This window comes from Microbispora sp. ZYX-F-249 (assembly GCF_039649665.1).
GTDB lineage: Bacteria > Actinomycetota > Actinomycetes > Streptosporangiales > Streptosporangiaceae > Microbispora > Microbispora maris.
In genome coordinates, this window is record NZ_JBDJAW010000042.1 from 1 (window position 1) to 57671 (window position 57671).

Sequence of the window (57671 nt, forward strand, 5' to 3'; positions counted from 1 at the left end):
TCCGGGTCGAGTCCGCCTCGCCTCGCACACTCACCGTCCGCTCACCCCGAGACGCTCGGCCAGTTCCTCTGGTGTCCAGCCCTCCGCGACCCGTACGTCCCAGCCCGCCTGGGCGTAGGCGGCGTCGCGTTTGCGCGCCTCGTCGTCGTCCCCGGCGAGGACGACCGCCAGCTTGGCCTGCGGCCAGGCCAGCTCTGCCTGCCAGGCCTGCTCGCCGAGTTCGTAGCCCGCCTCGGGAGCGGGCACTCCCAGCTCGGTGAGAGCGTGTGCCAGGCGCGCCAGCGCGGCGTCCTCGGGGTCCAGGAGGTCGAGAACCTCCTCCCAGTCCTGCGGGACGACATCCTCCGCCGTCTCGTCGGTCACCTCGGTCTTGTCGGACGGGGGCCGTCCCGACTCTCCCTCCTCGTCCGGCGGGCGCGGTACGAACGGCGTGTCGTCGGACAGATCGCCGGCGAGGTCCGCGTCGAGCGGAAGCCTGCTGAGCGCCGTTTGGAGACCGTCACCGCCCGCCGCGGCGAGCAGCCCCGGATCGAACAGGTCCAGCTCGCTGAGGGCGAGCTGGCCGCCGTCGCCCGCACCGGCGTCGAGGAACTGCAGGAGATTGCCCCAGTAGAGCCAGCCCGCCCAGTGACGCCGGTGCGCCGCGTCGTCCGCGAGGATCGTCTCGTTCCGGTCGTCGATCACGGTGAACGCGCTCCACGCTCCCGCGCGACCATCTACGACGACCGTGAGGCGGCAGCCGTCCAGGTCGTCTGTGGAACAGACCCTGATAGGGCCCGCCGCACCGGGCGGCAGGTCCTCGCCGCGCAACGACGCCGCCACCCGCTCCGCCACCCCACCCGGGTCGCAGATGCTCATGCCGTTGAGTTTGCGGACCGTGCCCGCCACCACCGCCTCGGCGCGGTGCAGCCACAGCCGCCGGTCGGGCTCGCGAAGATAGGCCAGCAGCGTCTCGACCGGGTTGGTCCACATCGTGCGTACGAGCTCGACGGGCTCGCGGTGCGGTTCCGAGCGCCCGTAGAACCCGCGGGCCTGTTCCTGCGCGATGCCCTCGTACGGCTTGCGCAGCGGCTCGACCGACTGGTCGGGGGCGAAGCCGCGCCCCTCCCACTCGTCGAGGTTCTCCCAGGTGAGCTGGAAGACGAGCCGGCCATGGGCACGCAGCCTGGTCCGTTTGTCCGCGTCGTCGGCCAGCCGGTTGATCTCCGCCGTCGCGTGGTAGGCGTAGCCGTCGAGGTAGACGGCTACCTCCTGGGGTTCGTCGTCCACCAGCCGGAACAGCACATCGGGCCGCGTTCCCCTGATGGTGTTCTGCAGGGTCATCCGCCAGTGCCTGATCACGCCGCCGGGGCCCTCGACGCGCAGGTCGGCGGTCTTCCTGCCGTTGACGACCTCGCCGCGGGCGAGCGCGGCACACGTGTCGGACCGGCGGGCCCACGCCTCCAGGCCGTCCAGGAAGCGTGCCTCCAGCTCGCTTTCGACCTGGTCCCACAGGGAGATGTCGGCCGTGGTCGTGACCGGGGCGACCTCCCACTTCTCCAGCAGCTCGCCGAGCATCTCCAGGGCGTCGGCCCGGCTGACCTTGTCGTACATGCTGCCGGGGACGTGGGAGAGCAGGCAGCGGTGACAGGCCCGCTTCTCGCGCTCCTCCTTGCAGCGGCACTCGGCCACGATCTTGTACGCGGCGCTGAGCACCTCGCGGAAACCCTCTGGCGAGGAGAGCCGGTGCAGGTAGCCGGTGCCGCCGGGCAGGGTGTCGTGCAGCACGAGGAAGCGCCGCTCCCGGCCCGTGGCCGGGTCGGGCATCGTGGCGGTGACGACGTCGAGGTGGTCGGGGTCGCCGCCGTACCGCGCCGCCACCCCGGCCATCAGCGCCGCCTGGAACGAGGCGGAGCGCTGCTCGACCATCAGCGTGGCGACCGGGAGCAGGATGCGCAGCGCCTCGGTGTGCAGTTCGTGGGCGAGGATGAGCTTGACGTGCTCGGTGTCGCGGGCCGACCGCCGGAATGGGCACCACGGCCGGTGGTGGCTGCGCGACCGGTCGAACGACGAGGTGGCGACCAGCCCGTCGGACTCGTTGGAGGCCGGCGGGCCGTCCACGGTCGTCCCGCCGCATGACGGGCAGGCGTGGAAGGGGTTGAGCCGGACCTGCTCGCCCGCGAACCGGTCGCCGGCCGGGCGGTCGTAGCGGGCGGTGCCCAGGTTGAACCGCCGGATGACGGCCTGCCGGGTGAAGTCGACGCCGAAGACGGCCGTGGCGTGCCGCCAGGACGCTCCCGGCGCGATGTCGGCCGGGTCGACGTCGACCGCGACGGCGGTCTCGTAGTAGCGCCGCTGCCTGTCGTCGCTGTCGTCGCGGATCTGCACGTCGTCGCGACGGTCATGGGCGGTGACGCGGGTGGGCCGCAGCACCTTGTGCAGCGAGCCCAGCTCCCCGATCTGCCGGCTGCCGCAGCGCGGGCACGGCGAGGTGTCCTCGGCCGCCCGGAAGGTCCGCACGTGGCCACAGCCGGGGCAGACCCTCCACTCCTCCCAGGCCGGGCGGGACGGGGTGCCGATGTCCAGGCCGCTGATGCGGTGCTGGTAGCCGCGCATGTAGAAGGAGTTGCCGGGGGCCAGCTCGGTGAGGGCCAGCCTGGCGGGACGTTTGTACTCGCGGACCTCGCTGTGATACCGCCTGCCGCCCGGGACCTCCTCGTCCCAGGTGATCGTCGCCTCCAGCGTGGTGGCGGCGTCGATGAGGGAGTAGTTCGGCAGCAGGCCGAGCTCGACCAGCGCGCTCTGGGCGTTCTGCCCGCCGATCTCGCTGATCAGCCGGGCCACGGCCCGGCGCTCGGCCGCGAGCGACCGCTTGATCGCCTGCTGGCTCGGGTCGGACTCCACCAGTGTCTCGGACGCCGCGTCGATGACGTTCAGCCGCTCGCGCAGGTCGTCCAGGCGCCGGTTCCACACCCGCTCGGCTTCGTCCACGGTCTCCTTCAGCCCGCCCGTGGCGAAGCCGCGCAGCTCGGCGGCCGCCGCCTCGCTCACCGCGTCGCCGAACAGCTCCAGGAACCCTTCCGCGAGCGTCGCGCCGGACGCCAGCGCGGCGGTGGTGAAGCCGGCGAGCCAGCCGGTCTCCCCGAACAGCGCCGACGCCCGCCGCGGCAGCGCCCGTACGCCGGAGAGCCGGTCACGTGCGCACAGGTCGACCAGGTGGGCGGCGTACTGCCGGCGCAGGATCTCCACGGCCGACAGGTAGCTGCCGGGCGGGACGATCTCGCCGGCGATCATGTCGCGCGGCTCTTCCAGGAAGTACAGGTCGCGCGGGGACCGGCCGACCATCGTGACCAGGAACGCGTTGCCGGTGCGGCGGCCGGCCCGGCCGACCCGCTGCACGTAGTTGGCCGGTCCCGGCGGCAGCGAGGCGAGGATGACCGCGGACAGCTCGCCGATGTCGATGCCCAGCTCCAGCGTGGGCGTGCAGGACAGCACGTTGGGGTCGCTGTAGCGGGTGCCCTCGCGGAAGCGTTCCTCGGTCTGCTCGCGCTGGCGACGGGTGAGCGCGCCGGTGTGCTCGGCGGTGACGACCCGGAAGACGCCCTCGCCCCGATAGAGACGGCGGTAGTAGTCGCTCCGGTGGTCGCGGGTGCCGCGGTCGGTCAGGGAGCCGCCACAGCGGTAGCGGGGGCACGGCTGGCCGTACCAGTCCTTGACGAGGTGCGGCGGGAGCGTCTGCTGCCACGCGCATCGGTCGCAGCCGATGCCGGCGTCGTCGACGTGCTCGTCTTCGAGCAGGTGCACCAGGATGTGGCCGGGCTGCAGGCCGTACACGCCGGTGGCTCCGTCGTCGGCGGTGCGTTTGGCGACGACGCCCTCGGCGGCCAGCAGGGGAAGCAGCCGGGACAAGTACTCGCCGGCCTGGCCCCGGGTCAGGCCGAGGCAGCGGGTGGCCCAGTCCTGCGACCAGCCCTGGTCGGCGTCGACCCGGTCGAACTCCGACTTCCTCTTCATCCGGTCGAGCAGGAACGTCGGCGCGCTGACCCCGCGCGGGAACGCGGGCATGCCGTCCGGGCGGCGTCCCCAGATCGCGTTGTAACGGCTGGTCCCGGCGTTGCCGATCCATCTGTCCAGCCAGGCGTGCTTGACCGCGCCCCGGTAGCGGAGCCGTTCCAGCAGGCCGCGTACGAGGACGAGGTAGCGGTCGTCGGGCTGCAGCTCGACCATGCCGGAGGTCGCGGTGTGCGCGTCACGAGCCAGCGCAGTGATCCTCTCCGGATCGGCGAGCACGACCTCGGCCGCGGCCGTCCGCGTGAGCTCCAGCGTGCGGCCGTTCCGGGAGCGCAGGCCGAGCTCCATGACGGTGGCGAAGGCCAGCCGCTCCCCGATGAGGTTCCACGTGTCGGGGTCGCCCTCGGCCTCCTCGGCGAGGATCGCGTCGATCTCCGGGCGGTCGTGCAGGTCGGGCGGGACGACCGCGGGCAGCACCCCGGCCTCGCTGGCCGCCGCCGCGAGGTCGCCGATGAGGTCGTTGAGCAGGATCGGCGCCTCGGGGTCCAGCCGCGAGGTGAGCAGCCGGCGCAGGGAGAAGGCGTAGGAGCGGTTGGCGACGAACCCGGCACGATGCGCGGCGTCCTGCACCGAGTCGTTGAACAGCAGCGTCTTGCGCTGCTCCGGCTCCAACTGGCCGCCGGCGAACAACTGCGTGATCGCCACCGACGCGAGCGAGGCCAGGCCGGAACCGAGGAAGCGGATGCCCTCGTCCATGTCGCACGCCGGGCAGCGGTCCTGCTCGGCGGCGTAGAGCGCCTCCGGCGTGGTGCGCAGGTCCGTCAGGACGAAGACGATGTCACCCTCGCCGTAGGTGTCGCGCGCGGGGTCGTACGGCCGGACCCGCTCCCCGTCGAGGACGGCGAGGTTGCGTACGGCCGCCTCCACCTCGCGCTCGGTCGCCTGGATCAGCGGCCGGACCCGCTTTTTCTCCGTGCCGACGTTCGCCCGGTAGATCCGCTCAGGGGTGGTGATCAACTGGTCCGGGTCGCGCTCGGGCGAGAAGGCGGCCCAGCCGGAGCGGCCGCAGTGGCGGCAGTAGACGGCCGGAAGCAGGGTCTTGCCGAGCACGCTGAACGTGGAGTCGGCGTCCACCACGGGCAGCTCGCCGATCCAGGCGAAGGCCGGGGTGTGGTGTGCCAGGCGGAGCAGCCGTGAGACCGCGCGCACCCACATGTGGGTCTCGACCAGCAGGAACGGCCGTCTCGGCCGCTTGCCGAGGTCCTCGGTGTCCTCCGGGTCGCGGGCGGAGGACAGCAGCGCGACGAACCGGGCCAGCGCGGTGGCCGCCCGGTCCGGGTTCGCGCGAATCGCGGCGCCCCAGTTGTAGGCGCCGCGCCGCGGCAGCAGATCGAGCATCTCGTCGAAGGTGCGCGGCTCGCCGCCGAGCACGTCGAGCACCGCCTGCGTGAGGATGTGCCGGCGCAGCACCTTCCCCAACTCCTGCGGGCCGAGCCCGGTCCGCCCGGTGACGGCGGCGGCGAGCTCGTCCATCGCCGTCGGATCGCGCAGCGGGTCGCCGCAGGCGATCAGGTCCTCGGGGCCGGGCAGCGGGAGCGTGACGTCGATGTCGCCGATGAACTCCTCGACCGTGAGCCGGTCCTCACCGACCACCGACTTCTCGGGGAACGGCATGCCGAAGACCTGCTCGGCGACCTCGCTGATGCTTCGCCCGCCGCCCTCCTGCCCCGTGTTCTCGCCGAGGGTGGCGGAGGTGGCGACCGGGCAGATGTCGCCGAGCGGCCGGCCGGGCTGTGCGTGCCCGGTCGCGGCGGCCAGCCGGCGCAGCAGCATGGCCACGTCGGTGCCCTGCGCGCCGTCATAGGTGTGGAACTCGTCGACCACCACGTACGCGATCTCGGCGTCCTGCCACAGCGGCAGGTCGTCGGGCCGCTGGAGCAGCAGATCGAGCATCTTGTAGTTGGTGATGAGCACGTCCGGCGGGTTGTGCCGGATCTCCGAGCGCCGCGTCATCACCTTCGCGTAGCCGACCTCCGGCGTGTCGCCAATGTAGAGCGCGGCGGTCACGTCGTGCAGTCCCGACTGCTGCAGGTAGCCGTTGATGCGGTGCGCCTGGTCGGTGGCCAGGGCGTTCATCGGGTAGAGCAGGACGGCCTTGACGCCGCCCTTCCCCTTGGCCCGCTCCCGGCGGCAGTGGTCGAGCACGGGGATGAGGAACGACTCGGTCTTGCCCGAGCCGGTGCCCGTGGTGATCAGCGTCGGCTCGGCCTTCTTGCCGAATGTGCTGAGCCGTTTGAACGCCTCCGCCTGGTGCCGGTACGGCGAGAAGCCCTCCGGCGCCCACTCCAGCATTGTGCGCCAGCCGTCCTTCGCGGTCCGGAACGGCGTACGGATGCGCAGGTACGGCCCGCGGAAGATGCCCTGCTCGGGATGCTCGAGGAACCGCTTCAGGGCCTGGCGGACGGGCGGGTCTGCCAGGGCGAAGGTGGTGGTGAGGTACTGCGTCAGGCTCTGCCGCAACTCCTCCGCGGCCAGCGTCGGCCTCACCGGTCCTCCTCATGCACTCGTACGGCCTGCATCAGTCCGAACATGGCCCGCCCTCGCACTTCTGTTCGGTCAATGTTCACCAAGGACAGCCCATATACAGTGAGTAACTGTAAGATGACCATATGTTGAAGCCTGTTCGCAACGAAGTCCCGGCTGACCGCCGCAGTACGCATGTCTATCCTGAAGGGATGAGCACCGAGGAACCTATCGACTACGAAGCCGTCCGACGACGGTTTCCTTGGGTCGGCCTGGGAGACAGTGGCGAACACGATCTCTCCACCCGCTACCGGGAGATCATGGCAGAGGCCCGAAAGAACCGGGAGATCGTGGAGGCGATCGACGCCATCCGACGCAGCGCGTGAAGAGTCTGCTGTGCGACTCAGGGCCACTGATCGCCACCTTCGACCCAAGTGACAGATTCCATGCTCGGTGCACTCGGCTTCTCATGACATGGCCGGGACGGCTCATCATTCCCGAACCTGTCCTCGGGGAGACCTGCAACTTCCTTCGCAACAACGTCCGCAAGGGCGCCGTGCTGGAAGCTACGCTGCTTGAAGCCGTTACTGCGCACGAGGGCGATTTCTCCATCGCAGACCCGACTGCAGAGGACCGCAGACGCGCCTCTGAACTCGTTCGGCGGCTGGCCAGCGCCCCCATGGGTTACGTCGATGCAACGGTCTTGGCCATGGCTGAGCGGCTTTCCATCACCGACGTTGCAACAACCGACGCCAAGTTCGTCGGACTGGCTCATGGCGTATCCCGGATCACTCCGCTCGCCTGGCCATTCCAGGAGAACGGCGCCTAGGGCCGACGCAGCGACAGCGCGAAGGCCGGGCACCCGATATCCCTCGGTAGTCCCGGCCTCGCTTCCGTGCTCCCAGGGGCACGGCACAGCCGAGAATGCCGCACGCCGCATGCCCCGGCAAGCAGCTTTCGCCAACGGCCCAGCCGTGCAATGGCAGCGCGTAGGCCGGACGCCCGATTCCATCGGGAGGCCCGGCCTCACTTCCAACACCCACCGGGGGTGCGGCACTGTTGAGGGTGCCGCACACTGAGTGACCGGGCAAGCGGTTATCGTCACAGCGGTCCCCCGCGGTCGGACGTCGCCGGAGGCTCCTCGCGGATCTTGGCGAGCCGTTGCAGCACGTTCTGCGCCAGCTGCTGGAATTCGCTGCGGCACTTCTGGACGTATGTCTGGGTGCTGCCGAGCGCCCCGTCTGCGGCCTTCAGGTCGAACATGGGTTTGCGCGCGTCATGAGCGAGCGGCATGAGGCTCTGGTAGTTGCGCAACGTCGCAATCTCGTACGAATGGCCTTCGGCTTCCCAGGGTTCATTGAGTACTGCGTCGGCGAATACGTGAGGAATGCGGTCGACCCATCTCCGGTACGCCTGAACGGGACGGTCAAGCCGCATCGCGGGCTGCATGATGACATAGCCCAGCGGGGTCATCGAGCCGGGAGGCGCGGCAATCACCGGCGGCACCTTCGGTAGCACGCCGCTCTGCCACATTCCGCGCCACTCCCTGAGGGCCGGCCCAAGGTTTCTGAGGCCGCGCAGCGAGAACAAATCGGCGGCGAGCGGCATGAGCACCGTGTCGGCGGCAAGAAGCGCGGCCCGGTTGATTGCCCCAAGGTTAGGCCCGACATCGATCAGTACGACGTCGGCCTCCACTCGCCTAGCAGCGTCCAACAGGATTCGATAGAACGCCGTGGTGGTGCGGAGCGCGTCCGGCGCCCCCATGAGACACCTCGGCCAGGCCTCGGACAGTTTGTCCTCGAAGGCGCTCAACTCGAGGTCGCCCGGGACGAGCCACAACCCGCCAGTGATCCGAATCGGTGGATAGAACTCGACGTCCCCCAAGCCCTCCATAATTGGCCGCACCGAGGCGGCGACTGTCCCCGATTCCCTGGTGATCCTGCGCGCGGCCGGTCCGGTCAGATTGGCCTGCCCTCCCCACGATGGGCTTTCCGGTTCCGCCCACAGGACGGCGAGGTCGTCTTCATCAAGGAAGGCGGAGGTCAAGTTGGCCTGCGGGTCCAGGTCAACCGCGAGCACCCGGTGGCCGAGGCGCTCGAACATGTGCGCCAAATGGTAGGTGAGGGTTGTCTTTCCCACGCCGCCCTTGTTGTTGAAGAGCGCCACCGAAATCATGCCGGCCTCCTCAGAATCACCGACCACGACGAGTCGTCGATGAGGAACTCCGCATCGGGGTTGCCGTTCTCCCTGAGAGCTGCCTGGATCCGGCCGATTCCCCGGCCGAACCTGTTGACATACCCGAGCGCCTTCATGGCGGCGGCAAGCGAAGGATTGCGGTAATCGCATACCCGATCGAAGTTGTCCGGTCGGACCTGCCCGTACGGACCACCCGGGTTGGTCACCTCGATCCTGTCGGAGAACCAGAGGATGCGTACGGGGGCGTGCGAGGTCTCGTAGTTGCGGTGCATGATCGCATTCATGCAGGCCTCGCGCAGGGCCGCGAACGGATAATCCGGCTGCTGCCGCTCGCGGAACCCGTCCACCGCGACCACCTGAGTGTGGAGATGACCGCGAAGCAGAGCGTCCAGACGGTTGGCGAGATCGACGACGTTGTACCGAAGTTCCTGGTCATCGGCGATTAGAGCTTCCGGCCCGGTGCCGTCGTAGCGGACAAACTGCACGTACGCGCCGGGGATGAAAGCACTGGGGTCGAATCCCAACACCAGTTGCCCGAGAACTGTGGGGGTGCCTGCGAGATCAGTCATGCGGAGACTCGCGAGCTTGAGCTCTTCCGGCCGGCCGTTCTCCTCGATGACATCGGCCGAGACCACGGACGGCAGATAAGTCGACCGGAACAGCGCCAGGTCCAGGTCTCCCAGTGTGCTACCCGGGACGCTCCGCCCGTCGAAGGGACCGTCGAGCGCCCGGCGACGCTCGGTAAGCACACGCTCGTCCTCTCGGGTCGCCCTCCGCGTGGTCGGCCCCGGGCGAACCCAGACGACGCCGTTGTAGCGCACGGGCGGAGTCGCCGAGGCTTCGACGTGAATCCGTATGACCGTTTCGCCCTTGAAAACACCCGTCTCCACGGTCATGGAGGGCAGGTCGAGGATCTGTCCTCTGTCGCGGAAGTCGGTCAGGTTCCGCAGCACCTCGTCACTGATCTTGACGTCGGGGACCGGCCGGCCCTTGTCATCCACGCCGATGAGGAGATTCCCTCCGCCGCGTCCACACAGGTCGTTAGCGAAGGCGCAGATCGCTTGCCCGATCTTGTCTCGATTGGAGATGGACTGCTTGAACTCCAGGACCGTGCTCTCCTGGTCTCCGAGCAGATCGGCGAGGTCTGTGGTCATGTCAGTCATTGTGCCGTCCGGCACTGACAACGGTGCGTAGTCAAGTAGTTCCTCACAAGACCTCGCCCTGCCTGGCGCGGGCCTGGCGGAGCCGCTCGGAGAAGACCGCGTGCGCCTGGCGATACTCGGCCTCTCGATTGGCCTTGTAGAACGGCGCGGTGTACCCGTCGGGCACCGGCCCGTTGATCTCCGGGTCCAGGTGGGCCATGAGCTGCTCGAAGTGCTGCTTCGTCTGGCCATAGCCGTAGGTGTTGTGGTTGCCCGCGATCTTCCGCCCGTTCGCGTCGAACCAGATCTGCGCCTCGTAGTCGGACAGCACGGGGTATCGGGAACGATAGATGGCGACGAGCTGCTCGACCGTCATGCCGAGCCAGAGCGCGACCAGCGCATCCAGCTCGACCAGCGCGGCCCGCCGCGCACGTTCACTCCGCAACGGCATGTTCCGGTTCCAAGTGGAACAGACCTCGTTGAGCGGAGGCAGGCCCGGCCAGTCAGTCGCCCAAGAATCGGTAGACCAGCATTCGTGGTAGAGCTCGGCCCAGAGGGAGGCATAAGCATCCGTTAGACAGTTGAGGCGCAGGGTTCGCAGCAGCACCGCCTGAGCTAGGGGATGGCCTGGGTCGGGCGCGGGCATACGCTGGGCCTCGGCGACCTGGAAATTCGTGCGCCCGATAATCCTCAAGAGATAATCCATGGGCAGCGCGGCCCAAAATCCAGCGGACAGGGCGGTTTCAAGATCTGTCGGCATCGCCAGGGAATAGACCGCATGCACATGCGCCGGGCCCGGCGGGATCAATGTCGCAAACAGCGACCGTTCAGTATCGAAGGGAATCATCGCCCGCCAGGCGAGCCGAAAGAAATCGGTATACCGCCGGACCACTCCCTTACCGTCTTCCCATCGGTCCTGCACACCCAGGTAGGTTTCCTTGTCACAAGCCCGCTCGTAGTTGGTCACCGGAACAGCATCCTCGGACAGAACCGTCAAGTCCAAAGTCGCCCAGTCACGGTTCGTCTTGCATGGAATTCTTGGCTGCTTACTATATGAGGTAGCCACACCGATATGAGGACCTTGAAAAATGACGTCGCGGAGGGAACCCGCCTCCCTGGTATTCCAGCGAATCGTTCCCGCAGCACGCGCACGCGGCTCGTCATAACCTCTGCTAACCCGCGGGTCGCCCCTCCCCAGACGCCGGTCGTAGACGGCAAGAGCCTCAATGGCACCGGCCTCCGCAGTTGTCACTGGATACAGCAAAGGCGTTTGCTCAACCGGAAGATCGACTGAATTTGTAAGCCGCCTCCACTGAGCAAGTAACATCCCGTTGACCTGGATCACCCGCGCCCTGTGGGGGCGCAGATCCCACTTGCCTTCGTGTTTGATACCCGGCAACTCTCCGACGCCATCGTGTTCGAGCGAGCCTATCAGCGTCTTTGAATCAAACAACCAACTGACATGAGAAAAACCAATCGAACCGAAGTTCCCGTAGACATGGACTGCAAATTCGGTGTTGGCATGAATTTCTGAAAAGATTCCGCGCCGGTTATGGAAGTGCGCATGCATACGCAGGTGAGCGTAGGCGGCAGCACGTAAGCGACCCTCGGCAACACCGCCGAAATGGCTGTCCGGATGAATGAGGCCTGCCGTACCGTAACGGCCGAGGTTGGCCCAAATACGGCACATGAATGCCCGATAGAGGTCGGGCTGAGTTCCCTGCAGCAGCGGATAGGCAGCGGTCGAGCCCAGGAAGGAGAGCACGCCTGTGTAGGTAGCCAGCTCGCCGAGAAGGTACCGCTGTCCAGCACCCTCATGAAGAACCGTCGACCTTCGCACCTGCCAGTCAGCGAGACTGGACTTTTCGCTGAGCATGAACCACGGTTCCAGCTCGGCGAGAATCGGCGCCTCTATCCAACGCGGCCGGACCCAGGGCGGGTTGCCTACTTGGAGATCGAAGCCGCCCTTGGTGAAGACCTGGGCGAACTGGAGCTCCCAGTGGAAGAAGCCCTGCTGGTCGGCGATGTCTTTGACCGCGTCGAGCCACGGGAAGCGCTCACCGAGCCTGAAAGCCGAGTCCATGCCCATCCAGGTCTGGAGTTCGTCCTCGTAGACCTCCAACTCCGCGAGGGACGCGAAATTCGCGACCAGGGAGTCTTCCGGGATATCCGCACGACCGAGCAGGGCCTCGGCGAAGTCGAGCCAGTCGTCGAGGGTGGCCAGGGGGATCACCGGGCGTAGGGGCTCCAAAGTGGGCCGGGGCTTGCGGGCGGCGGGCTTGGCCGGGCCGCCGGCCCTGGCGGCCTTCGCGTCCATGGCGTACGCCGCGAGGTCGAGCTGCTTGTCGCCCATGCTGAACAGGGACTCGGTGACGTAGACGTCTCCGAAGCCGATCGACTCGTCGGCGGCGGTGCTCTCGGTCGCGGGCGCGGTCGCCGACGAAGCCGGGGACGCGGGCCGTACCGGATCGGCCTCAGCGGCCTCGGCGGCGTGGCGGGCGTAGACCTCGTCGGAGCCGTCGAGCAGGCCCGCCTTGTCGAGCGGCCAGAACCACAGCGCGCACCAGGCGTCCATGACCTTCTTGAGCCGCCAGTACGGTGTGCCCGGCGCGGTCAGGTCGCCGTACACCTTCTCCTTGGGCACGGCGTCGGCCGGCTGCTCGATCCAGTCGGCGCCCCAGACGTCGATCTTGCGGCTGATCTCGCGCTCGGAGATGGCGAGGCGCTGCTGGACCAGGTCCCACAGATATTCGGCCCGCTTCGACAACGCCTGAAGACGCTGGAGCTGGGTGAACTTCTGACCCTGCTTCTTCTTGTCGGAGACGCTCCTCTGGATCTGCTTGCGCCAGGCCTTGAGCCGGTTGGCCTGCTCGGGAGCGAGCTCCTTGGCCTCCTTCGCCTGAGCGACCGCACCCCAGCCCTCGGCGGGCAGCAGGAAGTGGTGCACCTTGCCCGAGGGCAGCTCCCCCGCCGAGAACGGCAGGTCCTCGGGGGCCTCCTTCAGCCAGGTGCCCTTGGCTAGAGAGGCGGCGCCGTACACTCTGCGGCCCGCGCCGATGAGCGAGTTCCCGCGCCGCAGGTGCAGGCCGAACCAGGGGGCCTGCAGTCCGGGGTGCATGACGTTGAGCCACAGCGAGACCTCGGCCAGCTCGATGGCGGTCTCGTTGAGATCGACGCCGTAGGAGTTGTGCAGGGCGACGTACGCCTTGACCTTCTGCAGCTCCTCCTCGTACCGCTCGGGGTCGATCGAGACGCCGAGCTCCTGCTGGCGGCGCTTGAGATATTCGGCGGCGACCTGGTTGATGGCCTCGTTGAGGAACGCGCCGGAGCCCAGGGCGGGCTCGCAGATCTTCCACTCGAGAATTTCCCGGGCCGGAGTGACCGTGTCGTCCTGGTCGAGGCGGTGCTGGAGCGCGAGCTGGACGGTGACCCGGGTCAACGACTCGGGCGTGTAGTAGGAGGCGCTGGTCTCCCGGTCGCGGCCGGCCAGGCGGTAGACGAACGCGCCCTCGCGGTAGCGCTTGTACTCGTCGAGCCTGTTCCCGTCCTCGTCGACGGCGTGGACGAAGACCTCCGACGGGTAGTCGTCCACCTTCGAGGCCGGGATCAGCCACGAGCCGTCCTTCGGGTCGCCCCCCTTGGCGACCTCGTACAGCTCCTCGGCGGCGATGAACCCGGTGTAGGACATCAGGCCCTCGTACACCGCGCCGAGCTGGTTGATGCCGAGCTGGGCGTAGGAGATGAAGCCGCCGCGCTCCTTCCTGCGCCCCTTGGTGAGCATGAGCTTGCGCAGCACCTTGTAGAGCGTCTCGTTGCGCAGCCGGGTGTCGATCCGCGGCGCGTCCGGGTCGTCCTCGTCCAGGGAGATGGCGTCGCGGCCGATGAGCTTGATCGCCTCGGGCTCGAACAGATCAGAACGGAGCGGCTCGAAGCGCAGGCCCTCCCCCTCCGAACCCTCGGGCTCGACGCCCATGCGCGGCCGGTGCCCCCGGTTGACCATCTTGAACAGCAGGTCGAGTGACTCGTACAGGTGGAAGGAGTTGCGGGCCTCCTCCCCCGTCAGGTCGCGTACGACCAGGTCGCCGAGGCGGGCCAGGCTGTAGCCCTTGACGTAGTCCTCGTCGTCGGTCGGCAGGATGCCCAGCTCCGGGCGGGCCTCCGCGTACAGCAGGAACAGGATCCGGTAGAGGTAGCGCAGCGACTCGCGGCCCAGCTCCTTCGCCAGGGCGGCGGGCTCCATGACGTCCTCGGACCGCACGCCCTGCGCGCGGATGCGGGCGAGCACCTCGTTGGCGATGAGCTCGACCGAGTCCTTCAGGCCGTCGCGCAGCTCCTTGGACACGCCGACCGCATGGCTGCGCGACCGGTCGAGCAGCTCGGCGAGCGGCTCCGAACCGCCCTCCTCGGGCGGGAGCAGGGAGTCGGCGCCGAACAGGGCGGCGATCGTGCCCAGCTCGGCCTCGTTGCCCCGGCCCAGCGCGACGTCGAGGCTGACCGCGAGGTAGCGGCCCTCACCCCACACGGCGCGGTCGGCCAGCACGACCACGCCACCGGCCAGGATGAGCACGTAGCGCGGCGGCTCCTCAGAGGTCAGCAGCCAGGTCGCGAGCCTGGTGCCGGAGGTGATCTCCTCGGTGTTGTCGAGCCGGACCGGAGACAGCAGCCGCCCGGCCTGGTCGTCGTCGAGGGCGGCGTCCACGTCGGCGGCCCAGCCGCACTCGATCGCGACGAGATGCCGGTCGGCGTAGGCGACCTCGACGACGTGCTCCTTGCCCGCCCGTTCGACGGTCAGCTCACGCGGAGCCGCCTTGTAGCCGAGGGCGCGCAGCACGTCTCCGTGGAGCTCGCCCAGCTCCTTGCGCCACTCGGCGCGCTCGTCCGCCGTCAGCGTCTCACCGTCGCGCAGCCGCGCGTCCAGCTCGGCGAAGTACGGCCGGTCGGCGAAGTAGGGCTTGGCCAGCCCACGCAGCCCCTTGCGCGGGGTGGTGCGCCCGGCCTTCTCCTCCTCGCTCCAGCGGGCGAACAGACCGCCGGACTTCTTGAGGTCCTTGGGCAGCACCTCGGCCAGGTAGTGGGCCGAGAAGTAGTCGCCGCGGTTGACCAGCGAGTCGAAGCTCATCGGGGTCCATCCTGGGGAACGAGTGCGGCGAGGACCCGCAGCAACGGCTCCCCTGTGATCTTGAGGGAGTCGAGCAGGCGCTGCTGCCGCTCGACGGTCTCGCGGACGCGCTGCTCCTTGCGCCCGCGCTGGGAGGCGTGCACGCCGTCGAGGGTGAGCTGCTGCCACTCACCGAGCCGGTCGCGGTAGAGGTCGAGCGGCTCCACGACCTTCTTCTCGTACGCCGAGCGGCGCTCCTCCAGATGCGCGCGGGCGGTGGCGACGGCCTGGGGCACCCGCTCCTGCAGCGGCCGGAGGTCGATCATCTGCCCGGTGTTGATCATCCTGGGACCGACCTCGGCCGCGGCGAGCACGTCGGTCATCTTCCGGTCGAGCACGCCCGCGGGGGTGACGGCCATCCACTCGACGACGGTCGGCTGCCCGAGCCGGTTGGAGTAGATGCCCTGGATGAGGAAGGTCGGCTCGTCGACCTGGGCGGTGACGACCGGCGCCTTCTGGCGTCCGAGCCGTACGAGGACCTTGTCGGTCACCCAGTCGACCATCGGGTGCAGGTCGGAGAGGTAGGCGATCTCCGGCCACATCGTCTTGGTCCTGCGCGCCTCGTCGAGCTTGCGCTGGGCCTCATCGCGGTCGAAGGTGACCTTCATCCGCCTGCGCACGTCGTGGGTGCGCAGGTAGTCGGCGGGCAGCGCGGACAGGCGGTGGGCGAGGTCCGGCGGCGGCTCGAAGGCGAGCATCACGCCGTCGTCCTCCAGGTCCTTGAGCAGCCCGAGCGTGTCGACGGCCTCCTTGACGAACGCCTCGGAGCCGTCGAAGAGCCGGGGCACCTCCGCGCGGAGCGGGTCGGCGCCCGTGACACCGCCGTCGACCGAACCGAACAGGCCGTCCAGGCCGAATGGGTCATCGGCGTTGTGCGCGGCGAGGGACTCCTCCACGCTCTTGCCGGCGAGCAGGTCCTGGATGAGGCGGCGTTCCTCGCGTTCGGCGCGGTACTCGCCGGTGACGGCCTCGGCCGTACCGAGCGTGCGGTGCGCCGTCGCCTCCTTCTCCAGGAGCTTCTCGGCGACGGCCCGGTCGTCCTTGGCCCCCTCGACCTCCGAGGTGAGGATGAGCGCCCGGAACTGCGGCTGCCGCGTCTGGCCGTAGCGGTCGATGCGGCCGTTGCGCTGCTCGATGCGGATGAGGCTCCACGGCACGTCGTAGTGGACCAGGTGATGGCACTGCCGGTGGAGGTTGACGCCCTCGGAGGTCACGTCGGTGGTCACCAGCAGGCGTACGGGGGCGTCGGAGAGCCCGAAACGCTCGATGATCTCCTGCTGCTGCTGGTCGGACATGCCGTTGCCGAGCATCATCTCGACCTCGCCCTTGCCGGTCAGGCCGAGCCGCTTGGGCAGGACCTCGGCCAGCCACCTGACCGTCTCGACGCTCTCGGAGAAGACCACGGCCCGGGTCTCGCCGCCGTGCCGTACGCCGATCTCGTCACGCAGCAGGCGGACGAGGGCGTCGAGCTTGGCCGAGTCGGCGTCGGTGATCTGCGCGGTCAGGTCCGCGAGGGTCTTCAGCGCGTCGATCTCCCGGGGCTCCTTGGCGTTCTTCAGCCGGTTGCCGACCGTCTTGGCAAGCGCCTTGTGCGAGGAGAGGAACGCCTTGAGCAGCGTGTAGGGGAAGAGCCGGTTCTTGCCGTCGACCACCGGGCCGCCCGCGCGCTGATGCTCAGCCGACGAGCCCTGGGCGAGCCAGACCTGGGTGAGCTCCTCGAAGACCTTCTCCTCGGCGGGGGTGGCGGCGCAGCGCACCGGGACGGAAGGACCCCGGTCGGGCCACTTCGCGCCCATCTCGTTGCGCACCTCGGGGCTGATCTTCGTACGGCGGATGTAGAGGTGCTCGATGTCCTTGGCGGAGTAGCTGCGGTCGTCGGCGATCGCGGCGGGGTCGAGCATGCGGATCAGCTCGGCGAACGACTCGCTGTTGCCGTTGTGCGGGGTGGCGCTGGCCAGCAGCAGCGCGTCCGTACGGCGGGCGAGCAGCTTGGCCAGCTTGTTGCGCAGGCTGGCCTCGCCGATCAGGTTGTGCGACTCGTCGATGACGACCGCGTCCCAGTCCATCTTCTCCAGGTGCTGGCCGTACTTGCCCTCGTTCTTGAGGGTGTCGATGGAGACGATGATCCGCTTGTAGTAGGTGAACGGGTTGCGGCCCGCGGGGATCTCCCGCTGGATGCGCTCGATGCCCACGGAGTCGAGACGGATCAGCGGGATGGCGAAGCGGGTCCACAGCTCGTGCTGGAACTGCTCCAGCACCTGCTGCGGCGTGACCACGAGAATGCGCTCGCCCCGGCCGCGCCGGATGAGCTCGGCCAGGATGAGGCCGATCTCCAGGGTCTTGCCGAGGCCGACCACGTCGGCGATGAGTATGCGCGGGCGCAGGCCCTTCAGCGCGAGCTCGGCGGGCCGCCGCTGGTAGGGCAGCGGGTCGAGGAGGAAGCGGTCGGCGAGCGCGAGACCCTTCTCCGTCTGCGGGAGCGGCGTCCGGCGCAGGACGGCCTCGATGAACAGGCGGCTCTGCGCGAAGCGCGGGGTCATGTCCTGCTCCAGGACGGTCTCCTCCGGCTTGAGCAGGCTCACCTCGTCGAGGTCGGTGAAGAAGACCGCGTCCTCGTCGCGGACGAACTCCGACGCACCAACCGCCGTGATCTTGTAGCCACCCGTGGCGAGCTGCGCACAGGTGCGGACGATCCACTCGGCGTCCCGGACCTCGATGCGGGCGCCGGGCGGGAAGGAGGTCTCGGTCACGGTTCTCCTCTAGAAACGGGCGCCGGCGGCGTACGCGCCGCGGAGGCGGTCGGCGAGCTTGGCGACCACGGAGCCGGGCACGACGACCTCGGACAGGTTACGGGGGCGCGGCCGGACGGACGGAGCAGGGGCCTTGGGGTCGGTCTCCCGCTCGACATAGGTGGCCTCGGCGAACCCGCGCACGGCCGCCGGCAGCGTGTCCCCTCCTGCCGTCGCCAGGTCCTTCAACTGCTCGTACGCCTCGCGCACGGTGGGGCGGTCGGCGGGGTCGTGGGCGACCATCGCGGCGATGAGCGGCTCGAACTCCGCGGGGAGGCCGCTCAGGTCGGGCTGCACCTCGGCGCTGATGATGTTCATGAACAGCGCCGCGACCGTCTTGCCTTCGTACGGGTAGTGCTTGGCCAGCGCGAACATCAGCGTCGCGCCGAGCGAGTAGACGTCGGTGGCGGCGGTGACCGTCTTCGGGGTGTTGGCCTGCTCGGGCGACATGCACGCGGGCGTGCCGAGCGTCGAGGTGGTCGTGGTCAGGTCGGTCGGGCCCTCGACGAGGGCGACCAGGCCCAGGTCGATGACCTTCGCCCCGTCCTTGCCGAGCAGGATGTTGCCCGGCTTCAGGTCGCGGTGGAGCAGACCGGCCTCGTGGATGTCCCCCAGGGCGGACGCCAGCAGGACGCCGAGCGTCGCCGCGTGCTCGCCGCTCAGCGGGCCGCGCGTCTCGACGTACTCCTTCAGGCTCAGGCCGCGCACGTACTCCACCGCGAGCCAGGGCGGTTCCTCGTCCTCGCCGGAGGCGTCGAACAGAGCGGCGACGTGCGGCCCCTGAACGGTGCGTAACGCGTCGATCTCCCGGGCGAACCGGGCGCGCGCCTCGGTGTGGCCGAGCAGGTCCTCACGGATGATCTTCACGGCGACCTGTTCGTAGTCGTCGGTGATCCCGTAGAAGACCCGGCCCATCCCGCCGGAACCGAGCCGTCCGCGTAGCGTGATCCCGCCGATCCGCTGGGGGTCGGAACGGTCCAGGGGGTCCATGCTCACCTGCCTCCACGGCGACGTCGGGGGTAACGCACCACGCCCAAGATAAGCGGATCGGCCCTCTGAGATGCTCGTTCCGGTCTCAAGAAGATCACACCGCACACCAGGCGCCCGGCAACACTAGCCGAACGTTGCAGCGCCCGTACAGCAGAACCCTCACGTTGGACCAAACCGTCAATCCACTTGTGTTCTCAGTTCACAATGTGGTCTACTTGTCCGCGTTCACACCCCGCCGCGGCTTCCCACCGAGTCGACACTTCGAGACGTGATAGTTGACATCTGTACCAGAAGCCGGAAAGATCACGCCGATTTCTGGCGCATGGACCGGTCCACCCGGAACCCCGCGTTTCGCACCCCCCAAATATGACGAGAGGACGTCGGTCTTCCGTGACGGACCAGGAGCTTGCCGCCGAACTCCGTAAGCTCGCGAGGCACCCCGCGTTGGCCGCCCGGGCGGACCAGCTCGCCGATCTCGCGGACGCCGTGGACGACCCGGACAAGGCCGAGCTGTGGTGCGAGGTGGACCTGTTCGCCGCCTTCCCGCCGGAGGACACCGTCCAGGTGATCGTGCCGTCCACGCCGGCCTGGCAGAAGACCGTCAGGGTCATCTACTACGCGCAGGCCGTGCTGGTCTTCTTCCCGATCGCCATCACGTGGCTCGGGCTGAAGAAGGCGACCACGGCGTACGGGGAGGCCCTCGCGTCGGGAGGGGTCGAGGTCGCGCGCCGGCCGTTCCTGGAGATGTGGCAGCAGGGCTTCGACGGCAAGCTCGGCGGCCTGTGGAAGTTCGACAACGTGGCGATGATGACGCTCACCATGCTCGCCCTCGTGATCGGCGTAACCCTCGCGGAGCGCTACATGCACCGCTGGGAGGACGAACGGGCGAGTGAGCAGGAGGAACAGCTGCGTCCGCGCCTCCTGTCGGCGCTCACCCGGGCGACCCTGTTTCTCGGCCGGGTACGCCTGGCATCTCCCGCCCGGTTCCAGGCCGAGCTGACCAAGAGCGCGAGCGAGCTGAGCAAGGTCGGCAGGACCATGAACAAGGTCCACAAGCAGGTCGTGGAGGAGCTGGAGAAGGCGCTGGAGGCCACCGGCCAGGCCACGGACGCGTTGACCGCGGGTGCCGCCGAGGTGCGGGACTCGGTCGCGAGCCTGGACAAGCACATGGCCGCCGTCTCCTCGGCCGCCGAGACCCTGCTGCGTTCGGTCGAGCGCACCGCCTATGCCATCGACTCCGTGGGCGAGAAGACCGACGAGGCGGTCGACCGGGTCGGTGACCGGCTCGGCAGTGTGATCACCGACTCGGCGACCGGTCTGCGCAGGTCCCTCGACGAAGTCGCCACGCTCACCGGCCAGGCCGTGCGCGACATGGCGGACTCCACCGGCCAGGTGGTCAAGGACCTCGCGAACTCGACGGAACAGGTCGTGCGTGACCTGGCGGACTCGACCGGGCAGGCCGTGCGCGACACGGCGGCGAGCCTGGACGCACGCGTCGGCGAACTGGTGAGCGCCACGGCCGGTATCGGTCCCGCCGTGAGCAGGGTGGAGACCGCCGCCACCGAGAGCGGTGCCCGGATCAGTGACGCCCTCACCAGCGGCAGCGGCACCCTCGCCGCCGTGTTCGGCGGTGCCGGAGCCGACATCAGGGAGGCGCTCGACGACTGGGCCGGCACCGCGAGCGCGCACGCCGCGAGGATCGAGATGGTCTCGGACACCGCGGGCCGCACCGTGGGGCTGCTGGAGGAGACGCGGGACGCGCTCGACCGGCTGCCCGCCGACCTCGCGCGGTCTCTCCAGGACGTCCCGGCGGCCGTCCGCGACGTCACCGGTCCCGAGATCGCCGCGCTGGAGGCCGCCATCGTCCGGTTGGAGGAAGCCGTACGGCAGGCGGCAGAAGCCGTCGCCGCCGGCGCCGCGGTCCGTCGCTCCGCGGACCAGGCGGACGTCTCGGTCCAGCCGGCGCTCTTCACCGTGTCCACTGAGCCGTCCCCTGAGGCTCACCCGCTCGTGACCCCCGCGGCGGACGCGGACGGCGGCGACGGAGGACGTGCGTGAGGACCCGTCATGGTTCGGGATCGTCCCTGCTCCTCGCGGGGTGGCTGTTCGCCGACCTCCTGCTCGGGCTCACGATCATCATGCTGGGCGCGCAGGCGCCGCCTCCGGCACCGGCCAAGCCCCTGGGCGCGGAGGGAACCGCGAGCGCGTCACCGACCCCCTCGCCGAGCGCCTCTCCCTGCGCTACGCAGACCGCCGGCGTCGGGGCGAAGGCGACGAAGATCTCGTTCTCCGTCAACCCCGGCGCCAGTGACGCCGCCCTCACCCGTCAGGTGAGGTCGGAGTTGCTCAAGCACAGGAGCCGCCTCGCCGGCAGGCATGCCGGCATGGTGCTCACCTTCGGCGCCGCGGGTGGAGCCGGCGACGGCGTGCATCTCGCGAGCCGCGTCAACGACGCCGTCAGCACGGCCTTCCCCGGCATCTTCGGGACGGCGGCCACCCGCGACTTCCATGATCTCGCCGCTCCGGCCGGGTCGATCTCCATGGAGATCTACTTCGTGACCAGCGGCTGTACCCGCACCTCGAAGAGCTGAGGACCACCCGATGAGTGAACAGGTACTCCCCTTCTACCTTGTCTGCGACGAGTCGTACTCCATGCAGGGAGCGCCGCTCGACGCCATCAACCAGGAGCTCCCCCTGATCTACCAGGAGATCGCCGTCAACCCGGTGGTGGCCGACCGGGTGAGGCTCGCCATCATCGGGTTCAGCAGCACCGCCGAGGTGCTGCTCCCGCTGGCCGACCTCAACGACGTGCACTCGATGCCGCAGCTGTCGCCTCGCGGCGCGACCAGCTACGGCGCCGCGTTCTCCCTGCTGAAGCACACGATCGAGCAGGACATCGCGGGGCTGAAGCATGACGGCCATGTCCCCTATCGGCCCACCGTGTTCTTCCTCACGGACGGGCTTCCCACGGACGAGTGGCATGTCGAGCACAAGAACCTGGTCAGCCGCGACTTCAGGGCCCATCCGACCATCCTGGCCTTCGGGTTCGGCGACGTGGACCCCACGACCCTGCAGCAGGTGGCCACCTTCCGGGCGTTCATCGCGAACAGCGATATGTCGCCCGCGCAGGCCCTGCGCGAGTTCGCGCGGCAGCTGCTCAACTCCGTGGTCCAGTCGGCGGTCGCGTCGTCGGCAAACCCCTCGGGCGCCGCCCAGATCGTCGTCCCCGACCAGGTGCCGGGCTACACGGTTCTCGCCCCCGACCCGCTCTGAACCGTACGCCGGAAAAGGAACCCCCCATGGAACAGCTCCAGGAGTACGCGGCGACCGAGACCGCGGAGGCCGTACCCGGAATCCCCCCGCCGCTCGTCATCGGCCGTGAGCCGCGCGTCCCGTCCGAGCCGGGCGCGCTGCCCTCGGTGCAGCGGCCGGACACCGAGATCGACGGAGCCGCACTGCCCGGCCTCGTGGTGCGGGCCGCCTCCGTCCGGGGCGACGTCCACCGCTACTACGGCACACCGCGACAGGACGCGATGGGGCTCTGGCACGACGGCGACCGCACGCTGCTGGCCTGCGTGGCTGACGGCCTGGGCAGCAAGGAGCTCTCGCAGCTCGGCGCGGACACGGCCTGCCGGGCCGCCCACGCCTATCTCGACGGCCTGCTCGCCGACGATCCCGCGGAGCCCGCCCGGCGCTTGGTCGAGAGCATCGCCCGGGAGATCCGGGAACAGGCGGAGCGGTGCGAGGCGCCGCCGGACGAGTTGTCCACCACCTTCCTCGCCGCCGTGGTGCAGGAACGGCCCGAGACGCCGGCGCATCGCGTCGTCCTCGTGCGTGTCGGCGACTGCGACGCCTGGCGGCTGCACCGGGGGGTGCTGGTGCCCTGCTTCGATGACGACGACAAAGAGGAGGAGGCGATGGTCGCGACCTCGGAGACCCGCGCTCTGCCTCGCCACATCGAGCATGTCGAAGTCAGACAACTGGATCTCCACCCGGGCGACATGCTGCTCCTGTGCACGGACGGCCTGTCGAAGCCCATGCGTGGTCCGCAGGTGAGCACCCAGTTGGCGGCCTGGTGGCACAACGGCCCGCCGTCGTTGACCGAGTTCTTCTGGCAGATGAGCTTCCGGGCGAAGACACACGACGACGACCGGACCGCCGTGTGCATCTGGAGAGTCTGAATGCCCTTCACCCCCCACCCCCTCGACCGGCAGCGCCACACCCTCGCCCTCGAAGCCGATCGCCTCGGCGAGGGCGGCCAGGGCGTGGTCACCCGGGTGCTCGGGCCGGAGAACCTCGTCTACAAGGAGTACATGCCGCAGGCCAGCCAGGTGAACGACCGCGCCCTGGCCGACCTTGTCGACTTCGGTCAGCGGCAGGCCGCCGGGGAGGCACGCACCCTGCTCGCCCAGTGCGCCTGGCCCGTGGCGCGGGTGGTGAGCGGGGGCAGGGTCACCGGCTTCCTGATGCCGGAGGTGCCCGGTGAGTTCTACGGTCCGATCGGCGGCAAGCCCAAGCTGGTCGAACTGCAGTATCTGCTGTACGAGCCCAACTGGGCCTGGCAGGACCTGCACCAGCCTCATGTCATGGGCCGCCTGGAGATCGCGACGCTGGCCGCCAAGCTGATCGACCTGCTCCACAACCACGGCTGGATCGTCGGCGACCTGTCGTTCCGCAATCTCCTGTGGCGGCCCGCGGCGCCGTACAAGGTCTTCATGCTCGACTGCGACGGCCTGCGCCGGCACGGAGCCGAGCCGGTGCTGCGGCAGGCGCACACGCCCGACTGGAACGACCCGCACCAGCCGTCCAGCGGCCCGGACCTGGACACCGACCGGTACAAGCTCGCGCTGCTGGTCGGCCGGGTGCTGTCGCGGACCGCGTCGGTGCGGCCCGGCGAGGAGCCCGCGCTGCTTCCCGGTCTTCCGGATCAGGTGACCACGCCGGTCAGAGAGCTCTTCGCCCGGGCGGCAGGGCCGCGCGGCACCCGCCCGGCCGTGGCCGAGTGGGTGCAGGCGCTGGAAGGCCGCAAGCGCATCGCGGTGACCCGCCCATCCCGTCCGCAGCCCTCGGCCCCCACCGGCCCCCTCGCCCCCATGAACCTGGGCACGGGCAGGAGCAGCGTCCCCATCAGCCGGCCGGTGCCCAACAGCCGACGGGCACCCTCCCAGCCGGTGGTGAATCCGACGCCGATCGAGCGGCGATGGGCACCCCTGTCGCACAAAGGCGGAGTGCCGGCAGGGCAGGCTGGTCAAGCCGCACGCACCGCCGCACCGACGCAACCGGGTTTCCAAGCGGCGACCAAGGTCGCGCGGCTGCGGCCCGTATCGGTGACGGCGCCCGCGTCCGGTTCCCCGGCCGCGGCACCGCCGACGACTCCGGCGACTCCGGCGACAGGCCGGCCCACGCTGGGGCAGCGGGTGATCAACTCGCGGACCTATGCGGAGCAGCGCCTGCTGGCTCCCCGGGGCGGGGTCGTCGACGACGGCGCGGTGGCACGTGTCATCGACCACCTCGCGGCGGGCACGGGGCGGGACGCGGTGGTGAACATCGCGCGGCTGCTCGGGGAGACGTCGGACAGGACGGTCCTGCTCATGCGGGCATCGAAGAACCTGCTCAACGTGGAGCAGGCGGATGTGATCGCGCTGAAGGACGGCGACCGCACGGTCGAACTGAACGTGTCGCTGCTGGAAGAGCAGTTCCTCGAGGAGGATGAGCCGTGACGGCGAAGGTCAGCCGGGCGAGGCGACGGCAGATCATCGATGCCCTGGGCCGCGGGACCGTGCCGCGCAACGGCCTCGACCTGTTCGCGGTCGGCATGGATCGCTTCGAGAAGGCGCTCGACGACGATCTGACGGCGGTCACGGCGGGTGGCGCGGGGTTCAAGGCGGTCCGGGGCGAGTACGGCTCGGGCAAGACGTTCTTCGCGCGCTGGCTGGCCGAACGGGCCAAGCGGAAGAGGATGGCCACGAGCGAGATCCAGATCTCGGACCGGACGACGCCCCTGCACCGGCTGGAGACCGTCTACCGCTCGCTGATCGGCGGCCTGAGCACGGCGACCTCGCCGCCGAGCGCGCTGCGGGACATCGTGGACACCTGGCTTCTCGCTCTCGAGGACGACACCGGGGTGGCCAAGGACGCCCGAGGCGCGATGACGGTCGCGGTGGAGGACCTCATCGAGTCGCGGCTGGCGGAGACCGCCAGGAACGCGCCCGCGTTCGCGACCGCGCTGCGCTTCTACCGGCGGGCTCGGCTGGCCGGCGACAACGCGACCGCCGACGGCCTGCTCGCCTGGGTGGGCGGCGAGCCGAACGTCGCGTCGAACGTCCGCCGCTACGCCGGGCTCAAGGGCGACGTCGACTCGGCCGCGGCCCTGCACTTTCTGCAGGGCCTGCTGGTCGTGCTGCGGGACTGCGGCTATCCCGGGTTGCTCGTCGTGCTCGACGAGGTCGAGACTCTGCAGCGGATGCGCAGCGACAACCGCGACCGGAGCCTGAACACCCTGCGGCAGCTCATCGACGAGATCGACAAGGGCCGGTTCCCCGGTCTCTACCTGGTCATCACCGGCACGCCCGCCTTCTATGACGGCCAGCAGGGCGTGCAGCGGTCCCCCGCCCTCACGCAGCGGCTGCACTCCGACTTCAAGACCGACGCGCGGTTCGACACCGCCCGGGCGGTGCAGATCCGGCTCACCGGGTTCGACCGCGACAAGCTGGTCGAGCTGGGCTGCGCCGTACGCGATCTGTACGCCCAGGGAGACCCCGCCGAGCAGCGGATCAGGACGCTCGTGGACGACGCCTACGTCAAGGACCTGGCGTCGGCGGTGGCCGGTCATCTCGGGGCCGGAGTGGCACCCCGCGTCTTCCTGCGCAAGCTCGTCGCCGACGTGCTGTACCGCGTCTCCGACCACGAGGACTTCCACCCGCGCAGGGACTACCGGGAGGTCCGGGTCGAGGAGGGCGAGCTGAACGACGACGAGCTGAACGCGTTGCGCCGTGGCCGCGCCGCCGCCTCGGCCGACGACGTGGAGCTCGACCTGTCGTGACCTCGCCGGCCCTCGCGTTGCATCCGACGATCGCCTATCACCTCACCAACACTCTGGGCTGGCAGAGGCTGCGGCCGCTGCAGCAGGGGGCGCTCGGTCCCATCGGCGACGGCCGCGACGCGCTGCTCATCGCGCCGACGGCGGGCGGCAAGACCGAGGCGGCCGTGTTCCCGCTGCTGTCCGTAATGGAGGAGCAGAGGTGGACCGGGCTGTCGGTGCTGTACGTCTGCCCGCTCAAGGCGCTGCTCAACAACCTGCTGCCACGCCTGCAGGCGTACGCGGGGTGGCTCGGCAGACGGGTGGAGCTCTGGCACGGCGACGTGTCCCGCTCGCGCCGCCAGACGATCCTGCGTGATCCCCCGGACATCCTGCTGACCACTCCGGAGTCCCTGGAGGCGATGCTCATCGGCACCGGGGTCGACCACCGCCGCCTGCTGGCGGATCTGCGGGCGGTGGTGGTCGACGAGGTCCACGCCTTCGCCCGGGACGACCGGGGCTGGCATCTGCTCGCCGTCCTGGAGCGCCTCACCCGGCTGGCCGGACGGCCGCTCCAGCGCATCGGCCTGTCGGCGACCGTGGGAAATCCGGATGACCTGCTCTCCTGGCTGCAGGGGTCGGGTGCCGCAACCCGGCCCTCGGAGGTGATCGCCCCGGAGACGCGGACCGATCCCGGGGCGGCCGATGTGGAGCTGGACCACGTCGGGTCCGTCGCCAACGCCGCCCGCGTCATCGCGGCGCTGCACAACGGCGAGAAGCGCCTCGTCTTCTGCGACTCCCGCAGGATGGTGGAGGAGCTCGGCCAGATGCTGCGCGACCTCGGCGTCACGACGTTCCTCTCCCATTCCTCCCTGTCCGCCGAGGAGCGCCGGCGCGCGGAGGAGGCGTTCGCGCAGTCCCGCGACTGCGTCATCGTCTCGACCTCGACGCTGGAACTGGGCATCGACGTCGGAGACCTGGACCGGGTCATCCAGATCAACGCTCCCTGGACGGTCGCGTCGTTCCTCCAGCGTCTCGGGCGCACGGGGAGGCGCTCGGGGGTCAGGCGCAACTGCCTCGTCCTGGCCCTGACCCCGGACGACCTCCTCGCCTCAGCGGGTCTCCTGCTGCTGTGGAGCAGGGGGTACGTCGAGCCGCTGCGGCCGCCGTCGTCGCCCCGGCACATCGTCGCGCAGCAACTCCTCGCGCTCACGCTGCAGGAGGGCCGCATCGGCGACGCCCTGTGGCCGGACTGGTGGAACGGCATCGGCCCATTCGGCGAGCAGGACGCACGGCCGGTGCTCGACCATCTCATCGCGCAGGGCTTTCTCGAGCGGGACGGAGGCGGTCTCCTCGTCGGCCCCCAGGCCGAGCGGCGCTTCGGCCGCAGGCACTTCATGGACCTCACCGCGGTGTTCACGGCACCGCCGGAGTTCACCGTCCTGCGCGGCAACGTCGAGATCGGCCGGACGGACCCCGGCCTGCTGACCTCCGCCGTCTCGGGGCCGCGCCTGCTGTTGCTGGCCGGCCGTACGTGGGCGGTGGACTGGATCGACTGGAAACGACGGCGATGCTTCGTCCAGCCCGTGGATGGGGGCGGCGGCAGGGCACGCTGGGCGACGTCGATGTCGGGCGGGGCCTCCTTCGCCCTGTCGCGGGCCATGCGGGACGTCGTGCTCGGCGCCGATCCGCCCGTGAAGCTCACGCGCCGGGCGGTGAGCGGGCTGACGGGGATACGGGAGGACCACCGCGACCTCGTCAGGCCCGACGGCACGGTGATCGTGCGGACCGGAGGAGACCTGCAGTGGTGGACCTGGGCCGGGTACCGCGCCAACGCCACCCTCACCGCGACCCTCGGGCCGCTCGCCGATCCGACGCAGCGCGTGGACGACCAGCACATCAGGCTGAGGAACGACCTGACCGGCACTGGGTGGCGGCAGGATCTCGTGAGCAGGCTGAGCCGCCCCGAGGTGGACGAGCGGGCGCTGAACGGGCTCAAGTTCAGTGCGCTGCTGCCTCACGAGCTCGCCGTCGAGACGCTGGCCGCACGCCTGGCCGACTACCCCGCGGCGGCCGCCGTGCTTGCCGAGCCGGCGCATCTGGTGAATTTCGTGTAGCTCATTCACAGGTGTTTGCGTTGTGTATATGAGGGGTTTTTGGTACTTTAGTGGTGCCTGATCGGCCATCGGCGATCAGAAAAACCATCCCATTCCCACTGCGGACGCTCGTCCGGCTTGAGCATGCTTCCGCCGGTTACGCCCGAGGGCGCCGGCGTCTTCGCACCACCCCCTCGCAAGGAAGACGATGACGACTATTCGCGTACGGGTCGACGACGAGTGGATCACGGTGACGTCCGCCCGTATCGGCACCGCCTCGGGCGCACGGCCCGCACCGGACGAGACCCCCATCCACATCATCGGCGGCGCACCCATGGACGGCTCCTGGCCGGCCGAGTACGGCACGCCGGACAGCATGGCCCCGGCGTACGCGGTGACCGGCCTGACCCACGACAAGGCCTGTGAGCTGGGCCGGGCCTCCGGCCAGGAGGTGGTCTACGCCTGGAGTTACAACTGCCTGGCGGTGTTCGCCTGCGCCGACGGCTCGTACTCGCTCGCGGGCTGGCGTTCCGGCCCCGACGCCGAGCGGCCGACGCACGAGTCCTCCCCCGCCGAGCGGCCGCCGTACGAGTCCTCCCCCGCCGAGCGGCCCGCCGTGTACGACGCCGTCGCCGCCCCGGCGGTGGTTTCGGTGCCGCCGGCGACGGAACGCGGCGAGCACGCGGCGCATCCGGGGAATGTCCCCGCTCCCCCGGAGCCCGAACGGCTCGCCGCGGACTGTCTGTTCCCCAGCCGCTCGCTGGGTGAGACCGGGGAGGTGCTGCTCAGGATCCGGGCATGGCGGATGTTCGGCAGGAGGATCTCGCGAGTCCTGCAGGTCCGGGACGGCCGCCTGGAACTGCTCAGCCGGCGTGCCAAGGACCCGGTGCAGGTCGTCGACCTCGGCCCGGTCCCGGAGGACCCCCTGACCGCGGCGCTCGCCCGCGTGCCCGATCTGCTGACCTTCCCCTCCGAGGCCGCCGTCGAGATCGAATGCCCGGACGAGGACGCCGACCGGGTCGCCGGCCTCGCCACGCCGGTCTTCGGCGCCTACTACCCGGTCGAGGAACTGTACGAGTACGACGACAGCTGGGATGACGAGGAGTGGGACGAGGAGGACTGGGAGGACTACCGGGCGGGGCGCGACCGCGCCTGGCCACGTGAGGACGAGCGCGCCTACTCCTGGTACGACGGGCTGACCGCCGTCCGGATCCACATCAACGGCGTCCTGCACCTGGCCGCCGAGGTGGACGACCGGTGGGTTCTCGTCCCCATGGACCCCCGCCAGGAGTTCCCTCCGCTGCCCATGCCCTGGTCGTACTACACCGAGGACTCGTACGGCTTCGACGGCGGCTCCCCCATCAACAACAGCCACTGGTGGACCGGGTCGGGCAACATCCGCGACGACCTGCACATCGCCTGGGCCGCGTGGGACGAGGGCGGCGAGGTGCTCCTCGCCCGCTGCGACAGGCAGGAGTTCGAGCGCCGCGTGTACGCCTGGGGCTACCTGGACCGCCCGGACGAGGGCGTGATCGAGTGACGACGAATCCGGACGGCGAAGGACCTCACAACGTGGACATCACCGGACCCGGCGACGACGTCACGCCCGGAGCCTTCTCGGTCAGGTGGGACGACGCGTCGCCCTGGCCTGCCGTACAGACCCTCAACAGGCGGCGTGCGCGGCAGTTCCTGCTGGCCGTGTCGGAGAGCACCGTCACCGCGCACGGCGAGCAGGCCTTCCACGACGGCCTGCTGGCCCGCGGCCACGGCCTGGCGTTCTACACGCGCATCGCGTACGGCCGGCGGGAGTTCGCGTGCCGCCACTACGGCGGTCCCGAGCCCCGGCTGCTGCCCGCCGTGCCACCGGACCTCCTCCCGGAGCCGTGGTCGGAGCCGTGGCGGCTCGTCGCGACGTACCGGGGCCCGGAGCTGTTCGACGAGGACTGGGCCGAGCGGGTGTCCGCCCTGCCTCTGGAGTCGTTCCTCACCGTCCATGTCGACGGAGAGGGCGAGCGGGGCCTGCGCGTCAGCGACAGGACCCTGGAACTGGTCAGGATCGGGACGGACGGCGAGCGGACCGTCACCGCACTGGGCCGGCTCCGTGCGAAGGACGATCCGCTCGCCGTCGCCCTCCGGGCCGTCCCGGACCTGCTCGCGTTCGACCCGTACGCCGCGGTGGACATCACCGCGGATACCCCGTTCGCGGTCGCGGACGCCATCCGGTTCAGTGCCGATCTCGACCGCGCCGACGCGGAGGCCCGGGTGGACGAGGAGTTCTTCGCCGACGAGGAGGAGTCGCTGCTCGAAATTCTGGACGGCAATCTGGTCCCGGTGATGTTCCGGATCAACGGCGTCCCCCACTTCGCCGCCCGGGCGGACGGCGAGTGGGTGCTCGTGCCCGTGGAGAGGCTCTACCGCTTCCCCTCCCCCGTCACCAACCGGACGTTCATCTCCGTCTCCTTCGACTACGACGGCGGCGGCTACTCCAGCGGAGGGGGTTTCGAGACCATCGCGGAGATCCGGCCGGGGCTCAACATCGCGTGGGAGGATTACTCGGACGAGGCCTGGGACCGGGAGATGACCCTCTCCCGCGAGCCCCTCCCCGAGTTCGCCGCCGGACATCTGCCGTACCGGTTCAGCGACCGGATCATCGCCGTCGCCCTGGGTGGGGAATACCGGTTCCCCGACGACCTCTGGGGCCACGAGTGCGAGGAGTCCGAGGTCGAGACCAACCTGGGCGACGACGAGAAGTGGTACGTCGTCGAGACCCCGCAGCTCGGCTTCGAGCGTCACGACCCGGAAGGCGTACGCTTCCTGGCCGCCCTGGGGCTGTCGCCGGACGCGGCCGGGATCACGGTGTCCAGGCCGGATCCCGGCCGATGACGCCGAGCAGACGGTCGAGCGGAGCGGCGTCGTCCGGGACCGCCACCGGCGGCCCGAAGGCGCCGCGTCGCCTGCCCATCTCCACCATGTTCTCGGTGAAGCCCAAGGCCCGCTCGACGGCCTCCGGGTCCGGCGCGTACTCCTGCCCGGTGGCCCTGGCCAGGTCCCACCCGTGCACGACCATGTCGACGAGGTACATGTGGGCCAGCGTGGTCATCGGCATGCCCATGGCGGGGCTGGTCCCCTCCCACGCCTCCGGCCGCGACCAGGCGGCAAGCGCACGCTCCGCCCGCTCGGGGAAGTCGCCCGTGTAAGGTCCCTGCTCGACGCGCGGGCCCTTGCGAGCCAGCGACTCGAACAGCTCCGCCACCCACTCGAGGTGGTTGATCAGGTCCTCGACGTCGAACTTCTCGCAGGGCGTCAGGAGCCCGAGCTGCTCCTGCCGCACCGAGCGCACCACGCCCGCGGTGCGTTCGGTGGCGCGCGTCATCAACGGCATCATCTCTTGCATGGCAGCCATCGTGCCGCGCCCGCCCGAGGCGCGGCTTGTAGAAACGCGACAGCGTGGATGGGTGAACCCGTACGCGGGGCTCGACGCCTTCGACTTCGTCCGGCAGGCGCCGTCGCCAGGGATCTCGGCGTACGTGGAGCACTTCTGGGTCGTCACGTGGACGGATCTCGGCGAGCCGTACGAGCAGCGCATCATCTCGCATCCCACGGTGAACATGACGATCACCCGGGATTTCCACCGGATCGCGGGAGTGATCAAAGGTGGCTTCTCCTACACCATGCGGGGCAGCGGCCGCGTGCTCGGCACCCGCTTCCGCCCGGGCGGCTTCCGGCCGTTCCTCGACGGCCCCGTGTCCCGGCTGTCCGGCCGCTTCGTGGAGATCGGCGAGATGTTCGGGGCGGCCGGCGCGGCCCTGGTCGAACGGGTCCTGGCCGAGCCCGACTCCCGGGCCGCCGTCGCGCTCGTCGAGACGTTCCTGCGGGGTCTGCGGCCGTCCGAGGATCCACTGGCGGAGGAAGCCGCGGCCCTGGTGGCGATGGTCGAGGACGACACGTCCGTGACCAGGGTCGACGAGCTGGCCGCCCGGTCGGGGCGCTCGGTGCGCTCGCTGCAGCGGCTGTTCCGGGACTACGTCGGCGCCGGCCCCAAGTGGGTGATCCGCCGTTTCCGGCTGCACGAGGCCGCGGAGCGGATCCAGCAGGGCCTCGACCTCGCCACACTGGCCGCCGAGCTCGGCTACACCGACCAGGCCCACCTGACCCGTGACTTCACCGCCGCTGCCGGGATGCCGCCTGCGGCCTACGCCCGGCTCAGCGGCCACGTCGCGCGCTGAAGCAGCCCGGACTTCGAAGGACCTGAGCGGCGGCATCCGCCGGAAGCCGCCGGCGAGCCCGGCCGCCGGACCCCGAACGGGATCCGGCCGCACGAGCCGGCTCAGCGATCCGCCGTGCCGGACGTCTCGGGGAAGCGGCGGGTGGCCACGACGGCGGCCAAGTCGGGCGCGAGCCGCAGCTCCGCCGCGTCGAGCCCCGGGTGGCCGAGCCAGTGCATGCGGGCCCGGTCGACGGCGCCGTCGAACCGCGGCGGCCAGTGCCGGGCCGGGGTCAGGTCGTCGACGACCAGCGTTCCTCCCGGTCCGAGCAGCCGGTGCGGATCGGCAGGCTCCTCACCGCTCTTGCCCTGGCCTCCGCCGTCGAGCACGAGCAGGTCGTACGGCCCGTCCCGGTGGATCTCCCGCCAGTCGCCGCGGATCACCGACACCTGCGGGTGGCCGAGGAAGACCTGCGCCGCCAGGGCCGCTCGCCGCGGATCCCGTTCGACGCTGACCAGCCGGGCCCCGGGCCGGGCGCCCGAGGCCAGCCAGGCCAGGCCCACTCCGCATCCGGTGCCGGTCTCCCCGATCATCTCGGCACCGGACGCCAGTGCGTACAGCAGGCGCCCCTGCTCGGGCCGGCAGGAAGGACCGAAGCCCGCCTGCCGCGCCACCTCGACCGCGCGCCCGACCAATGGAGGCAGGCCCGTGAGGCCGTCGTACGCCGCCGTGCCGTCGATCGACATCGCTTCAGGCTAGGACAACGGACGCCCGTCTCAGTAGGAACAGGCGCGGCGGGGCAGCTTACCGGACGCCTTGATGGTGACCGTCTTGTGGCGCGAGCTCTTCGGATCGCTGATCCACATGGTCAGTCGCGGGTACTGGTGGGCGCACACCCTCTTCTCGCTCTTCTTCAGGTGCTTGAACCGGTAGATCACGCGCTTCCAGTTCTTCTCGGGGGTCTCGACCATCCATCCCTCGCCGCTCTGCATCTCTCCCAGGCAGTCGCGGATCCCCTGGCACGGGCTGCTGTACGTCGTCGCGGCGGCGGCGGACTGGGCGGCCGGCACCTGCGCGACGAGCATGGTCAGGGCGGCGGCCGCTCCCGCGGCGAACTTCCTGGTCACGTCTGCTGTCCTCACGATGGTTGTCTCAAGGTCGGCCACAGCCTGGCGCGTCGTCCTTGGGATCCACTTGGAGATCGTTTGCGGCCCGTGCCGATGGCCCATCGGCGGCATGGACTATGCTCACGTTGTTCGCAAAATGAACCGGCGTTCGCATAGCGAACAAGAGGGGATGGTCATGGGCTCGGCCTTCGTCTACGCCGCGGCGCGCACGCCGTTCGGCAGGTTCAACGGGGCACTCGCCGACGTCCGGCCGGACGACCTGGCGGCCACCGCGTTGCGCGGTGTGCTGGCCAAGCTGCCCGGGCTGGATCCGGCGGAGATCGGCGACGTGGTGTGGGGCAACGCCAACGGCGCGGGCGAGGACAACCGCAACGTGGGCCGGATGGCCGTGCTGCTGGCCGGGCTGCCGGTGACCGTGCCGGCCACCACGGTGAACCGGCTGTGCGGGTCGAGCCTGGACGCCGCCATGATCGGTTCCCGGACGGTCGAGAGCGGCGACGCCGACGTCGTCGTGACCGGTGGCGTGGAGTCGATGACACGGGCCCCCTGGGTGCTGCCCAAACCGTCGCGGGCCTTCCCCGCCGGCGACGTGACGGCCGTGTCCACGACGCTGGGCTGGCGGCTGGTGAACCCGCGGATGCCCAAGGAGTGGACGATCTCTCTCGGCGAGGCCAACGAGCTGCTTCAGGAGAGGTTCGGAATTTCGCGCGAGCGGCAGGACGCCTTCGCCGCGCGGTCGCACGTGCTGGCCGACGCGGCTTGGCACGACGGCTTCTACGACGACCTGGTCGTCCCGGTCGAGGGCGCCGCCCTGACCCGGGACGAGGGGATCAGGCCCGGCACGACGCCGGAGATCCTCGCGGGGCTCAAGCCGGCCTTCCGTCCCGGCGGCACCATCACGGCCGGCAACGCCTCCCCGCTCAACGACGGCGCCTCGGCGGTCGTGCTCGGCTCGGAGGCCGCCGCCGGCCGGATCGGCGCGGACCCGATCGCCCGGGTCGCGGGCCGCGCCGCGTGCGCGCTCGAACCACAGATGTTCGGGTACGCGCCGGTCGAGGCCGCCAACCAGGCGCTGCGCCGGGCCGGTATCGGCTGGGACGACGTCGGCGCCGTCGAGCTGAACGAGGCGTTCGCCGTCCAGTCGCTGGCGTGCCTGGACGCCTGGAAGGTCGATCCCGAGATCGTCAACACCAGGGGCGGCGCCATCGCCATCGGCCACCCGCTGGGCGCCTCCGGCGGGCGCGTCCTCGGCACGCTCGCCCACGTGCTGCGCGAACGCCGCCGGCGGTGGGGCGTGGCCGCCATCTGCATCGGCGTCGGCCAGGGCCTGGCCGTCGTCCTCGAGAACGTGGGCGCCGCATGACCGCCGTGTTCACCGACCCCGACGAGGCCGTCGCGGGCATCGCGGACGGCTCCACCGTCCTGATCGGCGGTTTCGGCCTGGCCGGCATGCCCATCGGGCTCATCGACGCGCTGATCCGGCAGGGCGCGACCGATCTGACCGTCGTCAGCAACAACGCGGGCAACGGCGACACCGGACTGGCGGCGCTGCTCGCCGCCGGGCGCGTGCGCAAGATGATCTGCTCGTTCCCCCGGCAGAGCGACTCGTGGGTGTTCGACGGCCTCTACCGGGCCGGGAAGATCGAGCTGGAGGTCGTCCCTCAGGGCACCCTGGCCGAGCGCATGCGCGCGGCCGGGGCCGGCATCGGCGCCTTCTACTGCCCCACCGGGGTCGGCACCCCGCTGGCCGAGGGCAAGGAGACGCGCACCATCGACGGCCGCGACTACGTGCTGGAGTATCCGATCAGGGGGGACGTCGCCCTCATCGGCGCCCACGCCGGCGACCGGATGGGCAACCTCGTCTACCGCAAGACCGCCCGCAACTTCGGGCCGGTCATGGCGACCGCCGCGACGCTGACGATCGCGCAGGTGCACCACGTCGTCGAGACCGGCGGCCTGGACCCCGAGAGCGTGGTCACCCCCTGCATCTACGTCGACCGGATCCTGGACCTGAGCGCGACGGAGGCGAACCAGTGAGCATCGTGGAGCACCTGGACCGCGGCCCCCTCGCCCGCGACGAGCTGGCCGCGCGCGTCGCCCGGGACATCCCGCCCGGTTCCTTCGTGAACCTCGGCATCGGCCAGCCCACGATGGTCGCCGACCACCTCCCGGCCGATTCCGGGGTCGTCCTGCACACCGAGAACGGCATGCTCGGCATGGGGCCCGCCGCCCACGGGGACGAGATCGACCCCGATCTCATCAACGCCGGCAAGTTCCCGGTCACCGAGCTGCCGGGGGCGTCGTACTTCCACCACGCCGACTCCTTCGCGATGATGCGCGGCGGCCACCTCGACGTGTGCGTGCTCGGCGCCTTCCAGGTCTCCGGCCGCGGCGACCTGGCCAACTGGCACACCGGCGCCCCCGACGCCATCCCCGCCGTGGGCGGCGCCATGGACCTGGCCACCGGCGCCAAGCAGGTGTTCGTCATGATGACCCTGTTCGCCAAGGACGGCACGCCCAAGCTCGTCCCCGAGTGCACCTATCCCCTCACCGGGCTCGCCTGCGTGAGCCGCCTCTACACCGACCGCGCCGTCTTCCGCATCGGCCCCGAGGGTGTCACGGTGGCCGAGACGTACGGCACGAGCGTGGCCGAGCTCGCCTCCCGGCTGGAGGTCCCCCTGCGCACCCTCGATGCGACAGACAGGACGGACCAGCTGGCACCATGATGAACCAGGACTCACCGGACGTTAGTCTCCTCCTGTGAGTAACCGGGCAGTCCTCGTCACCGGCGCGTCGCGCGGCATCGGACGGGCGATCGCGGTGGCCTTCGCCGCCGCCGGCGACCGCGTCGCGATCCACCACCGCGGCTCCCCCGAACTCGCCGAGCGGCTCCGCGCCGAGCTGCCCGGAGAGGGCCATGCCGTCGTCCGGGCCGACATCGCCGATCCCGGTGAGGCACGGCGAATGACCGAGGAGGCGGCGGCCGCCCTCGGCGGCATCGACGTGCTGGTCAACAACGCGGGGGTCTTCCTGCACCACCCGATCATGGAGACCTCGTACGAGGAGTGGCAGGCGGTGTGGCGCGAGACGCTGGCCGTCAACCTCGTGGGACCGGCCAACGTCACCTGGAACGCCGTACGGCACATGGCTCCGGGCGGCAGGATCGTCAACGTCTCCTCGCGCGGCGCCTTCCGCGGCGAGCCGGACAGTCCCGCGTACGGGGCGAGCAAGGCGGGCCTCAACGCGCTGGGCCAGTCGCTCGCCGTCGCCCTGGCGCCCCTCGGCATCGCCGTGGCGACCGTGGCGCCCGGCTTCGTCGAGACCGACATGACGAACGAGCACCTCAAGGCGCCGCGGGGCGACGAGATCCGCGCCCAGAGCCCGTTCGGGAGAGTGGCGCGGCCCGAGGAGATCGCGGCCGCCGTCCTTTACCTGGCGTCACCGGCCGCCGAGTGGGCCAGCGGCACGATCGTCGACCTCAACGGAGCCTCCTACCTGCGCAGCTGAGCCGGACGGTCAGTCGGGCGCCCAGTATCCGACCAGGACCTTCTCCAGCCTGCCCACGACCGGTCGCCAGGTCGGGGGCAGGGTGTAGCGGGTGGCCCGGTGGCCCTTGTAGGTCAGGTGGTAGGCGAGGAAGTCGGCCCCCTGCGGCCGGGCCTCGGAGCGGCCGAGCCGCAGATGCTTCAGCGAGCCGCGCAGGCCGCGCCACTCCGCGGCGGTCAGGCACTTGCGGACGGTGGGTCCGGTCCGGCGGCTCAGCACGGCGCAGCCGTCGGTGTAGACGGCCACCCGGTTGCGCAGCCCGGCGAACCCGCCCTCCTCCCGCAACTCCACGACCAGCTTCCTGGGCGCCGTGACCGCCTCGGCGGGAGCCGTGACGGCCAGGACGGGCAGAGCCGCCAGCGGCAGCAGCGCGACACGCGAAATCCTCATGCCCTCTATTACGGATCACGACGCCCTTCGGCTCACCGACAGCGTCCGCGTGTAGGGCGGGTGAGCACGGGCAGGCGGGTCCGAGTCTCCGAGTCGAAAGGTGACGACAGTGAGCACTGCTACGGAACAGGACGTCATCGACCTGCTGCTGGCGCAGCACAACCAGATCAAGACCAGGTTCGCGGAGGTCGCCGCCGCGCGGGGCGAGCGCAGACGTGAGCTGTTCAACGACCTCGTACGGCTGCTGGCGGTGCACGAGGCGGCGGAGGAGCAGGTCGTGCACCCGGCGGCGCGGTCGAAGGCGGGCGAACAGGTCGTCGAGGCCCGGCTGCACGAGGAGGACGAGGCCAAACGCGCCCTGTCCGACCTGTACGACCTCGGCGTCGACCACCCCGAGTTCGACGCCCGGCTGGCCGCCCTGGAGAAGGCGGTCGTCGACCACGCCACGCACGAGGAGCGGGAGGAGTTCCCCCGGCTGCGTCAGGAGACCTCCCCCGAGCGGCTGCGCCGCATGGCCGGTGCGGTCCGGGCCGCCGAGGCGATCTCGCCGACCAGGCCCCACCCGGGCGCCGGAGAGTCCGCCACCGCGAACATGCTGGTCGGCCCGCCGGTGGCCGTGTTCGACAAGATCCGCGACGTCGTACGGGACTGGCGGCAGTCGAACAAGGACTGACCGACGCCCCGCCCGGTCTCGCGCCGGGGCGGCTCGGCCTCGAAGCCGCTCCGGCCGGACCCCGAGGGGACACCGGTCATGTGCGGTGCGGGCCCGTCCGATGGACGGGCCCGCACGCCGCCACGCACCCTCCCTGGACCGCCTACGGCCCGCCCCGGTGCCGCCGGACGCGCCACACGACCACGGCGGTCACGACGACCGCGGCGAGAACGGCCGCGACCGCACCGCCGACGGCCGACTGCACCTGCTCGTACGCCGCCCCGGCGAAGAAGCCCAGAAGGGTGTAACCGACTCCCCAGAGCACCCCGCCCAGGACGTTGAACAGGAAGAACCGCCGGTAGCTCATCCGCGAGACCCCTGCCAGGGCCGGCATCATGGCGCGCAGGAACGCGGCGAACCGAGCGAAGAACACCGCCTGAGGGCCCCACCGGCGCATCAGCACCTGTGCCCTCTCCACGCGGTGGCGACGGCGGCGCAGGACCCGTACGTCCAGGACCCTGGGGCCGAGGCGGCGGCCGACGAAGTAGCCCGCGCTGTCGCCGGCTATCGCGGCGAGCGTCACCACGAGCCCCAGCCAGTACACCGACAGTCTGCCCTGACTGGCGAGCACGCCGCCCAGCACGGCGGCCGTCTCCCCCGGCACGACGAACCCCACGAACAGGGCGTCCTCGGCGAAGACCAGCGCCGCCACTGCCGCGTACAGCACCGTTCCCGGCAGGCCCCAGAGCCAGTTGATGATCGCGTCCACCCGTCCTCCATGCGCCTCCCCGTTGTCGTGTCCCCCAGGAGGTGCGCGTACGCGCGCCGCACGGCCGTGGGCGGTTCGCCCACTCCTGGAAACGCACGGAAGTTTGCCCGCGGACGGGCACCGGCACGACCGGCCTTCAGGCCGGCCCGGGAATACGTGAGGGGCGCCGCCTCTCCGACCGGGAGGGTGCACGGCGGCCGACCACCCACAGGAGGAGATGCCGAATGAGCGACGACGAGCAGGTCCTGGGCTACCCGATCCCCAACGACGCGGCGCTGGACCCGCCCGCCGAGTGGGCCGGGCTGCGCGCCACGTGCCCGGTCGCCCGCGTCACGCTGCCCAGCGGCGACGCGGCGACGCTGCTGACCCGTTACGAGGACGTCAAGCAGGTGCTGGCCGACCCGCGCTTCACCCGCCGGCTCGACGCACCCGACGCCGCCCGGTTGTCCGCGGACGGCGGCGGGGTGTTCAGCGGCGAGCTGGCGGCGATCCTCCCCGACAGCGGCGAGGAGCACCAGCACTGGCGGCGCCTGGTCGGCAGGTGGTTCACGGCCAAGCGCATGACCGCCATGCGGCCGGCGATGATCGAGATCGCCGAGGATCTCGTGGACGACATGGTCAAGCGCGGCTCGCCCGGCGACCTCAGGGCGAGCCTCGGCTTCCCGCTGCCGGTCTACGTCATCTGCGACATGCTCGGCGTGCCCGCCGCCGACCGGGACCGGTTCTCCTACTGGTCCGACACGCTGCTCAACCTGACCCGCTACGGCAGGGCCGAGACCGAGGCCGCCCAGGGGGAGTTCTTCCAGTACATGTCCGACCTCGTCACGGCCAAGCGCGCCGAGCCCGGCGACGACCTGCTGAGCGAGCTGATCACGGCAGGCGGCCCCGAGAACGGCGGGCTGCCCGACGTCCAGGTCCTGGTCACGGGCATGGCGCTGCTGGTCGCCGGGCACGAGACCACCGCCAACATGATCGGGAAGATGGCCGCCATGCTGCTGGCCGACCGCTCCCGGTGGGAGCGGCTGCTGGCCGACCCGTCGCTGATCCGCACCACGGTGGAGGAGTCGCTGCGCTTCGACGCCAACGCCGGCTTCGGCCTCCCCCGCTACCTGAACGCGGAGACCGAGGTCAGCGGCATGGTCCTGCCCCCCGGCACGACCGTGGTGTGCAGCATGGCCGCCGCCAACCGCGACGAGACCGCCTTCGAGAACGCCGGCGACATGGACCTGACCCGCAGCCCGAACCCCCACCTGGCTTTCGGCTCCGGCGCCCACTCCTGCCTGGGGCAGGCACTGGCCCGCACCGAGCTGCAGGTCGTCCTGGAGGTGCTGCTGCGCAGGCTGCCGACGCTTGAGCTGGCCGTGCCCGTGGAGGAGCTGGAACGCGTGGAAGGGCTCGCCGTCGGCGGCCTGCGCGAGGTCCCGGTCCGCTGGTGACCCCCCGGCCGGCGTGCCCGATCGGCAAGGAGGACATGGACATGAAGGTCGTCGTCGACGAGGTCAAGTGCTGCGGCGCCGGGCAGTGCGTGCTGATCGCACCGGAGGTGTTCGACCAGCGCGACGAGGACGGCGTCGTCGTCCTGCTGGAGCCCGAGCCCGCCGAGGACCTGCACACCGCGGTCCGCGAGGCCGCCGCCGTCTGCCCCGCCGCCGCCATCGAGGTGGACGAGGACTCCTGAACCGCGGGAGCACACCCGGTGGTGCCGGGACGGACCGTCCCGTCCCGGCACCCGGAGGGCCTCAGCCCGCGGCCGGAGGGGTCCAGCCGGCCGGGACGCGGGCGATGCGGACGCGCTGCGGGTGGTCGCCGACCGGCACCGAGGTGATCTTCTGCCCGGTGGCGAAGTCGATGGCGGTGACCCGGTCGGCGCCGCTCTCGGAGATGACGCAGGCCCGCCCGTCGCCGCTGACGGTCGCCCAGTAGGGCTTGGACGCGCTCACCAGCGGGCCCTCCCGCAGGGTGGCCCGGTCGACGACCGTGGCGTAGTCGTCCATCGTCGCGGCGACGCAGAGCTTGTCGCCGGCGGGGTTGACCGACAGTCCGTGGTGCCGGGAGTCGTTGACCCAGGTGGTGCGGTCCTCGCCGGTGGCCGGGTTCTTCGGCAGGGTCTTGATCCGGGTGATCGTGTCGGTGGCGGTGTCGTACTCGGCGAAGCCGTTGAAGAACGAGACCTGGAAGTACAGCTTCGACTCGTCCGGGGTGAAGACGGCGGGCCGCACCGCGTCCGACAGGTCCTTGCGGCCGAAGGCGTCCAGCCGGTCGCGCATGTCGACGGTCCGCACGACCTTGTACGTCGAGGCGTCCGCGATCGTGATGTGGCGGTCGCCCTTCAGCCAGTCCTGGGACGGGCTGTCGAAGTCGTTGTTGACCTCGCCGATCGACATGTTCCAGATGTACCTGCCGCCGCCGGTGAAGATGTTCTCGTGCGGCTTGTCCCCCGTGCGGAACGAGCCGAGCTGCCTGCCGGTGTCGATGTCCAGGACGTGCACGGTGTTGGATGTGGAGGCCGACACGGCGACCCGGGTCCCGTCGGGGGACACGGCCATGTGGTCGGCGCGGAAGCCGGAGACCGGGAAGCGCCATCTGATCGCGCCGGTGGTCAGGTCGATGGACACCACGTCGGCGAAGCTCGGGCGGGAGACGACCATGGCCGTGCCGTCCGGGGTGGCGTACATGTCGTCGACGAACTGGTCGTGACCCTCGCCGGGGCCCTGCCGGATGCCCAGGAAAAAGGCCAGCTTGATGGGGTTGAGGTAGATCTCGGCCAGCCGCCGGGCCTTGTCGGGGATGACGTTGATCCGGCCGATCCTGGCGAACTCCCCGCTCGACTCGATGACGTCCGCGGTGCCGTCCCAGTTGTTGCCGACGAACATCACCTCGCGCAGTCCGCCGGCGGCGCTCGCGGGAGCGGCCGGAACGCCGCAGACGGCGGCGCCCGCGACCGCCACGGCGGCGGCGAGCAGGGATCTGCGCAGGCGTGCGAGGGCCGAAGCGTGCATGTGCTTCCTCCGGGGGGTGGGAGGTGGGCGAGATCGAGCATGGCCGGCCGAAGGGTCCGCGCGCCTTCGGCGCGTGGACTCGCACAAGTCTGAACATTTCGATATTCAGACTGTGTTACTGGATGGTAGGCACGTGTGACCCCCGCCACAAGGCCCAAAATTCATGACAACGGAGCGGAGGACGCGGTGGCGGGCAGGATCACCCCGGCGGCGGGCCGGTACGGCGGCAGGCCGGCGGCCGAACGGCAGGCCGAGCGCCGCACGCGCTTCCTGGAGGCGGGCCTCGACCTGTTCGGCGCCGGGCCCGGCTACCGCGCCACGAGGATCACGGACGTGTGCCGCGCCGCCGGGCTGTCCAGCCGCCAGTTCTACGAGGAGTTCCACACGCTGGAGGACCTGCTGGCCGAGCTGCACCTGTACGTCAACGACGTCGCACAGCAGGCCGTCCTCGGCGTGCTCCCCCAGGTGCGGCACCTTGAGCCCATCGAACGCTGCAGCCGGCTGTTCCGCGCGTACGCCGCCGGAGCCACCGCCGACCCCCGCCACACCCGCATCGCCTTCGTGGAGATCATCGGCGTCAGCCCCCGCCTGGACCGCCAGCGCCTGGACCGCCGGGCCCGCTGGATAGCCTTCCTGTGCGAGCAGCTGGACGACGCCGCGGACCGCGGCGAGATCCCCGCTCGCGACTTCCGCGTCACGGCCGCCGCCTTCATCGGGGCCATCAACGGCCTGATGCACGACTGGGCCGTCGGCTGGGTCGACGCCACCCTCGATCAGATCGTCGACGAGCTCCTGCTCATGCTCCTGGGCCGCCTCCAGGTCCCCGGCGAAGCCGGCCCCGCTTGAGGATCTCCGCGATAAGCAGTGGCGGCCCCTCCACCATCACGTGAGATCCTGCGTCATCCACCCCAAGATCGAGCCAGGCGGTTCGCCACCCCGTCAACGCAGCCGTGGTTCGGCGGCCGGTCCTGGTGGGAGGTGCGGGACGCGCGCGCTTCACCGCGGATCCGGATGGCTGGCTCGCCGCCCTGATCCCCGCCATGCCGTCGCTGACCGCCCGCCCGTAGACGCACACGATTCAGCTGATCCCCGCGCCCGGGGCCTTTCTCAGGTCCGGGTGGGCGGCGGCGCCGTGCTGTCGCGGACGACCAGACGGGTGGGGACGAGGTCGGTGCCCGGCCGCGCGGCTCCGCCCTCGCGGATCTGCCGCAGGACGCCCTGGACGCAGCGCCGGCCGACCTCGGCGAAGTCCTGGTGGACGGTCGTGAGCGGCGGGACGAAACAGGAGGCGTCGGGGATGTCGTCGAAGCCGACCACGCTGACGTCGCCGGGGACCGCCCGGCCCCGCTCGTGGAAGGCCCGCAGCAGGCCGAGGGCCATCTGGTCGTTGGCGGCGAACACCGCCGTGCAGCCGGGTTCCGCGGCGAGCGCCAGCCCGGCGGCGTAGCCGGACTCGGCGGACCAGTCTCCGTGCAGCGGCGGGGGGACCGGCCGCCCGGCCTCCTCCAGGGCCAGCCGCCACGCCTGGGCGCGACGCTGGCTCGCGAAGGACGTCTGCGGGCCGGTGACGTGCCAGACCGTGTCGTGCCCCAGGCCGAGGAGGTGGCGTACGGCGAGCCGGGCGCCCTCGGCCTGGTCGGTGTCGACGACGCTGTAGCGGTCTCCGGCGTCGGAGTCCACCACGACGACGTGGACCCCGGGAGGCAGCGTCACCGTGCCCGCGTCGAGGAGGTGGATCTCGATGATGACGATGACGGCGTCGACGGCCAGCTCGCCCATGCGGGTGAAGGCGCCCAGCACGTTGTCCTGGGTGGGGATGCCGATGGGGATCAGCGTGATCGCGTAACCCTCGGCCGCCGCGTGGGTGGCGATCGCCTCCACGGTGCGGCTGTTTCCGGTCGACGCCAGCCCGAAGAGGATCACGCCGATCGTGTTGAACTGCCCGTACCGCAGCGCCCGGGCCGCGCTGTTGGGCCGGTAGCCCAGCTCCCGCATCGCCGCCAGCACCTGCTCGCGGGTCGCGCCGACGACGCCGGGATGGCCGTTGGCGACCCTGGAGACCGTCTGGGACGAGACACCCGCGAGCCGGGCCACGTCGGCCATCGAGACCCGCTGCTTGCGCCGCCCGCCCGGGATGCCCGAGCCGCCCCGCTGCGCCCCGCCGATCGGCGCCTGCCGGGCCGCGCCGTCCGGATCCATTCCTGTGCCGCTCCCGCCTGCTCGCCCCCGTCGCCGGAGATCGTACGCCGCGATCCGGCCGGATGTGGCCCCGGGCCCTTGACCTTCCATAGGGCCGGTGCCACCATACCGCGACAGAAGTTTACGTAAACATAACCTCGGCGACTCGAGACATCACCCTCCGCGACGATCGGCCCCGACACTCGTTCGCTCCGGATGTTCACGTAAACATGCCGGCACCGTGGACACGTTGCGGAGAGGAGCGAACCGGTGGTCTCGGAAGGGCATTCGGACGTTCGGGGAGGCCGGGCCGCCGGACGCCGGTCATGGGCAGGCTGGCAGTTCGTCGCGCCGTTCATGGCGGTGTTCGCGCTGGTCTTCCTGGCTCCGATCGCGTACTCGCTCTACCTGAGCCTGTTCCGCACCCGGCTGATCGGCGGGACGTCCTTCGTCGGCGCCGACAACTACGTCAGGGTCCTGCGGGACCCGCAGTTCTGGTCGGCGTTCGGGCGCGTCGCGCTCTTCCTGGTCGTCCAGGTGCCGATCATGCTCTTCCTCGCGCTGCTGGTCGCCCTCGCGATCGACAGCGGCAGGTTGTACGGGTCGGCGTTTTTCCGGATCTCGGTGTTCCTGCCGTACGCGGTGCCCGCCGTCGTCGCCACGCTGATGTGGGGTTTCATGTACGGCACCAGGTTCGGCCTCATCGGCAACATCAACGAGGCGTTCGGGCTCTCGCTGCCCGATCCGCTGTCGCCCGATCTGATCCTCGCCTCCGTCGGCAACATCGTGACCTGGGAGTTCGTGGGCTACAACATGCTGATCCTCTACTCGGCGCTGCGGGTGGTGAGCCCTTCTCTGTACGAGGCCGCCGCGCTCGACGGGGCCGGCCAGTTCCGGATCATCTGGGCGATCAAGCTGCCCGCCCTGCGCGGCGCGCTGCTGATCGCCACGATCTTCTCGATCATCGGCAGCTTCCAGCTGTTCAACGAGCCGAGCATCCTCAAGACGATCGTGCCGAACTCGATCATCACGTACTTCACGCCGAACTACTACGCCTACTCGCTGTCCTTCCAAGGTCAGCAGTTCAACTACTCCGCCACCGTGGCCATCGTCATGGGGATCATCACGATGATCGTCGCCTACCTCGTCCAGCTGCGCGGCATGCGGAAGGCGGTGTGAGCCGTGGCGACCTCCACTCCCACCGCCGGCCGTTCGAAGACCATCGCGGCCCGGGGCCCGCTGGTCGTCCGGCGGCGCCGGTCCCCGCGGGGCCGCCGCAGCGCGACGCTGACCGTGCTGACCGCGCTCGTGCTCGTCTACACGCTGCTTCCGCTGGTGTGGCTGGCGATCAACGCCACCAAGACCCAGGAGGGGCTGCTGGGCTCCTTCGGCCTGTGGTTCGCCGGCGACTTCGCCCTGTTCGACAACATCGCCGCGACTTTCGCCTACGGCGACGGCATCTTCGTCCGCTGGCTGCTCAACACCCTGCTGTACGTGGTCGCCGGGGCGGGCGGGGCGACCCTGCTGGCGGCCCTCGGCGGTTACGGACTGGCGAAGTTCGACTTCCCCGGCAGGAAGGCGGTGTTCGCCGTCGTGATCGGGGCGGTGGCGGTGCCCGGCACGGCGCTGGCCGTCCCCACGTTCCTGATGTTCTCGAAGATGGGCCTGACCGACACGCCGTGGGCGATCATCATCCCGTCGCTCGTCTCGCCGTTCGGGCTCTACCTGATGTGGACCTTCGCCACCGACGCCGTGCCGGAGGAGATCCTGGAGTCGGCGCGGGTGGACGGCTCGGGCGAGTTCCGCACCTTCTTCCGGATCAGCCTGCCGCTGCTGGCGCCCGGCCTGGTCACGGTCCTGCTGTTCAACGTGGTCGCCACCTGGAACAACTACTTCCTGCCGCTGATCATGCTGAAGGACCCCGGCTGGTACCCCCTCACCGTCGGGCTGAAGTCGTGGAACCAGCAGGCCCTCACGGCGGGCGGCGAGGCCGTCTTCAACCTCGTGATCACCGGATCGCTGCTCACCATCGTCCCGCTGATCGCGGCGTTCCTGCTGCTCCAGCGCTACTGGCAGTCGGGCCTGGCCGCCGGAAGCGTCAAGGAGTGAACGGCGCAGGACGCATCGGCATGGAACGACCGCCCCCATCGACGTCCGCCTCCCCCGACAACCCAGAAAGGCACACCCCATGGCGATAACCCGCCGTCGCGCCCTCCTGCTGGGCGCGGCCCTGACCGTGTCGCTCACCGCCGGCGCCTGCGGCTCCTCCGATTCCTCCGGCGGCAGCGGCTCCGCGGGCGACGCCGCCGCCCCCGCGGCGTCCGCGGCCGTCTCCGGCGCCGACATCGAGAAGGCCCTCGACACCGGCGGCTCGATCACCGTCTGGGCGTGGGAGCCGACGCTCAAGCAGGTCGTCGAGGACTTCCAGGCGAAGTATCCCAAGGTCAAGGTCAACCTGGTCAACGCCGGCACCGGCAACGACCAGTACACCGCCCTGCAGAACGCGGTCAAGGCCGGCTCCGGGGTTCCGGACGTCGCCCAGGTGGAGTACTACGCCCTGCCGCAGTTCGCCCTCGCCAAGTCGGTCGCCGACCTCGGCGCCCTCGGCGCGGGCACACTGGACGGCACCTTCACCCCCGGCCCGTGGAGCTCGGTGCACGTCGGCGACGGCATCTACGGCCTGCCCATGGACTCCGGCCCGATGGCCCTGTTCTACAACAAGGAGGTCTTCGACAAGTACGACCTCGAGGTGCCCGCCACCTGGGACGAGTTCGCGGCGGCCGCGGAGAAGCTGCACAGGGCGAACCCGAAGGCGTACATCACCAACGACGCGGGCGACGCGGGCTTCACCACCAGCATGATCTGGCAGGCGGGCGGCAAGCCGTACACCGTCGACGGCACCACGGTCGGGATCGACTTCACCGAGCCGGGCACCCGGAAGTTCACCGCCCTTTGGCAGAAGCTGATCGACGGCAAGCTGCTCGCGCCGGTCACCAGCTGGAGCGACGAGTGGTACAAGGGCCTGGGCGACGGCACCATCGCCGGCCTGGTCATCGGCGCGTGGATGCCCGCCAACCTCGAGTCCGGGGTCAAGGCCGGCGAGGGCAAGTGGCAGGTCGCGCCCATGCCGCAGTGGGAGGCCGGCGGCAGGGCCACCGCCGAGAACGGCGGCAGCTCGCTGGCGATCCCCGAGGCCGGCCCGAACAAGGCCCTCGCCTACGCCTTCCTCAAGTACGCCACGGTGGACGAGGGGGTGCGGGCCCGGGTCGACGGCGGCGCCTTCCCCGCCACCACCGCCCAGCTGCAGGACCCGAGGTTCCAGGACAAGGAGTTCCCCTACTTCGGCGGCCAGAAGGTGAACAAGGTGCTCGCCGAGTCCGCCTCCCAGGTCGTCGGCGGCTGGTCCTACCTGCCCTTCCAGGTCTACGCCAACAGCATCTTCAACGACACGGCCGGCAAGGCCTACACCTCCTCCACCACGCTGCAGGACGGCCTGAAGGCCTGGCAGGACGCCTCGCTCACGTACGGCGAGGAGCAGGGCTTCACCATCAAGCAGTAGTCACCGGCGCGATCGCCGCCGCCGTTCCGCGGGGGCACGGCGGCAGGGCGGAAGACCGCGTAACCATCAGTCGAAGGAGACGTTGTGCACTCTGACCACGGCCACCGGTGGCTGCGCTGGCCGTCCGAGCCCGGACGGGCCCGGATGGCGTTCGGCGCCGACTACAACCCGGAGCAGTGGCCTCGCGAGATCTGGGACGAGGACATGCGCGCGATGCGCGCGGCCGGAGTGAACATCGTCTCCTTGGCGATCTTCTCGTGGGCGCGGATCCAGCCCGGCGAGGACGTGTGGGACTTCGACTGGCTCGACGAGGCGATGGACCTGCTGCACGCCAACGGCATCGCGGTCGACCTGGCCACGGCGACGGCGTCGCCGCCGCCGTGGCTGACGGCCGGGCACCCGGAGATCCTCCCGGTGGACCGGCACGGCCACACGGTGTGGCCGGGTGCGCGGCAGCACTGGAGGCCGACCTCGCCCGTCTTCCGCACGCACGCGCTGCGGCTGACCCGGGCCCTCGCCGAGCGCTACGGGGGCCATCCCGCCCTCGCCGCCTGGCACGTCTCGAACGAGCTCGGCTGCCACAACGTCTACGACTTCTCCGACGACGCCGCGGCCGCCTTCCGTGAGTGGCTGCGAGCCAGGTACGGAACGCTCGACGAGCTGAACCGCGCCTGGGCGACCTCGTTCTGGTCCCAGCGTTACAGCGACTGGTCGCAGATCCTGCCGCCGCGCCTGGCGGCCTCCTTCCCCAACCCCACCCAGCAACTGGACTTCACGCGGTTCTCCTCCGACGCGCTGAAGGACCACCTGCGCGCGGAACGGGACATCCTGCGCGAGCTGACCCCGGATGTCCCCGTGACCACGAACTTCATGGTCATGGGAGAGACCAAGGGCATGGACTACGCCGACTGGGCCGGCGAGGTCGACTTCGTCTCCAACGACCACTACCTGCTGACGGGCGCGCAGGCCCGGGACGAGCTGTCCTTCTCGGCGAACCTCACCGGCTCGCTCGCCGGCGGACGGCCATGGTACCTGATGGAACACGCAACCAGCGCGGTCAACTGGCAGCCGGTCAACCTGGCCAAGAGGCCCGGCGGCCTGGCCCGCGACTCCCTCACCCATGTCGCGTACGGCGCCGACGCGGTCTGCTTCTTCCAGTGGCGGCAGTCGGCGGGCGGCGCCGAGAAGTACCACTCGGCGATGGTCCCGCACGCGGGCACCGACAGCGAGGTGTTCCGGTCGGTGGCCGGCCTCGGCGCCACGCTGGCCGCCCTCGCGCCGGTCGCGGGCACCCGGCGCCGCCGCGCTGACGTCGCGATCGTGTTCGACTGGGACTCCTGGTGGGCGAGCGAGCTCGACTCCCACCCCACCTCGCTGCTGCGGTACCGCCAGGAGGCCCTCGACTGGTACACCGCACTCCTCGACGCGGGCGTCCGGGTGGACGTGGTCGACGTGGACGACGACCTCTCCGGCTACCGGCTGCTCGTGGCGCCGATCCTGCACGTCGTGCCCGCCGCCCTGGCCCGGCGGCTGGAGGACTGCGTCGCCTCCGGCGGCCACCTCGTCACCACCTACTTCTCCGGCATCGTGGACGAGCACGATCACGTGTGGCTCGGCGGCTACCCCGGAGCCCTGCGCGACCTGCTCGGCATCCGCATCGAGGAGTTCGGTCCCCTGCCGGACGGTGACTCCGTCGACCTGGACCTCGGCGTGTCCGGCACCCTGTGGACCGACCGGATCGATCTCGCCGGCCCGGCGACCGAGGTCCTCGCGACGTACAAGACCGGGGACCACGCCGGGCGCCCCGCCATCACGACCCGCCGTACGGGCGCGGGCTCGGCGTCGTACGTCTCCACCCGCCTCGGCCCGGAGGGTCTCGGGGCCGTACTCCCCCGTCTGCTGGACACCGCCGAGGTCTCCTCGGAGCTGCCCCCCGAAGCCCGCGGCCTGGTCGACCTGGCCGTCCGCACGGACGGAACCGACGACTACTGGTTCCTGGTCAACCGCACGGACGGGCACGTCGACGTCTCCGCGGTCCCCGGCGACCCGCTCCACGGCCCCGCCCTGGCCACGGACACGACCCTGGCCCCCCGGCAGGTCCGGATCCTCCGCCGCGCCCGCGACCAGCGGGACCGCCGGTGATCGCGACCGGGGTCAGACCTCCCCGACGACGGCGAACACCGCGCGGGCCTCGGCATCGTCCGGCAGGCGCCATCCGGCCGTGATGTGCCCCCGCGCCCCGGCGGCGTCCTGCGCGCCGGGCCGCAGGACCCGGGTCACGCGCATGACCAGCCGCTCCCCCGGCCCGCCGTCCGCGGCGGTGCGCACGACGACGTCGGTGCCGTGCGGTCCGTCGTCCGTGGTCGCCGACAGCATCGAACCCCAGGCGGGACTTCCGGTGACGCTCCTGGTCACGGTGGGATCGGGGGTGTCGCTCTCGTTCTGGTGCTGCGGCTTGGCATCGCCTCGGAACACGGCGAGAAGCTGGGCGAGGAGGACCGGGTCGTGGGTTCCGTCGTAGATCCATCGCCGGCCCAGGACCCCGTGCTCCCCCGTGCCGATGAGGGCGTGCTCGGCTCCCTCCAGCGGCGCCCCCCGGTAGGTGAGCGGGACGTGGTAGGAGACCGGCCGGTCGCCGGCCGCGTCGTTGACCACCATGAACTCCATCCCGACCTCGCCCTCGGGATCGTCGAGCCGGAAGCCGCCGGCCTTCGTCAGCTCCGGCCGGCGCCCCGGCGCCTGGTACCAGGCCCGGCCGGGCAGCCACGACGTGAGCAGCTCCAGCTTGCCGGGCGTCAAAGTGGTGTGATGAATGACAGCCATACCGCGCAGGCCCTCCGTCGGCGTCCCGTCCCCGTGTTCCCCGGCGTCACCGCCCGGGGCCGAACATCGTCTCACAGCGTGCGGCGGCGGTGAGCGAAGACGGCGCGGTCGCGGTCCGCGTCATGCGGCGGGCGTCCGCACCGCCGGTTTCCTGTCCCGCGTCCCCGGGTCACCGGGGCTGCGCGAGCTGGAAATCGGCCGCCTGACGGGTGAACAGGCGGGCGTACCGCCCGCCGAGGGCCATCAGCTCGTCATGCGTGCCTTCCTCGGCTGTCCGGCCGTCGGCGAGGACGACGATGTGGTCGGCGTCGCGCACGGTGTTGAGACGGTGCGAGATGAGAAGGCTCGTACGGCCGCTGCGGTAGCCGCGGAGCCGCTGGTGGACGGCGTATTCGGCCTCGGGGTCGAGTCCCGAGCTGGGCTCGTCGAGGATGAGCAGGTCGGCGGTGTCCGCGCGGAGGAGCGCGCGGGCGAGGGCGACGCGCTGCCACTGTCCGCCGGACAGCAGCACGCCCTGGCCGGGGTCCCCGTCCTGTTCGGCGGCGAAGAAGCGGGACAGGAGGGTGTCGTAGCCGCGGGGAAGCCGTGCCAGTGTGTCGTGGACGTCCGCCCGGCGGGCCGCCTCGTGGATCCGTTCCGGCCGGTCGAGGGAGCCTATGTCGCCGACCGCGACGTTCTCGGCCGCGGTCAGGTCGTAGGCCATGTAGTCCTGGAACACCGCTCCGATCCGGCGGCGCAGGTCGTCGACACGCAGGTCGCGCAGGTCGGTGCCGTCCCAGCGGACGCTGCCGCGCCCGGGGTCGTACAGGCGGCACAGAAGCTTGACGATCGTGCTCTTGCCCGCGCCGTTGAGGCCGACCAGGGCCACGCTCCGCCCGTACGGGATGGTCAGGTTCAGGCCGCGGAGCACCCAGGGATGGCCGGGGTCGTACCGGAACCAGACGTCGCGGAGCTCGACGCCGTGCCGCAGCGGTGTCACGTCGCCGCCGGCGACGGGTTCGGGCAGGTCGGGGCCGACGGCGACGACGTGGGCGTAGTGGCCGGCCAGGACGAGCGCCTCGTTCAGCTGGGCCAGTTGCGTCACCACGCCGGACAGGGACGACTGCGTGCCCGCCACGGCCGCGGTGAGGACGGCCAGGTCGCCGATGCCGGCCCCGCCCGCCTCGATCCGGGCGACCAGCACGATCAGCGCGGCGCCCGCGATGACCGCGCTGAGCGCGGTCATCGCCCCGTTGTAGCGGACGGCGGTCAGGTCCACCCGGCGCTCCGCCCGCTGCGCGGCGCCCAGTTCGCCCAGCATGCGTCCGCGCAGGAAGCCGCCGATCCCGAACAGCCGGATCTCCTTGGCGGCCTGCTGGTCGAGCATCAGCAGCTGGTAGAACACCCGGCGGCGATCCGCGGGTGCCGTCTCCCAGAGCAGGCGTGCGCGGTGACGGCTGAGCCGGAGCTGGATGACCAGTTCGGGCACGGCGGCGGCGGCCACGACGGCGGCCAGGACCGGGCTGAGCGTGGCGAGCGCGCCGAGGAGCCCGGCGATGGTGATACCGCCGCGCACCACCCCGAGCGCCGACTCGGTGACGAGCTGCGGGGTGGTCTGGGCGGACTGCTGGGCCATCTGGAGCCGGTCGTGGAACCCCGGGTTCTCCAGCCTGGTCAGCCCCTGCATGCGGCACACCGCGGTGAACAGTTCGTCGCTGGTGTTCCACGCGATGCGGCGCCGCTGTTCTGCCTGGGCGTACCCGGACAGGTGAGGCAGCAGCGCGGTCAGGGCCCCGAGCACGGCCAGCACGGCGGCCGGCAGTGCCGTCGACGGACCCGGCCCGCTGGTCAGGCGGTCGATCAGGACCTTGGTGAGCCACGCGATCGCGACGGGGAGGGCGCCGTTCAGGACCGCCACGGCGAGCTGGGACAGGGCGAGCGCCGGCCCGCCCCGCCAGACGAGCCCCAGGGTGAGCCGCAGCGGCCCGAGTCGTGACCTCACCCCGGTCAGGCCCGGGACGGCGCGGCCGGCAGCCGCTCCGGCTCATGACCGCGGGCGTCGACGGTGGTGTCCGGGCCGACGAGGAAGAACGAGGGGAAACCCGCGATCGCGAACGCGGTCGAAATCGCTCCTCCCTCGCTCTCCACCACCACGCTCACCTCGTCCGCCAGCGCGGCGAGCAGGTTCGCGGGGTCCTCACCGTGGACGACGACCACCGCCAGGGTCCGTACGCCGTCGGCGGCGGCGTCGCGGGCGGCCGCGACGAAGGCGGGCGCCTTGGGCAGGCAGTGCCGGCAGTCGGTGCTGAAGAACCCGACGAGGGTGCGCTCGCCGGCGAAGTCGGCCGAGCCGACCTTCGCGTCCGCGACCGTGACCGCGGAGAAGGGGGGAACCTCGGCGCCCACGGCGAGTCCGAGCTCGGGAACTTCCCCGCCGAGGGACGACTCCTTGCCGAGCGTTCGCAGTTTCCGGATGATCGCCGTGGTGAGGAGCAGGTTCACCAGGACGAGCCCGCCGAGGAGGACGACGGCGGCGACCAGGACGGCCATGGGGCGTTCCCTTCTGTAGGGGGCGGGCGCTACGGGGTCAGCGGACGAGGTGGACCAGGTCGTCGAGGAGCACGACGGCGCCGACGGCGACCGAGGCCCCGAGCAGGCAGAGCGCGGCGGCGGGCGGCGCGACGGGCGTCCCGTCCGCCGCGGACGTCATGACGGCTCCGGCGACGGCGCAAGCGACGAGCACGGCGTTGCGGGCCACGTGCCGGCGGCCGATCGGCTCGTCCGAGCCGCCGAAGCATCGGCACGGTCCGGTCGTTCCCCGCCGCAGCGCCGTCATCAGGACCACGGCGAACCCGAGGAGCAGGCCTCCCGCGAGCAGGAGGCCCGCCCTGCCGTCGCCGTCGAGGCCGGGCGCCGCCAGCATGACGACGGTCCCGGCCTCCACGGTGACGACGACCACGGCGGCGGGCGCCCCGAGAGGCACGGGAAGGCCGCCGAGTCGCCGTACCGCCATGGTGAATTCACCGAAAGCCCGCCGCGTCCGCAGCTTCGTCAGGACGGAGACCAGGGAGACCCCCGTCAGCACGAGCCGCAGAGTCAACACGGCATAGACCATGGATCTGTTGCCTGCCTCAGCAACGACCGAGGTTCGTCCAGGGGCCGGAGCAGCTGCCATAGCTGCCGTACTTCACGCAGATGCTGCCGGTCGGGTTGGGGTAGCAGTTCTTGACGCAGTAGTTGCCCTGCCAGCCGACGTAGTAGCAGGTGTCGGCCCGGGCCTCGGCGCCGGGGAGGAGCCTTTCGAGCAGCCGGTCTCCCAGGCGGTGCAGAGTGCGGATCATGCGATGTCCCTTCGCTGGGTTCGGGCGTGGTAGGCCGCCCGCTCTGCGAGGATGCGCGGCGCCGCCTGCGCCGTGGTTGCGGCCGGTTGCGCGATGGGCCGCAGGCGTCGCGCTACCGCGGCGCTACCGGATCCGTCGAGAATCGCGATCGCCCAACGAGGCCGAAGGGGGATCATGCGATATCTCGTCATTCTGCTGTCGCTGGCCGCGGCGGCGGGGATCGCCGCGGCCCGGCGCCGCTTCGTCGTCGTACGGGTGGCCGGGACGAGCATGGTTCCGACGTACCAGCCCGGAGATCGGGTGCTCATCCGGCGGGGCCGGCGGGCCGTCCTGCGGCGCGGCCAGGTGGTGGTCTTCCGGCGCCGCCCGCCGGACAGCACGGGCCGGCCGGCCCGACTGCGCGACACGGAGTGGCTGATCAAGCGGATCGCCGCGATGCCGGGCGACGCGGTGCCCGACCGGGTCACCGCCGGTACGCGTGCCGCGCCGGGCGACGTGGTCCCGGCCGACCGGCTGGTGGTTCTCGGCGACGGCCCCAACAGCAGTGACTCCCGGCACTGGGGTTACCTGCCGGTGAGCGAGGTACTGGGCGTCGTGGTCCGCAGATTGTCCTGAAACACCTGTTCGCGGCCCCGGCCGCGAGCGGAACCCGGGGAACCCGGGGACGGTCGACGACAGACGCACGGGACACCTCGCTAGCTCCCGCCGTCGCGGCGCCGGCCTGAGACGCGAGTGGTCCACGTCGCGGCCGGCGAGTCCCCGTCCGCGAGCAGGACGGCGGTCGCGGCGGCCTCGGCGGTGTTGCCGAGCCGCCGGAACAGCCGGTGGGCCGCCGCCCAGGACCGTACGGCCGCCTCCTGGTCGCCGCGGTCGCGCTGGGCCCGGCCGAGGGACCGCAGCGCGAGAGCCTGCTCGTGGAGGTCGTGCAGTCCCCGCGTGATGCGCACCGCCTCGGTGAGCGCGCGGACCGCCTCGTCCACCCGGCCGCCGAGCCGGTGGGACTCGCCCAGGACGCGGAGCGCGCCGGCCCGTCCCGACGGGACCGCGTACTCGTCGAACACGGGCATCACCTGTGCGATGAGCCGCGCCGGGTCCCGGCGCCCGAACCGCAGGGACAGGTCGCCGAGGGCGAGCAGGAGGCACGCCTCGAGCAGCCGCTCGTGCCGCCCCCGGCAGATCCGCAGGCCCTCCCCCAGCTGCCGGGAGACGTACGGCAGCGCGGCGTGGTCGCGGCAGGCGGCGGCCACCTCCCGCAGGGCGAGGGCCCTGGCCCCGAGGCTGTTCCCGCGGATCGCCAGGCGGAGCGCGTGGTCCGCGCAGGCGGCCGCGTCCCCGTGCAGCCCCTGTTCCCGGTCCGCGACGGCGCGCAGGGACCACAGACGGCTCAGGGCGGGCTCGTCGCCGATCTCCTCGGCCATGGCCATGGCCTCGTCCGCCGCCGCGCGGGCCTGGTCGGGGTCGCCCGCGCGGCGCAGCGCGAAGGCCCGCAGGCACAGCAGGTCGAGCGCGCCGTGCCGTTCCCCCGCCGCGAGGAACACCGCGAGTGCCGCCTCGATCGCCTCCGGGTCGACGCCGCGCCGCACGTCCACCCCGATCAGGCGCAGATGGCCGAGGCCGCGCGTCATCACCGCCTCCCCCCACTGGTCGCCGCCCACCTGGCACGCCCGCAGCGCCAGCTCGTGCGAGGACGACCAGTCCCGGTAGTGGCCGCGGAAGGCGTAGTAGCCGGCCGCGCGGGCGGACAGTTCCCAGGCCGCCTCGCTCATCCCGAGCCGGCATGCCTGCGCCACCCCCGCCAGCGGGGTCTCCCGCTCGCTGTCGAACCAGGCCGCCGCGTCACCTACCAGCGCTCTGGTGGTGGCGGGGTCGGCGTACCACCGGGGGGCCGCGCCGCGGATGGCGGAGACCGGCTGCTCCGGCAGGCCGCCTCCCGCCGCCTCGGCCAGCGCGAGCAGCGCGCCGAGAACGCGGGCGATCGCCTTGTCCCGTTCGACGGCGGTCTCCTCCAGCTCCGCGCGTTCCCGCGCGAAGAGCCGTACGAGGCCGGGGAACCGGTAGCGGAACCGCCCGGTCCCGTCGCCGCCCGCGCAGCTCAGGAGCTGGGCCTCGACGAGCAGGTCGGCGTACGTCTCGGCGTCGCGCACCGGCACGTCGAGGGCCGCCGCGAGCATCCAGGCGGCGAAGCCGGTGACGTCGAGCAGGCCGAGCATCCGCAGCGCCCGCCGGGCGGTCTCGTCGAGCCTGTCGTAGTCGGCGGCCAGCCCGGCCCGCACCGACAGGTCGCCGACGGCGAGCTCGTCCAGGCGCCGCCGCTCTCCCCGCAGGCGATCGGCCAGGTGCCCGAGGTGCCAGTGCTCGCGCAGCGCCAGTTTCGCCCCGGCTATCCGTATCGCCAAAGGCAGGTGACCGCAGAGCCGGACGATCTCGGCCGCGACCGCGGGCCGCGCCGCCACCCGGTCCGGCCCGGCGATGCGCGCGAGCAGCTCGGACGCGCATGCCGGGTCGAGCGGGCCGACGCGTACGGCGCGGGCGCTCAGCCCCGCCAGGGCGCGCCTGCTCGTCACCAGCACGGCGCAGCCCGGGCCGCCCGGCAGGAGCGGCCTGACCTGCTCCTCACCCGCGGCGTCGTCCAGCACGACCAGCACGCGGCGATCGGCCAGAAGGGTGCGGAACAGCTCGCCGCGCTCCTCGGTCCCGTCCGGCACCGCCCGCGCGTCCGCGCCGAGGGCGGCCAGGAACCGCGCCAGCACCTCGGCGGGTTCGGCCGGTCGGGGGCCGGTCCCGCGCAGGTCGGCGTGCAGCCGTCCGTCGGGGAACGTCTCCCGCAGGCGGTGCGCGACGTGGACGGCGAGCGTCGTCTTGCCGGTGCCCGCCCCGCCGTACAGCGTCACGACCGGCGTCGCGGACGACCGCCCGCCTCCGCCGGTGAGCCACAGCCGCAGTGACTCCACCGTCTCCCGGCGGCCGGTGAAGTCGGCGATGTCCGGTGGCAGAGGGCACGGCACGGTCGCCGCGGGCCCCGCCCGCCCCTCGTCCGCCCGGCCCTCCGCGTCGCTGCCGGCGCCGTCACCGCCGCCGGTGTGCAGGGGACACGCGCCGTGCTCGTCCGCCCGGGCCGTTCCCTCCGCCCCGAGGATCTCGTCGATGATCGGGCCGGTCGCCTCGTCCCGCAGGACCGCCTCGTGAGCCCGCCGCAGCAACCGGCCGGGTTCCACGCCGAGCTCCTCGCCGAGCACGGTCCGCGTCCGCTGGTAGACCTCCAGCGCCTCGGCCTGGCGTCCGGCCCGGCTCAGGGCCAGCATCAGGCAGGCGTGCAGCCGCTCCCGGTACGGATGCAGCCGGGCCGTCTCGGTCAGGCCGGTCACCAGCTCCGCGTGCCGGCCGCGGGCCAGATCGACGACGGCCAGCTCCTCACAGGTCAGCAGCCGCTCCTCCTCCAGCCGCCTGGCCTCGTCGGCCACCTGTGCCACGTCCCCGGCGTCGGCGAAGGCGGTGCCCCGCCACAGACCGAGCGCACGCTCGAACAGCATGCCCGCCGTCGTCAGATCGGCGTTCCTCCTGGCGGCCCGCCCCGCCGTCGTCAGCTCCCGGAAGCGCAACGCGTCCAGCTCCGGCGGCAGTACGGCGACCGCGTAGCCGCCGGTCCCGTGGACGACGCGGTCGCGCTCCCCCATCGCCCGCCTCAGCCGCAGCACGTATATCTGCAGGGTCTTGTGCGCGCTGCGCGGTGGCGTGCTCCCCCACAGGGCCTCGATCAGCGCCGGCACCGGCACCGGGCTGCCCGGCGTGCACAGCAGGGTCGCCAGCAGGCGCCGCAGCATCGTCGGGCCCAGCGGAACCTGCGTGCCGTCGCGCCTCATCCGCAGCGGCCCGAGAACGTCGAACTCGAACACCGTCACCCCCGCGAGGCCGGTCACCCCGGCGAGCCTCCGATGGGCCGGGGTGCCCGCCGCCTCCTCCCCCGGCCAGGCCCTGCCCTGGCGCTCCCCGTCGCATGGTCGCCTTCTGCGGGCTCTGCCGAGCCTCGAAGAGGCCGGTATACGCGAGGTATAGGCCCTGGTGACGACCTTGGCGGCAGCGTCCCTCACCGGTCACGGCCAGCGGCGCCGCCCGTGACCGCCGGGCGGAGGCTCAGCTCGCGGTCAGTTTGCGGACCGGCGACTTGCACGACCGGCGCTGCGCGGGCGCCTGCGAGTCGAAG

General features: G+C 71.1%; 45 protein-coding genes (1 of these 45 running past the window's edge). 25 read left to right on the plus strand and 20 right to left on the minus strand.

From position 1 onward, the window contains the following. Positions 1–30 precede the first annotated feature (30 nt). Entirely contained in the window at positions 31–6537 is a 6507-nt protein-coding gene (locus tag AAH991_RS33220; protein WP_346229878.1) for a DEAD/DEAH box helicase family protein, read from the minus strand. 188 nt (positions 6538–6725) lie between these two features. Between AAH991_RS33220 and AAH991_RS33225 the strand changes: the two genes are divergently transcribed. Together AAH991_RS33225 and AAH991_RS33230 are read left to right on the plus strand one after the other, a co-directional pair. Further along, positions 6726–6899, plus strand: coding sequence for a hypothetical protein (locus AAH991_RS33225; RefSeq protein WP_346229879.1), 174 nt, complete (start codon positions 6726–6728; stop codon positions 6897–6899). Beyond that, a complete protein-coding gene (locus AAH991_RS33230; protein WP_346229880.1) occupies positions 6896–7342 on the plus strand; it encodes a type II toxin-antitoxin system VapC family toxin in 447 nt (148 codons plus the stop codon). Before AAH991_RS33225 ends, AAH991_RS33230 begins: the two co-directional genes overlap by 4 nt. A gap of 272 nt (positions 7343–7614) precedes the next feature. On the opposite strand, the gene AAH991_RS33235 is transcribed toward AAH991_RS33230, so the two are convergent. The 5 genes from AAH991_RS33235 to AAH991_RS33255 are packed head-to-tail and all read right to left on the minus strand — an operon-like array spanning position 7615 to position 18788. After that, positions 7615–8688: a ParA family protein gene (locus AAH991_RS33235; protein WP_346229881.1), complete on the minus strand. Its 1074-nt coding sequence runs from the start codon at positions 8686–8688 to the stop codon at positions 7615–7617. After that, positions 8685–9863, minus strand: a complete 1179-nt coding sequence (locus AAH991_RS33240) for an ATP-binding protein (RefSeq protein WP_346229882.1) — start codon at positions 9861–9863, stop codon at positions 8685–8687. Before AAH991_RS33240 ends, AAH991_RS33235 begins: the two co-directional genes overlap by 4 nt. A 52-nt stretch (positions 9864–9915) precedes the next feature. Continuing rightward, entirely contained in the window at positions 9916–14910 is a 4995-nt protein-coding gene (locus tag AAH991_RS33245; protein WP_346229883.1) for an Eco57I restriction-modification methylase domain-containing protein, read from the minus strand. Between the two features lie 56 nt (positions 14911–14966). Next, positions 14967–17759: a DEAD/DEAH box helicase gene (locus AAH991_RS33250; RefSeq protein WP_346229884.1), complete on the minus strand. Its 2793-nt coding sequence runs from the start codon at positions 17757–17759 to the stop codon at positions 14967–14969. A 9-nt stretch (positions 17760–17768) separates the two neighbouring features. After that, entirely contained in the window at positions 17769–18788 is a 1020-nt protein-coding gene (locus AAH991_RS33255) for a serine/threonine-protein kinase (RefSeq protein WP_346229926.1), read from the minus strand. A gap of 390 nt (positions 18789–19178) precedes the next feature. Between AAH991_RS33255 and AAH991_RS33260 the strand changes: the two genes are divergently transcribed. The 9 genes from AAH991_RS33260 (at position 19179) to AAH991_RS33300 (ending at position 30785) form a co-directional block, all read left to right on the plus strand. Next, positions 19179–20846, plus strand: coding sequence for a hypothetical protein (locus AAH991_RS33260; RefSeq protein ID WP_346229885.1), 1668 nt, complete (start codon positions 19179–19181; stop codon positions 20844–20846). Continuing rightward, positions 20843–21379, plus strand: coding sequence for a hypothetical protein (locus tag AAH991_RS33265; protein ID WP_346229886.1), 537 nt, complete (start codon positions 20843–20845; stop codon positions 21377–21379). The genes AAH991_RS33260 and AAH991_RS33265 overlap by 4 nt, the downstream gene beginning before the upstream one ends. 10 nt (positions 21380–21389) lie before the next feature. Beyond that, positions 21390–22061, plus strand: coding sequence for a vWA domain-containing protein (locus AAH991_RS33270; RefSeq protein WP_346229887.1), 672 nt, complete (start codon positions 21390–21392; stop codon positions 22059–22061). A gap of 26 nt (positions 22062–22087) precedes the next feature. Further along, entirely contained in the window at positions 22088–22969 is an 882-nt protein-coding gene (locus AAH991_RS33275) for a PP2C family serine/threonine-protein phosphatase (RefSeq protein WP_346229888.1), read from the plus strand. Further along, positions 22970–24508: a hypothetical protein gene (locus AAH991_RS33280; protein WP_346229889.1), complete on the plus strand. Its 1539-nt coding sequence runs from the start codon at positions 22970–22972 to the stop codon at positions 24506–24508. Then, on the plus strand, positions 24505–25830 hold the full coding sequence (gene brxD, locus AAH991_RS33285; RefSeq protein ID WP_346229890.1) for a BREX system ATP-binding protein BrxD: 1326 nt from the start codon (positions 24505–24507) through the stop codon (positions 25828–25830). Before AAH991_RS33280 ends, brxD begins: the two co-directional genes overlap by 4 nt. After that, the gene (locus AAH991_RS33290) at positions 25827–27923 is read left to right on the plus strand and encodes a DEAD/DEAH box helicase (RefSeq protein ID WP_346229891.1); all 2097 of its coding nucleotides are present in this window, start codon (positions 25827–25829) and stop codon (positions 27921–27923) included. The genes brxD and AAH991_RS33290 overlap by 4 nt, the downstream gene beginning before the upstream one ends. Positions 27924–28110: 187 nt before the next feature. Next, entirely contained in the window at positions 28111–29442 is a 1332-nt protein-coding gene (locus AAH991_RS33295; protein ID WP_346229892.1) for a hypothetical protein, read from the plus strand. Positions 29443–29474: 32 nt separating this feature from the next. Next, positions 29475–30785: a hypothetical protein gene (locus AAH991_RS33300; RefSeq protein WP_346229893.1), complete on the plus strand. Its 1311-nt coding sequence runs from the start codon at positions 29475–29477 to the stop codon at positions 30783–30785. Here AAH991_RS33300 and AAH991_RS33305 read toward each other — a convergent pair. Beyond that, positions 30754–31275 carry a TIGR03086 family metal-binding protein gene (locus tag AAH991_RS33305; RefSeq protein WP_346229894.1) on the minus strand — a complete coding sequence of 174 codons (522 nt, stop codon included), beginning with the start codon at positions 31273–31275 and terminating at the stop codon, positions 30754–30756. The two genes, AAH991_RS33300 and AAH991_RS33305, sit on opposite strands and share 32 nt — an antisense overlap. Positions 31276–31357: 82 nt before the next feature. Here AAH991_RS33305 and AAH991_RS33310 point away from each other — a divergent pair, with 82 nt between their 5' ends. After that, positions 31358–32128, plus strand: coding sequence for a DUF6597 domain-containing transcriptional factor (locus AAH991_RS33310; protein WP_346229895.1), 771 nt, complete (start codon positions 31358–31360; stop codon positions 32126–32128). Positions 32129–32229: 101 nt separating this feature from the next. On the opposite strand, the gene AAH991_RS33315 is transcribed toward AAH991_RS33310, so the two are convergent. Next, on the minus strand, positions 32230–32853 hold the full coding sequence (locus AAH991_RS33315) for an O-methyltransferase (protein WP_346229896.1): 624 nt from the start codon (positions 32851–32853) through the stop codon (positions 32230–32232). A 30-nt stretch (positions 32854–32883) separates the two neighbouring features. Further along, positions 32884–33234, minus strand: coding sequence for a hypothetical protein (locus AAH991_RS33320; RefSeq protein WP_346229897.1), 351 nt, complete (start codon positions 33232–33234; stop codon positions 32884–32886). 175 nt (positions 33235–33409) lie between these two features. On the opposite strand from AAH991_RS33320, the gene AAH991_RS33325 reads away from it, so the two are divergent. Genes AAH991_RS33325 through AAH991_RS33340 form a run of 4 tightly spaced genes read left to right on the plus strand, consistent with a single transcriptional unit; the run spans position 33410 to position 36741 of the window. Continuing rightward, positions 33410–34597: a thiolase family protein gene (locus AAH991_RS33325; protein ID WP_346229898.1), complete on the plus strand. Its 1188-nt coding sequence runs from the start codon at positions 33410–33412 to the stop codon at positions 34595–34597. Then, on the plus strand, positions 34594–35271 hold the full coding sequence (locus tag AAH991_RS33330; protein WP_346229899.1) for a 3-oxoacid CoA-transferase subunit A: 678 nt from the start codon (positions 34594–34596) through the stop codon (positions 35269–35271). Before AAH991_RS33325 ends, AAH991_RS33330 begins: the two co-directional genes overlap by 4 nt. Further along, positions 35268–35960 (plus strand): 3-oxoacid CoA-transferase subunit B, encoded by a 693-nt coding sequence (locus AAH991_RS33335; protein ID WP_346229900.1) that lies wholly within the window; start codon positions 35268–35270, stop codon positions 35958–35960. The genes AAH991_RS33330 and AAH991_RS33335 overlap by 4 nt, the downstream gene beginning before the upstream one ends. Before the next feature lie 34 nt (positions 35961–35994). Beyond that, the gene (locus AAH991_RS33340) at positions 35995–36741 is read left to right on the plus strand and encodes an SDR family NAD(P)-dependent oxidoreductase (RefSeq protein WP_346229901.1); all 747 of its coding nucleotides are present in this window, start codon (positions 35995–35997) and stop codon (positions 36739–36741) included. A 9-nt stretch (positions 36742–36750) separates the two neighbouring features. Here AAH991_RS33340 and AAH991_RS33345 read toward each other — a convergent pair whose 3' ends face one another. Next, the gene (locus AAH991_RS33345) at positions 36751–37170 is read right to left on the minus strand and encodes a hypothetical protein (RefSeq protein WP_346229902.1); all 420 of its coding nucleotides are present in this window, start codon (positions 37168–37170) and stop codon (positions 36751–36753) included. 109 nt (positions 37171–37279) lie between these two features. Here AAH991_RS33345 and AAH991_RS33350 point away from each other — a divergent pair, with 109 nt between their 5' ends. Further along, a complete protein-coding gene (locus AAH991_RS33350) occupies positions 37280–37843 on the plus strand; it encodes a hemerythrin domain-containing protein (protein ID WP_346229903.1) in 564 nt (187 codons plus the stop codon). 142 nt (positions 37844–37985) lie between these two features. Here AAH991_RS33350 and AAH991_RS33355 read toward each other — a convergent pair whose 3' ends face one another. Further along, positions 37986–38591, minus strand: coding sequence for a DedA family protein (locus tag AAH991_RS33355; protein ID WP_346229904.1), 606 nt, complete (start codon positions 38589–38591; stop codon positions 37986–37988). Between the two features lie 224 nt (positions 38592–38815). On the opposite strand from AAH991_RS33355, the gene AAH991_RS33360 reads away from it, so the two are divergent. Both AAH991_RS33360 and AAH991_RS33365 read left to right on the plus strand, forming a co-directional pair. Then, positions 38816–40027 carry a cytochrome P450 gene (locus AAH991_RS33360; protein ID WP_346229905.1) on the plus strand — a complete coding sequence of 404 codons (1212 nt, stop codon included), beginning with the start codon at positions 38816–38818 and terminating at the stop codon, positions 40025–40027. Positions 40028–40068: 41 nt separating this feature from the next. Next, entirely contained in the window at positions 40069–40269 is a 201-nt protein-coding gene (locus tag AAH991_RS33365; protein WP_346229927.1) for a ferredoxin, read from the plus strand. Positions 40270–40330: 61 nt separating this feature from the next. Here AAH991_RS33365 and AAH991_RS33370 read toward each other — a convergent pair whose 3' ends face one another. Next, positions 40331–41590: a YncE family protein gene (locus tag AAH991_RS33370; RefSeq protein WP_346229906.1), complete on the minus strand. Its 1260-nt coding sequence runs from the start codon at positions 41588–41590 to the stop codon at positions 40331–40333. 186 nt (positions 41591–41776) lie between these two features. Here AAH991_RS33370 and AAH991_RS33375 point away from each other — a divergent pair, with 186 nt between their 5' ends. Next, positions 41777–42436: a TetR/AcrR family transcriptional regulator gene (locus AAH991_RS33375; protein WP_346229907.1), complete on the plus strand. Its 660-nt coding sequence runs from the start codon at positions 41777–41779 to the stop codon at positions 42434–42436. A gap of 261 nt (positions 42437–42697) precedes the next feature. On the opposite strand, the gene AAH991_RS33380 is transcribed toward AAH991_RS33375, so the two are convergent. Next, positions 42698–43789 (minus strand): LacI family DNA-binding transcriptional regulator, encoded by a 1092-nt coding sequence (locus AAH991_RS33380; protein WP_346229908.1) that lies wholly within the window; start codon positions 43787–43789, stop codon positions 42698–42700. 249 nt (positions 43790–44038) lie between these two features. Between AAH991_RS33380 and AAH991_RS33385 the strand changes: the two genes are divergently transcribed. The 4 genes from AAH991_RS33385 (at position 44039) to AAH991_RS33400 (ending at position 49469) form a co-directional block, all read left to right on the plus strand. Next, complete coding sequence (locus AAH991_RS33385; RefSeq protein ID WP_346229909.1) at positions 44039–44947, plus strand: carbohydrate ABC transporter permease; 909 nt, start codon at positions 44039–44041, stop codon at positions 44945–44947. A gap of 3 nt (positions 44948–44950) precedes the next feature. Further along, positions 44951–45877: a carbohydrate ABC transporter permease gene (locus AAH991_RS33390; protein ID WP_346229910.1), complete on the plus strand. Its 927-nt coding sequence runs from the start codon at positions 44951–44953 to the stop codon at positions 45875–45877. A 79-nt stretch (positions 45878–45956) separates the two neighbouring features. Further along, complete coding sequence (locus AAH991_RS33395; protein WP_346229911.1) at positions 45957–47327, plus strand: ABC transporter substrate-binding protein; 1371 nt, start codon at positions 45957–45959, stop codon at positions 47325–47327. 84 nt (positions 47328–47411) lie between these two features. Continuing rightward, a complete protein-coding gene (locus tag AAH991_RS33400) occupies positions 47412–49469 on the plus strand; it encodes a beta-galactosidase (RefSeq protein WP_346229912.1) in 2058 nt (685 codons plus the stop codon). A gap of 12 nt (positions 49470–49481) precedes the next feature. Here AAH991_RS33400 and AAH991_RS33405 read toward each other — a convergent pair whose 3' ends face one another. The 5 genes from AAH991_RS33405 to AAH991_RS33425 form a co-directional block, all read right to left on the minus strand. Then, the gene (locus AAH991_RS33405) at positions 49482–50150 is read right to left on the minus strand and encodes a maltokinase N-terminal cap-like domain-containing protein (protein WP_346229913.1); all 669 of its coding nucleotides are present in this window, start codon (positions 50148–50150) and stop codon (positions 49482–49484) included. Positions 50151–50319: 169 nt separating this feature from the next. Continuing rightward, positions 50320–52131 carry an ABC transporter ATP-binding protein gene (locus AAH991_RS33410; protein ID WP_346229914.1) on the minus strand — a complete coding sequence of 604 codons (1812 nt, stop codon included), beginning with the start codon at positions 52129–52131 and terminating at the stop codon, positions 50320–50322. Positions 52132–52136: 5 nt separating this feature from the next. Continuing rightward, positions 52137–52679, minus strand: coding sequence for a TlpA family protein disulfide reductase (locus tag AAH991_RS33415; RefSeq protein ID WP_346229915.1), 543 nt, complete (start codon positions 52677–52679; stop codon positions 52137–52139). A 37-nt stretch (positions 52680–52716) separates the two neighbouring features. After that, positions 52717–53232 carry a MauE/DoxX family redox-associated membrane protein gene (locus tag AAH991_RS33420; RefSeq protein WP_346229916.1) on the minus strand — a complete coding sequence of 172 codons (516 nt, stop codon included), beginning with the start codon at positions 53230–53232 and terminating at the stop codon, positions 52717–52719. Positions 53233–53260: 28 nt separating this feature from the next. Continuing rightward, complete coding sequence (locus AAH991_RS33425) at positions 53261–53470, minus strand: hypothetical protein (RefSeq protein WP_346229917.1); 210 nt, start codon at positions 53468–53470, stop codon at positions 53261–53263. Between the two features lie 174 nt (positions 53471–53644). On the opposite strand from AAH991_RS33425, the gene AAH991_RS33430 reads away from it, so the two are divergent. Continuing rightward, positions 53645–54085, plus strand: coding sequence for a S26 family signal peptidase (locus tag AAH991_RS33430; RefSeq protein ID WP_346229918.1), 441 nt, complete (start codon positions 53645–53647; stop codon positions 54083–54085). An 80-nt stretch (positions 54086–54165) separates the two neighbouring features. On the opposite strand, the gene AAH991_RS33435 is transcribed toward AAH991_RS33430, so the two are convergent. Then, entirely contained in the window at positions 54166–57387 is a 3222-nt protein-coding gene (locus AAH991_RS33435) for an AfsR/SARP family transcriptional regulator (RefSeq protein ID WP_346229919.1), read from the minus strand. Between the two features lie 214 nt (positions 57388–57601). After that, positions 57602–57671, minus strand: partial view of a hypothetical protein gene (locus AAH991_RS33440; protein WP_346229920.1) — the end only. 968 nt of this gene lie beyond the right edge of the window; the window shows 70 of its 1038 coding nt (coding positions 969–1038); its start codon lies off the right edge, out of view; its stop codon occupies positions 57602–57604.

What these genes read in the sequence shown, in the direction of transcription:
- AAH991_RS33425 (WP_346229917.1), bottom strand. Translation starts at nt 53,470, where the DNA reads ATGATCCGCACTCTGCACCGCCTGGGAGACCGGCTGCTCGAAAGGCTC.
- AAH991_RS33235 (WP_346229881.1), bottom strand. Translation starts at nt 8,688, where the DNA reads ATGATTTCGGTGGCGCTCTTCAACAACAAGGGCGGCGTGGGAAAGACA.
- AAH991_RS33370 (WP_346229906.1), bottom strand. Translation starts at nt 41,590, where the DNA reads ATGCACGCTTCGGCCCTCGCACGCCTGCGCAGATCCCTGCTCGCCGCC.
- AAH991_RS33315 (WP_346229896.1), bottom strand. Translation starts at nt 32,853, where the DNA reads ATGTCGATCGACGGCACGGCGGCGTACGACGGCCTCACGGGCCTGCCT.
- AAH991_RS33380 (WP_346229908.1), bottom strand. Translation starts at nt 43,789, where the DNA reads ATGGATCCGGACGGCGCGGCCCGGCAGGCGCCGATCGGCGGGGCGCAG.
- AAH991_RS33280 (WP_346229889.1), top strand. Translation starts at nt 22,970, where the DNA reads ATGCCCTTCACCCCCCACCCCCTCGACCGGCAGCGCCACACCCTCGCC.
- AAH991_RS33415 (WP_346229915.1), bottom strand. Translation starts at nt 52,679, where the DNA reads ATGGCCGTCCTGGTCGCCGCCGTCGTCCTCCTCGGCGGGCTCGTCCTG.
- AAH991_RS33405 (WP_346229913.1), bottom strand. Translation starts at nt 50,150, where the DNA reads ATGGCTGTCATTCATCACACCACTTTGACGCCCGGCAAGCTGGAGCTG.
- AAH991_RS33270 (WP_346229887.1), top strand. Translation starts at nt 21,390, where the DNA reads ATGAGTGAACAGGTACTCCCCTTCTACCTTGTCTGCGACGAGTCGTAC.
- AAH991_RS33255 (WP_346229926.1), bottom strand. Translation starts at nt 18,788, where the DNA reads ATGGACCCCCTGGACCGTTCCGACCCCCAGCGGATCGGCGGGATCACG.
- AAH991_RS33225 (WP_346229879.1), top strand. Translation starts at nt 6,726, where the DNA reads ATGAGCACCGAGGAACCTATCGACTACGAAGCCGTCCGACGACGGTTT.
- AAH991_RS33430 (WP_346229918.1), top strand. Translation starts at nt 53,645, where the DNA reads ATGCGATATCTCGTCATTCTGCTGTCGCTGGCCGCGGCGGCGGGGATC.
- AAH991_RS33305 (WP_346229894.1), bottom strand. Translation starts at nt 31,275, where the DNA reads ATGACGCGCGCCACCGAACGCACCGCGGGCGTGGTGCGCTCGGTGCGG.
- AAH991_RS33325 (WP_346229898.1), top strand. Translation starts at nt 33,410, where the DNA reads ATGGGCTCGGCCTTCGTCTACGCCGCGGCGCGCACGCCGTTCGGCAGG.
- AAH991_RS33360 (WP_346229905.1), top strand. Translation starts at nt 38,816, where the DNA reads ATGAGCGACGACGAGCAGGTCCTGGGCTACCCGATCCCCAACGACGCG.
- AAH991_RS33240 (WP_346229882.1), bottom strand. Translation starts at nt 9,863, where the DNA reads ATGACCACAGACCTCGCCGATCTGCTCGGAGACCAGGAGAGCACGGTC.
- AAH991_RS33365 (WP_346229927.1), top strand. Translation starts at nt 40,069, where the DNA reads ATGAAGGTCGTCGTCGACGAGGTCAAGTGCTGCGGCGCCGGGCAGTGC.
- AAH991_RS33275 (WP_346229888.1), top strand. Translation starts at nt 22,088, where the DNA reads ATGGAACAGCTCCAGGAGTACGCGGCGACCGAGACCGCGGAGGCCGTA.
- AAH991_RS33330 (WP_346229899.1), top strand. Translation starts at nt 34,594, where the DNA reads ATGACCGCCGTGTTCACCGACCCCGACGAGGCCGTCGCGGGCATCGCG.
- AAH991_RS33395 (WP_346229911.1), top strand. Translation starts at nt 45,957, where the DNA reads ATGGCGATAACCCGCCGTCGCGCCCTCCTGCTGGGCGCGGCCCTGACC.
- AAH991_RS33295 (WP_346229892.1), top strand. Translation starts at nt 28,111, where the DNA reads ATGACGACTATTCGCGTACGGGTCGACGACGAGTGGATCACGGTGACG.
- AAH991_RS33345 (WP_346229902.1), bottom strand. Translation starts at nt 37,170, where the DNA reads ATGAGGATTTCGCGTGTCGCGCTGCTGCCGCTGGCGGCTCTGCCCGTC.